This is a genomic window from Nocardia sp. NPDC050718 (assembly GCF_040654235.1).
Taxonomy (GTDB): Bacteria; Actinomycetota; Actinomycetes; order Mycobacteriales; family Mycobacteriaceae; genus Nocardia.
In genome coordinates this window covers 389,578-447,248 of the sequence record NZ_JBFAHQ010000001.1, presented here as the reverse complement: position 1 = coordinate 447,248, position 57,671 = coordinate 389,578, and the positions used below count along the sequence as shown (strand labels likewise).

At 70.2% G+C, this 57,671-nt stretch carries 45 protein-coding genes (1 of these 45 running past the window's edge); 18 read left to right on the top strand and 27 right to left on the bottom strand.

From position 1 onward, the window contains the following. The first annotated feature begins 64 nt into the window (after positions 1–64). The 3 genes from AB0H54_RS02045 (at position 65) to AB0H54_RS02035 (ending at position 2,584) form a co-directional block, all read left to right on the top strand. Positions 65–397, top strand: coding sequence for a Rid family hydrolase (locus AB0H54_RS02045; protein ID WP_357342152.1), 333 nt, complete (start codon positions 65–67; stop codon positions 395–397). Continuing rightward, a complete protein-coding gene (locus AB0H54_RS02040; RefSeq protein ID WP_357342150.1) occupies positions 394–1,737 on the top strand; it encodes an FAD-binding oxidoreductase in 1,344 nt (447 codons plus the stop codon). Before AB0H54_RS02045 ends, AB0H54_RS02040 begins: the two co-directional genes overlap by 4 nt. 133 nt (positions 1,738–1,870) lie before the next feature. Then, positions 1,871–2,584, top strand: coding sequence for a helix-turn-helix domain-containing protein (locus AB0H54_RS02035; protein ID WP_355274908.1), 714 nt, complete (start codon positions 1,871–1,873; stop codon positions 2,582–2,584). 242 nt (positions 2,585–2,826) lie between these two features. Here the strand turns inward: AB0H54_RS02035 and AB0H54_RS02030 are convergent, their stop codons facing one another. Then, positions 2,827–3,807, bottom strand: coding sequence for a DJ-1/PfpI family protein (locus tag AB0H54_RS02030; RefSeq protein ID WP_357342149.1), 981 nt, complete (start codon positions 3,805–3,807; stop codon positions 2,827–2,829). Between the two features lie 97 nt (positions 3,808–3,904). Between AB0H54_RS02030 and AB0H54_RS02025 the strand changes: the two genes are divergently transcribed. Further along, positions 3,905–4,483: a cysteine hydrolase family protein gene (locus AB0H54_RS02025; protein ID WP_357342147.1), complete on the top strand. Its 579-nt coding sequence runs from the start codon at positions 3,905–3,907 to the stop codon at positions 4,481–4,483. A 54-nt stretch (positions 4,484–4,537) separates the two neighbouring features. On the opposite strand, the gene AB0H54_RS02020 is transcribed toward AB0H54_RS02025, so the two are convergent. From AB0H54_RS02020 to AB0H54_RS01995, 6 genes are all read right to left on the bottom strand, one after another. Continuing rightward, a complete protein-coding gene (locus tag AB0H54_RS02020; RefSeq protein WP_357342146.1) occupies positions 4,538–5,839 on the bottom strand; it encodes an acyltransferase in 1,302 nt (433 codons plus the stop codon). 43 nt (positions 5,840–5,882) lie between these two features. Further along, positions 5,883–7,430, bottom strand: a complete 1,548-nt coding sequence (locus AB0H54_RS02015; protein ID WP_357342144.1) for a hypothetical protein — start codon at positions 7,428–7,430, stop codon at positions 5,883–5,885. A 181-nt stretch (positions 7,431–7,611) separates the two neighbouring features. After that, a complete protein-coding gene (locus tag AB0H54_RS02010; protein ID WP_357342142.1) occupies positions 7,612–8,058 on the bottom strand; it encodes a hypothetical protein in 447 nt (148 codons plus the stop codon). A 593-nt stretch (positions 8,059–8,651) separates the two neighbouring features. Further along, positions 8,652–9,140 (bottom strand): hypothetical protein, encoded by a 489-nt coding sequence (locus tag AB0H54_RS02005; protein WP_355275416.1) that lies wholly within the window; start codon positions 9,138–9,140, stop codon positions 8,652–8,654. A 493-nt stretch (positions 9,141–9,633) separates the two neighbouring features. Further along, positions 9,634–10,503: a MaoC/PaaZ C-terminal domain-containing protein gene (locus AB0H54_RS02000; protein WP_357342141.1), complete on the bottom strand. Its 870-nt coding sequence runs from the start codon at positions 10,501–10,503 to the stop codon at positions 9,634–9,636. After that, positions 10,503–11,858: a 3-oxoacyl-ACP reductase gene (locus AB0H54_RS01995; RefSeq protein ID WP_357342140.1), complete on the bottom strand. Its 1,356-nt coding sequence runs from the start codon at positions 11,856–11,858 to the stop codon at positions 10,503–10,505. The genes AB0H54_RS02000 and AB0H54_RS01995 overlap by 1 nt, the downstream gene beginning before the upstream one ends. Positions 11,859–12,029: 171 nt before the next feature. On the opposite strand from AB0H54_RS01995, the gene AB0H54_RS01990 reads away from it, so the two are divergent. Continuing rightward, positions 12,030–13,352 carry an acetyl-CoA C-acetyltransferase gene (locus AB0H54_RS01990; protein WP_355274928.1) on the top strand — a complete coding sequence of 441 codons (1,323 nt, stop codon included), beginning with the start codon at positions 12,030–12,032 and terminating at the stop codon, positions 13,350–13,352. A gap of 62 nt (positions 13,353–13,414) precedes the next feature. Here the strand turns inward: AB0H54_RS01990 and AB0H54_RS01985 are convergent, their stop codons facing one another. From AB0H54_RS01985 to gnd, 6 genes are all read right to left on the bottom strand, one after another. After that, positions 13,415–14,611 carry a HipA domain-containing protein gene (locus AB0H54_RS01985; protein ID WP_357342139.1) on the bottom strand — a complete coding sequence of 399 codons (1,197 nt, stop codon included), beginning with the start codon at positions 14,609–14,611 and terminating at the stop codon, positions 13,415–13,417. Beyond that, positions 14,608–14,808 (bottom strand): helix-turn-helix domain-containing protein, encoded by a 201-nt coding sequence (locus AB0H54_RS01980; protein WP_357342138.1) that lies wholly within the window; start codon positions 14,806–14,808, stop codon positions 14,608–14,610. Before AB0H54_RS01980 ends, AB0H54_RS01985 begins: the two co-directional genes overlap by 4 nt. 300 nt (positions 14,809–15,108) lie before the next feature. Further along, positions 15,109–15,336, bottom strand: coding sequence for a hypothetical protein (locus AB0H54_RS01975; protein WP_355274930.1), 228 nt, complete (start codon positions 15,334–15,336; stop codon positions 15,109–15,111). A 112-nt stretch (positions 15,337–15,448) separates the two neighbouring features. Continuing rightward, positions 15,449–16,405, bottom strand: coding sequence for an alpha/beta hydrolase family protein (locus AB0H54_RS01970; protein WP_357344162.1), 957 nt, complete (start codon positions 16,403–16,405; stop codon positions 15,449–15,451). 128 nt (positions 16,406–16,533) lie between these two features. After that, on the bottom strand, positions 16,534–17,235 hold the full coding sequence (locus AB0H54_RS01965) for a hypothetical protein (protein ID WP_357342136.1): 702 nt from the start codon (positions 17,233–17,235) through the stop codon (positions 16,534–16,536). A gap of 280 nt (positions 17,236–17,515) precedes the next feature. Continuing rightward, entirely contained in the window at positions 17,516–18,547 is a 1,032-nt protein-coding gene (gnd, locus tag AB0H54_RS01960; protein ID WP_355274933.1) for a phosphogluconate dehydrogenase (NAD(+)-dependent, decarboxylating), read from the bottom strand. Positions 18,548–18,884: 337 nt separating this feature from the next. Here gnd and AB0H54_RS01955 point away from each other — a divergent pair, with 337 nt between their 5' ends. After that, a complete protein-coding gene (locus AB0H54_RS01955) occupies positions 18,885–20,753 on the top strand; it encodes a VanW family protein (RefSeq protein WP_357342134.1) in 1,869 nt (622 codons plus the stop codon). A gap of 7 nt (positions 20,754–20,760) precedes the next feature. Here the strand turns inward: AB0H54_RS01955 and AB0H54_RS01950 are convergent, their stop codons facing one another. The 3 genes from AB0H54_RS01950 to AB0H54_RS01940 form a co-directional block, all read right to left on the bottom strand. After that, a complete protein-coding gene (locus AB0H54_RS01950) occupies positions 20,761–22,062 on the bottom strand; it encodes a DUF5685 family protein (RefSeq protein ID WP_357342132.1) in 1,302 nt (433 codons plus the stop codon). A 130-nt stretch (positions 22,063–22,192) separates the two neighbouring features. Further along, the gene (locus AB0H54_RS01945; RefSeq protein WP_357342130.1) at positions 22,193–22,792 is read right to left on the bottom strand and encodes a TetR/AcrR family transcriptional regulator; all 600 of its coding nucleotides are present in this window, start codon (positions 22,790–22,792) and stop codon (positions 22,193–22,195) included. 85 nt (positions 22,793–22,877) lie between these two features. Further along, the gene (locus AB0H54_RS01940) at positions 22,878–24,056 is read right to left on the bottom strand and encodes a glycoside hydrolase family 3 N-terminal domain-containing protein (protein ID WP_355274938.1); all 1,179 of its coding nucleotides are present in this window, start codon (positions 24,054–24,056) and stop codon (positions 22,878–22,880) included. A gap of 113 nt (positions 24,057–24,169) precedes the next feature. Here AB0H54_RS01940 and AB0H54_RS01935 point away from each other — a divergent pair, with 113 nt between their 5' ends. The 4 genes from AB0H54_RS01935 to AB0H54_RS01920 all read left to right on the top strand — a co-directional run bounded on the left by AB0H54_RS01935 (position 24,170) and on the right by AB0H54_RS01920 (position 30,279). Beyond that, positions 24,170–24,637, top strand: coding sequence for a universal stress protein (locus AB0H54_RS01935; RefSeq protein ID WP_355274941.1), 468 nt, complete (start codon positions 24,170–24,172; stop codon positions 24,635–24,637). A gap of 57 nt (positions 24,638–24,694) precedes the next feature. Further along, positions 24,695–25,810 (top strand): isochorismate synthase, encoded by a 1,116-nt coding sequence (locus AB0H54_RS01930; protein WP_357342128.1) that lies wholly within the window; start codon positions 24,695–24,697, stop codon positions 25,808–25,810. Between the two features lie 67 nt (positions 25,811–25,877). Beyond that, complete coding sequence (locus AB0H54_RS01925; RefSeq protein WP_181698846.1) at positions 25,878–26,048, top strand: DUF2613 domain-containing protein; 171 nt, start codon at positions 25,878–25,880, stop codon at positions 26,046–26,048. Positions 26,049–26,100: 52 nt separating this feature from the next. Beyond that, positions 26,101–30,279, top strand: coding sequence for an alpha-(1->3)-arabinofuranosyltransferase (locus AB0H54_RS01920; RefSeq protein WP_357344160.1), 4,179 nt, complete (start codon positions 26,101–26,103; stop codon positions 30,277–30,279). Here AB0H54_RS01920 and AB0H54_RS01915 read toward each other — a convergent pair. Continuing rightward, positions 30,276–31,460, bottom strand: a complete 1,185-nt coding sequence (locus AB0H54_RS01915) for an acyltransferase (RefSeq protein WP_357342127.1) — start codon at positions 31,458–31,460, stop codon at positions 30,276–30,278. The genes AB0H54_RS01920 and AB0H54_RS01915 overlap by 4 nt on opposite strands. A 145-nt stretch (positions 31,461–31,605) precedes the next feature. Here AB0H54_RS01915 and AB0H54_RS01910 point away from each other — a divergent pair, with 145 nt between their 5' ends. Next, entirely contained in the window at positions 31,606–32,799 is a 1,194-nt protein-coding gene (locus tag AB0H54_RS01910; protein ID WP_357342126.1) for a DUF3068 domain-containing protein, read from the top strand. A 211-nt stretch (positions 32,800–33,010) separates the two neighbouring features. On the opposite strand, the gene AB0H54_RS01905 is transcribed toward AB0H54_RS01910, so the two are convergent. Beyond that, complete coding sequence (locus tag AB0H54_RS01905) at positions 33,011–34,474, bottom strand: polysaccharide biosynthesis protein (RefSeq protein ID WP_357342124.1); 1,464 nt, start codon at positions 34,472–34,474, stop codon at positions 33,011–33,013. A 189-nt stretch (positions 34,475–34,663) separates the two neighbouring features. Between AB0H54_RS01905 and AB0H54_RS01900 the strand changes: the two genes are divergently transcribed. Then, complete coding sequence (locus AB0H54_RS01900) at positions 34,664–37,177, top strand: hypothetical protein (protein WP_357342123.1); 2,514 nt, start codon at positions 34,664–34,666, stop codon at positions 37,175–37,177. Here the strand turns inward: AB0H54_RS01900 and AB0H54_RS01895 are convergent. Continuing rightward, positions 37,143–38,312, bottom strand: a complete 1,170-nt coding sequence (locus tag AB0H54_RS01895; protein WP_357342122.1) for a glycosyltransferase family 4 protein — start codon at positions 38,310–38,312, stop codon at positions 37,143–37,145. The genes AB0H54_RS01900 and AB0H54_RS01895 overlap by 35 nt on opposite strands. 155 nt (positions 38,313–38,467) lie before the next feature. Here AB0H54_RS01895 and AB0H54_RS01890 point away from each other — a divergent pair, with 155 nt between their 5' ends. Then, positions 38,468–39,340 (top strand): class I SAM-dependent methyltransferase, encoded by an 873-nt coding sequence (locus AB0H54_RS01890; RefSeq protein WP_355274961.1) that lies wholly within the window; start codon positions 38,468–38,470, stop codon positions 39,338–39,340. On the opposite strand, the gene AB0H54_RS01885 is transcribed toward AB0H54_RS01890, so the two are convergent. After that, positions 39,268–39,564 (bottom strand): hypothetical protein, encoded by a 297-nt coding sequence (locus tag AB0H54_RS01885; protein WP_355274964.1) that lies wholly within the window; start codon positions 39,562–39,564, stop codon positions 39,268–39,270. The two genes, AB0H54_RS01890 and AB0H54_RS01885, sit on opposite strands and share 73 nt — an antisense overlap. 211 nt (positions 39,565–39,775) lie before the next feature. Here AB0H54_RS01885 and AB0H54_RS01880 point away from each other — a divergent pair, with 211 nt between their 5' ends. Further along, positions 39,776–41,224, top strand: a complete 1,449-nt coding sequence (locus AB0H54_RS01880) for an aldehyde dehydrogenase (RefSeq protein ID WP_355274967.1) — start codon at positions 39,776–39,778, stop codon at positions 41,222–41,224. A 4-nt stretch (positions 41,225–41,228) separates the two neighbouring features. Here the strand turns inward: AB0H54_RS01880 and AB0H54_RS01875 are convergent, their stop codons facing one another. Both AB0H54_RS01875 and AB0H54_RS01870 read right to left on the bottom strand, forming a co-directional pair. Beyond that, positions 41,229–41,408 (bottom strand): hypothetical protein, encoded by a 180-nt coding sequence (locus AB0H54_RS01875; protein WP_355274970.1) that lies wholly within the window; start codon positions 41,406–41,408, stop codon positions 41,229–41,231. A gap of 291 nt (positions 41,409–41,699) precedes the next feature. Further along, positions 41,700–42,650 carry a helix-turn-helix domain-containing protein gene (locus tag AB0H54_RS01870; RefSeq protein WP_357342121.1) on the bottom strand — a complete coding sequence of 317 codons (951 nt, stop codon included), beginning with the start codon at positions 42,648–42,650 and terminating at the stop codon, positions 41,700–41,702. Positions 42,651–42,764: 114 nt separating this feature from the next. Here AB0H54_RS01870 and AB0H54_RS01865 point away from each other — a divergent pair, with 114 nt between their 5' ends. Then, the gene (locus AB0H54_RS01865) at positions 42,765–43,520 is read left to right on the top strand and encodes a phosphohydrolase (RefSeq protein ID WP_357342120.1); all 756 of its coding nucleotides are present in this window, start codon (positions 42,765–42,767) and stop codon (positions 43,518–43,520) included. A gap of 54 nt (positions 43,521–43,574) precedes the next feature. Here the strand turns inward: AB0H54_RS01865 and AB0H54_RS01860 are convergent, their stop codons facing one another. The 3 genes from AB0H54_RS01860 to AB0H54_RS01850 form a co-directional block, all read right to left on the bottom strand. Further along, positions 43,575–45,407 (bottom strand): phosphoenolpyruvate carboxykinase (GTP), encoded by a 1,833-nt coding sequence (locus AB0H54_RS01860; RefSeq protein WP_357342119.1) that lies wholly within the window; start codon positions 45,405–45,407, stop codon positions 43,575–43,577. Positions 45,408–45,659: 252 nt separating this feature from the next. Beyond that, on the bottom strand, positions 45,660–47,132 hold the full coding sequence (locus AB0H54_RS01855; RefSeq protein ID WP_357342118.1) for a hypothetical protein: 1,473 nt from the start codon (positions 47,130–47,132) through the stop codon (positions 45,660–45,662). After that, complete coding sequence (locus tag AB0H54_RS01850) at positions 47,119–48,228, bottom strand: hypothetical protein (protein ID WP_357342117.1); 1,110 nt, start codon at positions 48,226–48,228, stop codon at positions 47,119–47,121. Before AB0H54_RS01850 ends, AB0H54_RS01855 begins: the two co-directional genes overlap by 14 nt. 167 nt (positions 48,229–48,395) lie before the next feature. Between AB0H54_RS01850 and trmB the strand changes: the two genes are divergently transcribed. Genes trmB through AB0H54_RS01835 form a run of 3 tightly spaced genes read left to right on the top strand, consistent with a single transcriptional unit; the run spans position 48,396 to position 54,253 of the window. Beyond that, positions 48,396–49,229, top strand: coding sequence for a tRNA (guanosine(46)-N7)-methyltransferase TrmB (gene trmB / locus AB0H54_RS01845; protein ID WP_355274985.1), 834 nt, complete (start codon positions 48,396–48,398; stop codon positions 49,227–49,229). Further along, on the top strand, positions 49,226–49,948 hold the full coding sequence (locus tag AB0H54_RS01840) for an NYN domain-containing protein (RefSeq protein WP_355274987.1): 723 nt from the start codon (positions 49,226–49,228) through the stop codon (positions 49,946–49,948). Before trmB ends, AB0H54_RS01840 begins: the two co-directional genes overlap by 4 nt. Continuing rightward, positions 49,949–54,253 (top strand): MMPL family transporter, encoded by a 4,305-nt coding sequence (locus tag AB0H54_RS01835; RefSeq protein WP_357342116.1) that lies wholly within the window; start codon positions 49,949–49,951, stop codon positions 54,251–54,253. Positions 54,254–54,505: 252 nt separating this feature from the next. On the opposite strand, the gene AB0H54_RS01830 is transcribed toward AB0H54_RS01835, so the two are convergent. Both AB0H54_RS01830 and AB0H54_RS01825 read right to left on the bottom strand, forming a co-directional pair. Further along, positions 54,506–56,092: a DUF2339 domain-containing protein gene (locus AB0H54_RS01830; RefSeq protein ID WP_357344158.1), complete on the bottom strand. Its 1,587-nt coding sequence runs from the start codon at positions 56,090–56,092 to the stop codon at positions 54,506–54,508. Between the two features lie 1,270 nt (positions 56,093–57,362). Beyond that, positions 57,363–57,671, bottom strand: partial view of a DUF1707 domain-containing protein gene (locus AB0H54_RS01825; protein ID WP_357342114.1) — the 3' portion only. It continues 357 nt past the right edge of the window; only the last 309 of its 666 coding nucleotides appear in the window; its start codon lies beyond the right edge, outside the window; the stop codon is at positions 57,363–57,365.

Sequence of the window (57,671 nt, the reverse complement as noted above, 5' to 3'; positions counted from 1 at the left end):
GATATCCGCTTCCCCACCCGGCTGGGATGGCCCCGACCAGGGCGAACGCGCGAATCTGGAGCACGTGACCATCACCATCGAGACGAACTCGGTCGACGAGTCGGGCCGCCTCGTGCACGCCGAGGACGCCGCCGCACAGCTGTGCCTGGCGTTCGAGCGGCTCGAGGCGGCGCTGGCCGCGCACGGGCTCGGTGCGTCATCGATCGTGCGTCTGCGGGTCAGCGCCCGCGCTCCCGCCTACGCCGCCGATCTCGCCGACCTCGTCGTGGAATGGCTCGACGGCATCCCGGTGCCCGTCGACCTCGTCGATGTCGCGCACCTCGCGCTACCCGGCACGCTCGTCGAGCTCAGCGCGCTCGTGATCCCCACTCCCTCCGATCCGAAGGACCGACCATGAACCCGACCACGACCGCCCTGCGCGATCTCGCGCTCCTGCCCGGCGACCCCGGCTACGACGCGGCCTGCACGCCGTGGAACCTCGCCGTCCGGCAGCGCCCCGCCGCCGTCGCGGTGCCGCGCACGGTCGACGAGGTCGTCGACATCGTCCGGGCAGCCACCGCGCTCGGTCTGCGGATCGCGCCGCAGAGCACCGGGCACGGCGCCGCCGCCCTCGCCGATCTCCAGGACGTGCTGCTGCTCAGGCTGCACGCGCTGACCGGCGTCACCGTCGATCCGGTCGCCCGTCGCGCGCGTGTCATCGGCGGCACGCTCTGGCGCGATGTGCTCGCGGCGACGGCACCGCACGGACTCACCGCCCTGCACGGCAGCGCCGGTGATGTCGCGGTGGCCGGGTACCTGCTCGGCGGTGGCCTGTCGTTCTACGGCCGCGAACACGGTCTGGCCGGCTCGGCTGTGCGCGCGATCGAGATCGTCACCGCCGACGGATCGCTGGTGCGAGCGACCGCCGAGGAGCATCCCGACCTGTTCTGGGCCGTGCGCGGTGGCGGCGGCGGTTTCGGCGTCGTAGTGGCGATCGAACTCGAGCTGCTCCCGCTCGCCGACGTCTTCGCGGGCATGCTGCTGTGGGATATCGAACGCGCGCCCGAGGTGCTGTCCGCGTGGCGGGACTGGACCGCCGCGGTCCCCGAATCGGTCACCACCTCGGTGCGGCTCATGCGGTTTCCCCCGCTGCCCGAGCTGCCGCCGTTCCTGTCCGGACGTGCCCTGGTGGTGATCGACGGCGCCGTGCTCGAAGCCGACGACCGCGCCGCCGAACTGCTCGCCCCGCTGCGCGCGCTGGCCCCCGAACTCGACACCTTCGCCCGCATCCCGGCCGCCGCCCTGCTCGACGTGCACATGGACCCGCCCGGCCCGACCCCCGCGGTCAGCGACCACGCGCTGCTCACCCACCTCCCGCGGGCAGCTGTCGAGGCCCTGCTCACGGTGGCGGGCCCCGGCGTCCAGACCCCGCTGATGTTCGCCGAACTCCGTCACCTCGGCGGCGCGCTCGCCCGTCCCCAGGACGCCGCGCTGACCCACCTGGCCGGCGCGTACGCCCTGTTCGCGGTGTCGCCCGCGCCGACCCCGGAACTCGCCGCGCTCGGCGAGACCGTCACCACCGGTGTCGTCGCGGCGCTGCGGCCCTGGGCGGCACCGACGTCGTTCCTGAACTTCGCCGACCGCCCGATCGACCCGGCCACCGCCTTCGGCACCACCGAATGGCAACGGCTCCAGCACATCCGCGACACCTACGATCCGGCCCGGGTCTGGGTCGCCGCGCACGCCGCCGCCGCGTAGCCGAGCTCACGACGGTGCCGCGCGGACGAGGGGTTCGCGCGGCATCACTCGTGACCTGTTTTCCTGATCTCTCCCTCCGAACCCGGCGTACCCTGGGAATTGCCGTCGGTCGGGGTGAGGCTCGGGGGTCGTGATGGGTGAAAGTACCGCGCTCAGTGTGTATTTGCGGGAACGCCGGATGGCGGCGGGCCTCGCGCGAACCGAGCTGGCCGCGCGGGCGCAGATGGCGCCGCTGCTGATCAGCCAGATCGAGTCGGGCGCGCTGGTCCCGAATTCCCCTATGCTCCAGCGCCTTTTCGATTCCCTCGATGTTCCGCTGTGGTATCGCAAGCACATCCTCGTGCTCGGCCTGCCCGCCCTGGATTCCGGCACCCCACCCGCCGCGCCGACGGCGGAGGACCTGACGGACCTGGCCAGCCTCACGCATCCGGCGTGCTTCCAGCGCTTCCCCACCATGGACGTGCTCGCCGCGAACGCCGAATACCAGCGCCTGTTCCCCGGGCTCGGCGCCGGGGTGAACGCGCTCGAATGGATGTTCCTCGACCCGACGGCCAAGAAGGTGTTCATCGATTGGACCACCGAGGCGCAACTGCTGGTGCACGCGTTCCGCATGCTCGCCCCGCTGGCGCCGACCCAGCGGGTCACCGCGATCACCGAATCCTGCGGTCAGTCCCCCGACTGGGACCCGATCTGGACCAGCGACGTCCGCCCCCAGGACATCGCCCGCCGTCACCTGCGCATCCGGGAACGCAGCACCGGCATCGAGCGCCGCCTGCTGCTGCGGATCTACGACCCGGCCTTCCCGTCCCGCCCGTGGTGGCTCTACCGCCTGATCCCCGCCAGGTAGATCACGGAAAACGGCGCCCGTCGCATCCGACGGGCGCCGTGAAATCCCAGGTAGCTCAGGCTGCCGAACCGCTGGCGAACGCGAGCAGGATGGGCAGGATCTGGACCAGGCTGTCGAACATTTCTTCTCCTTCTAGACGAATACTGAGTTCCTATCACGGCAGAATTACGCGAAACATAATTCAAATGAACGTGAGGAGAACTCGTCGTCACAGGGCGAGTGGTCGCGCTGTGCGATAGCTGTCAGCCGAGGCGGAACCGGTTCCGGTACTCGGTCGGGGTCGTGTCCAGGCGGCGCCGGAATGCTCGGGTCAGGGTGTCGACGGTATTGAAACCGCAGGTGGTGGCGACTCGCGCGAGGGTGTCATCGGTCGTCTCCAGCCGGTGCCGCGCCACCTCCACCCGCGCCGATTCGAGATAAGCGGCGGGCGTCATGCCGAGTTCGGTGCGGAAGATCCGGGTGAGCTGACGCTCGCTCACGTGCGCCTGTTCCGCCAGATCGGTGACGGTGAGCTGGGTGCCGATATGGCCGGAGATGTAGTGCCGGAGATCGTCGATGCGGCGCGTGGTCGACACCGGTTCCAGCGACACACTGAATTGGCTCTGCCCACTCGGCCTTTTCAGATACATCACCAATTGCCGCGCCACCCGCAACGCCAGCTCGTCGCCGAAATCGTCGGCCACCAGCGCCAGCGTCAGATCGAGGCAGGCGGTGAGTCCCGCTCCGGTCCAGATGTTCTCGTCGCGGATGTAGATCGGATCGGCGTCCACCTCGATCGCGGGATGCTCGGCCGCGAGTTGCTGCGCGGTCGACCAGTGGGTGGTCGCGCGCCTGCCGTCGAGCAGCCCGGCGGCCGCGAGAATATGCGCGCCGACACACACCGAGGCGACCCGCCGCGCATCCTTCGCCAGCACCGTCACCGCGTCGACGACCCCGGGATCCACCAGAGCCCGCACCCGGCGGCTGCTGTCGGTCTCCACCGCGCCCGGCACGACCACCGTGTCGATGCGCCGCGCCGCGACCTCGGCGAAGGTCACGTCGGGCAGCACCCGCACCCCCGCCGACGTGGTCACCGGCGCCAACGTCTCGGCGGCCAGCACCACCTGATACCCGGTCGGCTCGTCCATCTCCCGCTGCAACAGCGAGAACACCTCCGGCGGACCGGTGACATCGAGCAGGTCGACGCGATCGAACAGCACGATCACCACGAGCCGATCAGCCACCCCACACCTCCATGTCCGAATCTGCAGGTTACATGACATTGCCGACATTCCCGCCGCTCCCTAGCGTGGAACGCATCCCCGATAGAAAGGCTTTCCGATGGCTTCGACCACCCTCCGCCAGCTCAACGGTTTCGACGAGACCCCGGCCACCCTGGCCGACTCCACCCTGATCCTGGTCGACTACCAGAACACCTACACCCAGGGCGTCATGGAGCTGGCCGAGTGGAAGCCCGCCCTCGACGCCGCCGCCGAATTGCTCACCAGGGCACGCGAATCCGGCGCGACGGTCATCCACGTCATCAACGACGGCGGCGCGGGCACCCCGTACGACATCACCGCCGAGATCGGCCGCATCCACGACGCGGTCGCCCCGACCGAAGACGAGCAGGTTGTCGTCAAGACCGTCCCCAACGCCTTCGTCGGCACCGACCTGGGCGACCTCGTCGACGCGGCGGGCCACGACACCGTCGTCATCGCCGGCTTCATGACCCACATGTGCGTCACCTTCACCACCGAAGGCGCCTTCCTCCGCGGCAACAAGCCCACCGTCGTCGCCGACGCCTGCGCCACCCGCCCCCTCGCCGACGTCACCGCCAGCCAGCTCCACGACAGCGCCCTCGCCACCCTCGCCGACCTCTACGCCGTGGTGGTGCCGACCGGCGCCGCGCTGCGCTGACCAGCCCTGGACAAACGACTCCCGCACGGACCGCGGCGGGAGTCGTTCGCCGGTTCAGGCGACCGGCGCCGGGGTCGGCCGGGTTCGCGCGTCCATCCTGGCCATCACCCGATGACCGAGACGCAGGAAGGGTTGCTCGATCTTGTTGTAGGTCAACGTGGCGAGGCCGATCGCGACGACCATCCACGTGCTCCAGGTGAGCCAGGCCGCATTGCCGGCGAAGATCGACTCCGGCCACTTGGGCACGACGTTGTTCACCAGTCCGTGCACCAGATACAGCGAGAAACTGATCCGTCCGAGGAACAGCAGCGGCCGGGGGAAGGAATACCGGCGCAGCAGCAGCATCACCGCGAACAGCAGATAGGCGGCCACGATTGTGAACGCCGGACCTACCAACCCGCCCCATTCCGCGGCACCGGCGGAATCCGAGACGGTCTGCTGAACGAATCGCGGAGCGAGCAACAGACCCGCGGCGATCCCGAACACTCCCCAGCCGACCCAGGCGGAGATCTCGCCGGCTGTCATCCGATAGAGCACTGTGCCGACGAACATCGTCGCGAAGATCGCCGCGGAATACCCGGACGCCCCAGGCTGATTGAGCACCAGCGGGACAGCGAGCACCGCGATCGACACCGCCACGCCCGCCGAATTGCCCCGAGCGGCCGCCCGGTACCCGAAGAAGACCGCGACAACCACCGTCACCGCCGCGACCATCAGCCGAGTGGCGAGGTTCGCCTCGGGCCCGCCGACCAACGCGGTCGGCAGGAACAGCGCCGCCAGGGGAATCGCACCGATCGCCAGGCAGGCCACCGGCACCGATCGCCGGTTGAGCCCGCCGAGGAACAGCAGCGACACGAACGCGTAGAAGGCCAGCTCGTACGAGAGCGTCCACGCGACGATGAGAATCTCCGAATAGTGCCCGGCGAGAAACAAATGCGCCATCGTGGCATTCGTCGCGAGATTCCACACCGGGTCGACCATGAAGCCCGGCGGCCCGCCGTACATACCCACGTAGTGCAGCACCACCGCCGCGATCAGGAACACCCAGAACAGCGGGAACAGCCGGAAGAACCGACCCACCCAGAACGCCCCGAGCGACCTTCCCCGCTCCAGCGACGCCGGAATGATGTAGCCGCTGACGAGGAAGAAAGCGAAGACACCGAACACGCCGAAATTGAAGTACTGGCCGATGATCCGACCGTACGACGACCACAGCGGATCCGTGAAATGCTCGATCACCACCGCCAGCGCCGCGATCCCGCGCAGCGCGTCCAGAAACTCGAACCGACCACCACGGGTACGTCCTCGCTGTTCGACCGTATCGGCCGAATCAGCGTCCCCCTCTACAGATTTCATAACTCCCCACCACTGGACAATCGAATCGGATCACACACCGACGTCACCCCACCGCGATCACCCAGATCTGCTGACTACCGACGGCCTGGCCGATCTCGCCGACGAGCAGCCCGGTGGGCGCGTCGACATTCTTTCTCGTCACCACGACACGAGCACCCGTCGCCAATTCATCGGGAGTACAGACGAACGCGGCGGTGACCAACAGCTCCATCATCGGGGCATCGTCGGCGCAGACCCGCACGCCCTCGCGAGCCCCGGCCAAGACGAGCGGAACGACCTCGGCCCACGCTTCATGCGGTCGCCGCTCCAGAACGATCGGCCGACCACCGGCGGCCGCCGCCATCGCATCCAGAGCGGCCGGAATGCCGATCATTTCGTGTCGCCGATTCGCCAGCGAGTTCGTCAGCCCACTCACCACGAGCCCGACGACGAGCAAGCCGGCGACGGCGTATTTCAGCCACCCGATCCGCTGGGTGAGGCCGATCAGGGCGAGCATGATCATGAACAGCGGGATCGCGTAGGAGAAGTACCCGATGTACGCCTCCTCGATCTGGTCGATGCCGATCATCGCGTAGACCGTCATCAGCGCCGCGGCAGCCGCGCAGAATGCCACACCACTCGCCAGGAACTTCTCGCCGCGCGCCAGCCGCGCGACGAGCGCGAACAGCACGACGAAGACGATCAGGCCGACGATGCGGTTCGGCCCCCAGAATTGCACGGTGTAGGCCAACGCCGTCCATGGCAGATGGATCCCGTGCCCACCCCCGTACCCGACGTACTTCGGGAATTCCCCGGGGAAATTCACGATCGTATTGAGCAGGATCGGCGCCGCGAATACCGCCGCGACCCCACCGAACCGCCACCAATCCCGGTCGGCGACCGCCAGTTTCCCGCGCCACGCGAGGTACAGCGGCACCCCACCGAGCAATGGCACGAAGAACAGGAACTCCGCGTGCCCGTGGATCAGCAAGCCGCCCGCGAGCGCGACGATCCACAGGTGTTCGGTCCGCCGGGCCACCACCGAGGACACGGCCACCAGAAACACCAGGAACGGCGCGAAATACACATAGGGGAACCAGAGACCGCTGAGCAGCTCGCGATACACGGTGAGGAACACCAAGCTCGCCCCACCGAGCCCCGCGACCAGCGTCCACGACGGATACCAGGCGTAGACAATCCACAAAGCCAGCGCTACAAGCGCGGCATTGAGCAGCAGAATGGCGATCGCCTGCCCGTTCCACGGCGACGGCACCCACCGCAGCACATCGTAGAAAAGCCACTCCCCGAATGCCTGCACGTAGATGAACGCGGGCCCGGGATGATGGAATCCGACCCGGGAATAGTTCCCGACCAGCAGCTCGAAATCCTTCGCGGCGAGCACCTGGATCGAGACGGTCGCCGCATCACCCTCCTCGAACACTGCCCGGGTGAACAGGTCCCGGCTGCTCACCAACAGTGCCGTGGCATAGGCGAGCCAGGCGGTGAGGAAAACCCACAGGGAACTGAACCGACCACGCGCGGCGGATAATTCTCCGGTGGTCGAGGAGCGCACCGCGTCCTGTTCCACGGTGAGCGATTGTGGTGCCGACATGGCACTCCCCCCATCGAAACAATCATCCGGCGCACACCGACCGAACACGGGTGCACCCGACCGCACAGTAGGGCCTGTCACCCGTGCGCACAAACGGACCGAAGCAGAGGGTGTACCGCATCGACCGAGCAAGAATCGAAGGCCACGCACCGCCGGTACGTGGCCTTCTTGTCGATGACGACTACGCGCCGGCGCCCGTGCCAGGGTCGGTGCCGCCGCCGGTGCCCGGGTCGGTCGGGTCGGGGGTTTCGGCGGAGCCGGTGGTGAGGGCCTTCAGGATGGCGGCGAGGCTCTCGGCGGAGCCGGTTTCGGGCTCGGCGATCGGGGTCACGCGGGCGGCGGGCGTGGTTTCGGTGCCCGGGTCGGTGGGGTCGGTCGGGTCCGTGGCGCCGGCGGAACCGGTGGTCAGCGCCTCGAGCACGGCGGCGAGGCTTTCGGCGGAACCGGTGCTGGGCTCGTCGGCGGCGGTGGCGATGCCGGTGCCGAACATGGCCATTCCGGCCGCGAGGACGAGACCGAAACCGAGCGTGCGGATCTTCTTCATGAAGTGAAACCCCTTGTGATGAATGGTGATCGTCGACCTCCCTGCCGACTGGAAGTTTCTAACACGTGTGTCAGTCGGCACCACAGCCCCGAGTTTTCGGGACATTCGCCTGTCGGATGCTGAAAGATTGCCAACGCCAGACATTCTGCACAGTGGCACTATGCGATCCCTCAGATCGATTCATCGGCGAGCGATCCACAAAGCCGTGACGATCGGTCCCGGATGTCACGTAAGCACTGATCAATCGATCGAACAGGAGGGCTACTCGCGAGGAAACAACGAGGCGAGGCCATGAAGTCCTGGGCGTACCAGCAGTGAACCTCTACGGGTTCCCCGCTATCACTTGGTTTACACCATGATTGATATCACTGCTCGAACTGGTAACGGTTGGCGATCTCGATACGATTGCGGGCCACCATCATTGGATATCGCGATCGAGCGGGCGATTCCACGCTGGCCGGAAACGCGATGCCACGCCACCTGTTTTCTGCATGATGTCTGCGATGTAGCCAGATTCCATCCAGGGTGATGCTGTGCGAAAACACAGCCGCGCATGCCTCATCCGTCCCCATGTCACAGTGACGAATCAGGGCAGTGGAGCACGAATCCGGCTCTCTACCTGCCGAATACGAATCGGGCGGCCCGGAGAGTTCCGGACCGCCCGATGTCGCCTGCCGCTACGACGGGCAGTTGACCGTGTACTCCCATTGCGTGTCGTCGGGGCCGCTGACCCGGACAGTCACCGTGGTCGCGGTGCCGCCGGGGAGGGACACGACGGCGGAGCCGGTGCCCTGGTTCAGGTTGTCGCCGACGTAACCGGTGTCGAGCACCTGACCACCTTCGTAGAAGACCTGGATCCGGTCGGGGATGTTGAGGGTTTCGTAGGACAGGACGAAGGAGGTCGGGCCCGCCACGCCGAGCTGATGCGTCGTGGTGGTGACGCCCGCGCCGCCGGACTTGGTCGAGCGATTGCAGGGCTGCACGCTTTCCGACGAACCGCCCGAGCTGCCACCGAGGATGCCACTGCCGGTGTCGAGTAGGTCGCCGAGAATGCCACTGCCGGTGTCGATCACACCACTGCCGGTCGAGCCGCTGCCGGTGTCGGCGCCGGCCAGGCCGGGCACCACCATCAGCGACCAGGCCGCCGTCGTCATCGCGATAGCCATCGTCTTCTTCACAACGCTTCCTCCACACCACTTCGAGCCAACGGATCATCAGGTGAAATGCGCTGGGCGGCCGCAGGATCGCCGCCCGATCGGGGAGTCGAACATCCCAGGTTTGCCAGCCCCGCAGACTGGGCACAGCAGTTCTAACACGCGTTTCCGGGCACGGGAACGGACCGGAATCGGGGCAGCGGACTGTTCGGATGCCGGAGGGTAACCGGAATTTCCGGCCCGAAATATTGGCATCACGGCAACACCGGATCGCCCGCCCAGCAGGCGCCAGGCAATTTCTTAGCTCGGAGAAGAAAGCACCGGTCGGTAGACCAAGTGGCTGGGAAAAGCGAAGTGCCGCAACTGATCAGCGAACGCAATTCGCGAAAATGAGTAATCTCACAGCGAATTCACGTAACGGCGGATTCGCGGCCACCGATCGGGCCGCCGAAAACGGAACGGGCCGCACCTCCGGAAAGGGGGTGCGGCCCGTTGGGTACCGGGGTCAGCGCAGGGTTGCGGTGAGGTGGGGGTAGCCCTTCTTGGGGTTCAGCATGGAGAGGTCCCAGCCGGAACCGACCTGCTCGGCGTAGATGTTGACCGAGGCGGGCAGGAAGACCGGCTTGCCGAATTTGACCGTGTAGGTGGTCTTCTCGGGGATGCGGCCCTCGATGGTGCCGAGGATGTTCGCGGCCGACCACATGCCGTGGGCGATGGTCTTCGGGAAGCCCATGGCCTTGGCGCCCAGTCCGGAGACGTGGATCGGGTTGTGGTCGCCCGAGGCGGCGGCGTAGCGGTTGATCATCTTCTGATCGACGCGCTGCACGCGCAGCGGCGGCGGGGGGACCTCGTCGGCGGGCGGCGCCGACTTCGGGCCGCCCGACAGGGAGGTGCGCTGCTGGTGCAGGAAGGTGGTGACCTGCCGCCAGACCAGCTCCCGGCCGACGCGGATCTCGGTGATCGCGTCGACCAGCAGGCCCTTCGGGTGCTCGCGCAGGTTCTCGATGTGCGCCGTGAAATCGAGCGGCTCGGCGACCGAGATCTCCCTGGTGCGCTCGATGACGTTCTCGAAATGCACCGCGCCGACCGCGCTGAACGGGAAGTCCCGCGCGACGACCAACTGCATCGCCAGCGGGAACGCCAGGATGAACGGGTAGGTCAGCGGCAGGGTGTCGCTGAAGCGCAGGCCCGTCGCGTGGCAGTACGCCGCCAGGTGATCCGGGTCGACCTGGAAACCGTCCAGGACGACGCGGCGGTCGGGCAGGGTGGGCTTGCGACCCGACAGCGGGGCGGGCAGCGGGACGGCGCCCAGCGCCGCCTTCGCGTACAGCCCGCCGTTCTTCGGAACCTCGGAGAGGGTGATCGTCTGGGTCATCAGGCGCCGATCAGGCTCTGACCGCAGACGCGAACCACGTTGCCGCTCACCGCGTTCGACGCCGGGCTGGCGAAGAAGGCGATGGTCTCGGCGACGTCGACGGTCTGGCCACCCTGCAGCAGCGAGCTCATCAGGCGACCGGCCTCGCGGGTGCCGACCGGGATGGCGGCGGTCATCGCGGTCTCGATGAAGCCGGGGGCCACCGCGTTGATGGTGATGCCCTTCTCCGCCAGCAGCGGGGCCTCGGCGTCGACCATGCCGATGACGCCCGCCTTGGAGGCGCCGTAGTTGGTCTGGCCGCGGTTGCCCGCGATGCCGGCGATGGAGGACACGTCGATCACGCGGCCGCCCTCCTTGAGCACACCCTTGGCCACCAGGCCGGAGGTGATGCGGTGCGGGGCAGCGAGATTGACGTTGATGACCGAGTTCCAGCGGCCCTCGTCCATGTTGGCGAGCAGCTTGTCGCGGGTGATGCCCGCGTTGTGCACGACGATGTCGATGCCACCGAACCGCTCGGTGGCGAACTCGGCGAGGCGCTCGGCGGCGTCGGGCGCGGTGACGTCCAGGGCCAGGGCGGTGGCGCCGACCTTGTTCGCGGTCTCGGACAGGGCCTCACCGGCGGCGGGGATGTCGGCGACGATGACGGTGGCGCCGTCACGGGCGAAGACCTCGGCGATGGTGGCGCCGATGCCGCGGGCGGCACCGGTCACGACGGCGACCTTGCCCGCCAGCGGCTTGTCCCAGCTGGCCGGGGCCACGGAATCGGCCTTGCCGACCCGGATGACCTGGCCGTCGACGAAGGCCGACTTGCCCGAGAGCAGGAAGCGCAGGGTGGACTCGAGGCCGGTCGCGGCCGCGCCCGCCTCGGGGTGCACGTAGACGAGCTGACCGGTGGCGCCGCGCAGTAGCTCCTTGGCGACCGAGCGGGTGAAGCCCTCGAGCGCGCGCTGGGCGATCTGCTCGTCGACCGAGCCGACGAGTTCCGGGGTGGTGCCGATGACGACGACACGCCCCGAAGGTGCGAGGTTGCGCATCGCGGGCTGGAAGAATTCGAACAGCTGCGAGAGCTTGTCGATGGAGTCGATGCCGGTGGCGTCGAACACCAGGGCGCCGTACTTGGTGCCCGAGTCGAGCGAATCCGCGACGGTGTAGTCCGCGAGCAGCGCGCGGACCGGCTCGGCGAGGCGGCCCTTGCCGCCCAGCAGGACCGGGCCGGGGAGCGCGGGCTCGCCGGCCTTGTAGCGGCGCAGCTCCGCCGGCTGGGGCAGGCCCAGCTTGCTCGCCAGGAACGCGCCGGGGGCGGAGTGGATGAAGGATCCGTAGAGGTTGGGTGCACCCTTGCTCTTGGCTGCCACTGTTCCTACCTTCTCTGTGCTCGACGTGTTGTATGACCGTGCTCGCCCAGTGTCCCCCGTGTGAATCACATTTGCGGGTACGGTGTCGACAACGAACTTACTCCAGAGTAAGTTTAATGTAAACCGATACGCCCGGCGTACCCGGAACCGACGAGACCATGGAGAACTCGAGTGACAAGCAAAGCCCGCTCGGCGAAGACCCCGGCCAAGACCGCGAAGACCCAGCGCCCGGTCGCGATCGTTGGCGGTAACCGAATCCCGTTCGCTCGCTCCGACAAGGCCTACGCGAAGGCCTCCAACCAGGACATGTTCACCGCCACCCTGGACGGACTGGTCAGCCGGTTCGGTCTGCAGGGCGAGCGGCTGGGCATGGTCGTCGGCGGCGCGGTGCTCAAGAAGGTCGGCGAGCACAGCCTGATCCGCGAGAGCGTGCTCGGCTCCAAGCTCTCGCCGTACACCCCGGCCCACGACCTGCAGCTCGCCTGTGGCACCGGCCTGCAGTCGATCGTCACCGTGGGTGACGCGATCGCGCTCGGCCGGATCGAGTCGGGCATCGGCGGCGGCGCCGACACCACCTCCGACGCGCCGATCGGCGTCAGCGAGGACATGCGCGAGTGGATGCTCACCGCCAACCGCGCCAAGACCAACAAGGACCGGGTCAAGCTGGTCGGCCAGCTGCGGCCCTCGATGCTGGGCATCGAGATCCCGCGCAACGCCGAGCCGCGCACCGGGCTGTCGATGGGTGAGCACGCCGCCATCACCGCCAAGGAGTTCGGCATCGCCCGCGAGGCGCAGGACGAGCTGGCCTACCTCTCGCACAAGAACATGGCCGCCGCCTACGACCGTGGCTTCTTCGACGACCTGATCACCCCGTTCCTCGGCCTGACCCGCGACGACAACCTGCGTCCCGGCTCGACCGTGGAGAAGCTGGCCACCCTCAAGCCGGTGTTCGGCACCAAGCTGGGCGACGCCACCATGACCGCGGGCAACTCCACCCCGCTCACCGACGGCGCGTCGGCGGTGCTGCTGTCGAGCGAGGAGTGGGCCGCGCAGCGCAACCTGCCGGTGCTCGCGCACCTGGTGGACTCCGAGGTCGCCTCGGTGGACTACATCCACGGCCCCGACGGCCTGCTGATGGCGCCCACCTACGCGGTGCCGCGCCTGCTGGCCCGCAACGGCCTGACCCTGCAGGACTTCGACTACTACGAGATCCACGAGGCCTTCGCCTCCGTGGTGCTCTCCACGCTGGCCGCGTGGGAGTCCGACGCCTACTGCAAGGAGCGCCTGGGCCTGGACGGCGCGCTCGGCTCGATCGACCGCAGCAAGCTCAACGTCAACGGCTCCTCGCTCGCCGCGGGCCACCCGTTCGCCGCCACCGGCGGCCGCATCGTCGCCTCCACCGCGAAGATGCTGGCGGAGAAGGGCTCCGGCCGCGCGCTGATCTCGATCTGCGCCGCGGGCGGGCAGGGCGTCGTGGCGATCATCGAGCGCTAGTCACGCGCTGAACCACACGGCCGGTTGCCTCCGAAAGTCGGAGCCAACCGGCCGTGTGTCCCTCATCGAGATTCGAACGAATGCTCCAGCTCCGACCGCCGCAGCCGCAGCTCACGCAGGGTCCGATTCCTCGGCGAGCCGGTGAACGGCAGACTTCCGAAATCAATCGCGGCAGCGGCGCGCAACGCGAGTCGCTGTGCCGAAATCGCAGCTTTTCCGGGCAGCCCGGTCTCAGCGGCGAATTCATTCCAGTGCTTCGCTCGTAGGCCCTTGGTCCGACCGGCGATCGGCAGCGCCATCGAATCGTCGCCGTAGATCAGCGTGCAGGGAATGTCGTACATCGGCGCGATGCCCCAGCGGCCCGCGCTGTCTCGCACGACCCCGACGTTCTTTCCGTGCAGGTCGCCATTGCCGGTCAACCATGCGAACAGGAACTGCAAGTAGAGGTTTCGCACCGCAGGCAAGCGCGCATCGACCAGCCCAGCGAGTGCGCCGACCACCTCGACCGCATCGATGTTGTACTTCGCTGACGGCGGCAACCCGAGCACTTGCGTGGCATCCTCGAAGGCGAGACGACGCCACATCGCACCGTCATGGACGCGGTCGAAACGGCGGACGAGCAAGCCCGGGTGTCCGGATTTGTCGTGCACGAGATTCGAGTCGGCGACGGCTAGTTTCAACATCCGGGCGGCTGACAGGTGCGCCGCTTCGTTTTCGATCAGGTTCGGAAAACCAGCCTGCGACAGCTTCAGGATGAATCGGCCGAACCCGGCCGCGATCGGTGTGCTGATCATCGACGCGCTGGCCTTGTTCTGGACACCCGGTATCGCCTGCCGGTCGACATCGTCCACCAGGCTATGGAATTCGAGCTCCTCAGCTGACGCACAATCGACCAATGCGGAGACGTCGACCGGCTCCGAACCGCCTGGAAATACCTGGACGTCGCCGGGCGCGTCGGCACCGACCGCGAGCAACAGACTGAGTTCGTCGTCCGCACTGGTCTTCACCGCACGACGGAGCACTGTCAATCGGTGCCCTTCCGGCAGTAGGCCTGCGAAGAACGGCGGAACAGAACCCGAGCTCCCACTCACTGGCGCAGCGTCGAGCGACAAGGTAGATGCCACCGGGTCACCGACATACTCCGGCAGGTAGCGGAATTCAGTTCCACCACTTGGCATCCTGCTTATCGATGCAGCGAGGTGGCCCGCCTTGTAGACATCCGCACTACTCACTCTCCGCAGCGCTTCGAAGTCAGTCACGGTGCCACCCTCAAGGTCAGTCCCACCGCTGCCGCCACGGCAGCCACGGTCGCGATGCTGGGCGAACCTCGGCCATGCTCGACGTCGCGGACGGTGCGAGTTGACGCGCCTGCCAGCTCGGCCAACTGCTCCTGCGTCAGTCGATGACGGCGCCGCTCGATACGAATCCTTGCGCCGATCTCCTCCAACGCATCCATAGCGACCTCCGATAGGCAGAATTCTGCCGAATTGGCCCGTGCTCTCGGCAGAGTACTCCAACCATCGCCAAATCGGCAATATTCTGCCGATAGACAAATATTGCACGCCATGGCCGATCGACTTGAGACCGAATCGGCAGAATTCTGCCGAAATATGCTTCAGACTTCGGCCGCGCGCTGATCTCGATCTGCGCCGCGGGCGGGCAGGGCGTCGTGGCGATCATCGAGCGGTAGTCACGCGCTGAGACGACGGCGGCGGGTGGTTTCCGGAGATCGGAAACCACCCGCCGTTTCACGTTGTCAGCGGCACATCGGGTTGGGGTGGGGCTGGGTGGAGCCCCAGGGGCCGCAGACGAGGAGCTTGAGGAGGCCGAGGGGGAGGTCGATGGCGGCGGAACCGGTGCCCGCGGAACCGGATTCGGCGATCACCGCCGGGGCGGCGGGGGCCGCGATGGCCGGGGAGGCGCCGGCGGCGATGCCGGCGATGGCTGCGGTGGCGACCAGGATGCGGACCATACGACGTTGCATGACAAGCCTTTCGAGAACAAATGATCTGAGCTAACAACATCATCGTTGGGGTCAATGTGGTTGTTATCCAGAACTTTTCGGGGCTTGACGACGCGATACACGACCGATCGTTCTAGTTGGCGCCGATGGCGTCCGCGATCATCGGCCAGGAGTTGTGCAGATCCTGTTCCCAGTACTTCCAGGTGTGGGTGCCCGCGGCCCGGAACTCGGTCTGGGCGGGGATGTTCAGCTCCTGGAGCCGGGCCGCCAGGCGCTGGGTGCACACGTTGGCCGCGGCCTCGATGGCGCCGCCGAGCAGGATCTGGTCGGTCATGCCGATGACCTTGCCGGGGTTGGCGCCGGCCGGGAGGCTCTCGGCGACACCGGGGAGACCGGTGGCGCTGGAGAGGTAGATGGCCTTGCCGCGCAGGCGTTCCGCGTTCAGGTACGGGTCGTTGGCGCGCCAGGCCGGGTCGTCGGCCTCGCCCCACATATTGGCGGGGTCGGCGCCTGCGCGGGCGAAGACGATGTCGACATAGGCCCGGCCCATCGGGTCCGCGACCGAGGCACAGCCACTGTAGGCGCCGACGGCGCGGTAGCGGTCGGGGGCCGCGATGGCCAGGTTCAGCACCGCGGTGGCCGACATCGACAGTCCGGCGATGGCGTTGACGCCGCTGGCGTGCAGCGTGTCGTCGATGATCGGCGGCAGTTCCTCGGTCAGGAAGGTCTGCCACTTGTTGCGGCCGAGCTTGGGATCGTCGCGCTGCCAGTCGGTGTAGTAGGAGAACTTGCCCGCGGCGGGGGTGATCACGTTGACGTTCTTGTCGGCGAAGAACTGCACGATATCGGTCTGGTTGTACCAGTTCGCCTTGTCCTCACCGCCGCCCGCGCCGTTGAGCAGATACAGCGTCGGCCGCGGGACCGAGGTGTCGGCCGCGGTGATGACCTGTAGCGGGATCACCCGGTCCATCGCCGCCGAGTACACGTGCAGCACCTGCTGCCGCTGCCCGGGCCGCTCGATGTGGTCGAGCCGGGAACCGTCGGCGCCCGCGGTGCCGATCGAGGCGACCGAGAGCAGCACCAGCGCCATGGCCGACACCGCGACCGCGCGGGAACGGGAGAACACGAACATCAATCCTCACTACAGATGGGGGGCCCGAGGACCCAGAGCGCCGGGACGGCAGCGCGAGACCGTCCCGGCGACCAGGTGCTACGCGATCAGCTACCGATCAGATTGCGCAGCACGTCGGAGATGACGTCGCTGAGCGAGCCAGTGGAGCTCAGCTGACCGTCGGAGGAGCCGAGGCCGTTGTCGCCCAGGCTGCCGATCACGGTCTCGCCCGCGTTCGCGCCGCGCGCGGTGAAGCAGGCGGTCAGACCCGGCATCTCGTTGCTGACACCCACGGTGCCCGCGACGCCGACGCCACCGCTGGTGACCTGCTGACCGGCCTTCACGCTGTCCGGCACCGGGTAGGTGATGGTCAGGGTGACCGGGTTGCCGGAGTTGACGAACCAGCCGGTGCTGGTGACCTTCCAGCCACCGGCGTTCGGCTCGGGGGTGACGTCCTCGGTCACCTGGCCGCCGATCGCGTGGTAGGCGGTGATGGTGGTCTTGGTCGGCGCCCCGAAGCCGACCGGCGGGAAGTCGGTGATGGTGTTGACGTAGGGATTGCCGATCCCCGTGGTGCCGACGACCACCTTGTAGGTCACCGAGGTGCCGACACCGATCTGCTCGGCGCTGGCCGTCTTGTCGTAGACGTGCGTGATGCCGACGGTGCTGGCATCGCGCTTCTCGGCGTGGCTGGTGACCGAGCAGGAGCCAGCCGCGACGGCGGTGCCGGAACCGAGAGCGACACCGACACCGGCGACGACCAGAGCGGTGGTGGCGACGCCCGCGGTGATACGCGAAGTCCGGATCATGATTTTCCTCCAAGCCCCGGCGAAGTCGGCCGGGACGAATTCCTCATCGAGTGGTCTATCCCCCTCTGACCAGAAGGTATCCGCTGGACTGGACGGTTGTCCTGGAAAATAAGAACGTGTTCTCATCTTTGTGGAAGATTATCGTTTCACTCTCGAGGAGGGGTCGCCGGGGGTAGCATCCGAGATTTTTCGGCATCGGCGAATCCGCCCGAAAAGCGCACACCGACCCTCCGCCGGGGCAGCGAAGGGCTGGCAAACGTCGTCAATACCCCTGGACGGACTACTTCCCCGGGAGCTCGTTGTGGCCGCCGAACGCCTTGCGCATCGCCGAGAGCATCTTGTCGGCATAGAGGGCCTCACCCCGCGAGGAGAAGCGCTGGAACAGGGCCGCCGACAGCACCGGGACCGGCACCGCGGTGTCGATGGCGGCGTCGATCGTCCAGCGGCCCTCGCCGGAGTCCGAGACGCGACCGCTGTACCCGTCCAGGTTCGGGTCGGCGTACAGGGCGCTGGCGGTGAGGTCGAGCAGCCAGGACGCGACGACCGAGCCCCGGCGCCACACCTCGGTGATGTCCGGGATGTCCAGGTCGTACCGGTAGTACTCGGGGTGCTCCAGCGGGGTCTCCTCCGCCGAGTGCTCGCCGTCGCCCTGCGTGGCGCCCACGTTGGCGTGCTGGAGGATGTTCAGGCCCTCGGCGTAGGCGGCCATCGCGCCGTACTCGATGCCGTTGTGGACCATCTTCACGAAGTGGCCCGCCCCGGCCGGGCCGCAGTGCAGCCAGCCCTGTTCGGCCGGGGTCGGCGCGCCGGTACGTCCGGGCGTGCGCGGCGCGGCCTCGACGCCGGGCGCGATGGACTCGAACAGCGGCTGGAGGTAGCTCACCTGCTCGGCCTCGCCACCGATCATCAGGCAGAAGCCGCGCTCCAGGCCGAACACACCACCCGAGGTGCCGACGTCGAGGTAGTGGATGCCCTTGGGCGCCAACGCCTTCGCGCGCGCGATGTCCTCGTGGTAGCGGCTGTTACCACCGTCGATGATGATGTCGCCCGGTTCGAGCAGCTCGGCCAGATTGTCGATCGCGGCACCGGTCGCGCCCGCGGGGATCATCACCCAGACGACGCGCGGGGCGTCGAGCATGGCGACGAATTCCTTCAGGTCGGTGCTGCCGTCGAAGCTGTCGCCGAGCTCGGCCTTCAGCTCGTCGATGTGACCCTGATGGCGTTCGTGACCGACGGCGGTGTTCCCGTCGCGCACGATGCGACGCACGATATTGGCACCCATCCGGCCGAGGCCGATCATTCCCAGCTGCATCAGTTCTCCCTCGTTGCGCGCTACCTGGTGTCGAGTCTCACGTGCGATTGTCCCGCGCGAGGGCCCGGATCGGCGTGGTGGCGCCGCCGGAGGCCGCCGAAACTGCCCGGAAAAACGGCTGTAACGCCCCGGAACGGGCCGCGATAAACAGATCGGCTCCGTGTAGTTGCCAGACCCCCGACCCGGCAACTACGCGGAGCCTTCCTGCTGTCCATCCACTGTTGCCAGGGTGCCGAGGACGACGAACACCGTTACCCTTGGCCGAGGCCCCGCAAACATCTGGGGCCGGGCGCACCTGATCCAGGACGACGCCATAACACCCAACGGAAGGACCTCCGTGCCCAGCGAGTCGAATGTCGGCGGACCGGCCGACCGACCAAGGGGCGAGGTCGGACTACGCAAGCTGCTCGAAGCAAATCGCACTTTCGATGCCGACGTCACCGCCGCCCTGCCCACCCAGCCCCTCGCCACCGTGACCCGTGACCGCTGGTCGCCTGCGCCCGCCCCGGCGGCCCCGCAGCCGCCGACCGGCTCCGGCACCCCACAACTGGCCAAGCGGATCGGTATCGCCGTCGGCGCCGTGTTCGCCGTCGGCGCCGCCGCCTACCTGGCCGACCTGGCCCTGAGCAACGGCGAGGTGCCGCGCGGCACCGTCGTCGCCGGGGTCGACATCGGCGGCATGGACGAGTCCGAGGCGAACGCGCTCCTGCACGCCGAGCTCGGCCCCAAGGCCGAGCGACCGCTGCCGGTCCGGATCGGCGACGTGCAGGCCAGCATGGTGCCCGCCACGGCCGGCCTGCAGGTGGACTGGGACGGCACCTGGGACGCCGTCGGCGACCAGCCACTCAACCCGGTGAGCAGACTGATCTCCCTGTTCGGCACCCGGGACGTCGCGGTGGTCAGCACCGTCGACGCGGCGGCGCTGGATCAGCAGGTGGCCGGTTTCCAGGCCCACGACAACCCGACCGTCGAGGGCACGGTGCGGTTCGTCAACGGCAAGCCGGTCGCGATCGCGCCGGTGCCCGGCCGGGTGCTCGACACCGCGGCCGCGCGCACCACGATCACCGAGCGCTGGGCGTCGAGCAGCGAACTGGACCTGCCCGTGGTGGCCGCGCCCGTCGCGGTGCGCACCGAGGCCGTGCAGGCCGCCCTGCGCGATATCGCCACGCCGGCGATCTCCGCGCCGATCACGGTGAGCAGCAAGGACATTCGCGCCACGCTCACGCCGGAGCAGATCGCCGGGGTGCTCGGCTTCGTGCCCGACGGGAACGGTGGCCTGGCGCCGAAGATCGATAACGACGCCGCGATCGCCCTGCTCGCACCGCAATTGGCGGCCTCCGAGGTGGAGCCCAAGGACGCCACCTTCACCGTCGGCGCGGGCAAGCCGACCGTGGTGCCCGCCGTGGTGGGCAACAAGGTCGACTGGCCCAAGACGCTGGAGAAGCTGCCCGCCCTGCTCACCGCCACCGGTAACCGCACCACCGAGGCGGTGTACCAGCGGATCGAGCCCAAGCTCACCACCGACGCCGCCAACGCGCTCGGCATCACCGAGATGGTCGGCCAGTTCACCACCGGCGGCTTCAGCGGCCCGTCCGGCGTGAACATCCGCACCGTCGCCGCCAAGGTCGACGGCGCGGTGGTGAAGCCGGGAGATACCTTCTCGCTCAACGAGTTCACCGGTCCGCGCACCGCCGCGGAGGGCTACGTCGAGTCCGGCATCATCGACAAGGGCAGGCCGAGCACGGCGGTCGGCGGCGGCATCAGCCAGTTCGCCACCACGCTGTACAACGCGGCCTACTTCGCCGGCATGGAGGACGCGGGCCACACCGAGCACAGCTACTACATCTCGCGGTACCCGGCGGCGCGCGAAGCCACCGTGTTCGACGGCGCCATCGACCTGGCGTTCCGCAACACCACCGCGACCGGCGTCTACATCCAGGCGATCGCGACGGGCTCGGACATCACCGTGCGCCTGTGGGGCACCAAGACCGTCGACGTGGAGTCGATCACCGGCGAGAAGTCGAAGCCGACCGAGCCGCAGGAGATCACCCTGCCCAAGGGCAAGGACTGCATCGCCTCCGAGGGCGCGCCCGGGTTCACCATCTCCGACACCAGGGTGATCACCGATCGCAAGACCGGCGCCCAGGTCTCCCGGCACACCCGGACCGTGAAGTACGACCCGATCCCGATCGTGAAGTGCGAGTGAGGGTTTCCTAGCAGTTGCAGTCGCAGCTGCAGCAGTCGCCGCACCCGCAGTCCTCACCGCAGCAGTTGCCGCAGCAGTCACCGCAATCGCAGCATTCGCCGCAGTCGCAGCGCTTGGCCCAGGCGTCCTTCTGCTCGCCGGTGCACGGACTGGTGTGGTCGACGCAGCACGCGACGCCCGTGCAGTAGACGCCCAGGATCAGCCCGCCCGCCTTGAGCGGGCCGGGCCTCCTGGTCGGCCTGCGCCCGGGCGGGGACGGGAACTGGTACGGCGAATGCTGTTGCGCGACCGGCGCGGTGCGGCAGACATGGCCGACGGCGAGACCGAGGCCCTGCCCCATTCTGCGCAGCAGCGCGGACAGCGGGTCGAGCAGCGCCCAGCGGACGGTGGGCAGCTGGTCGAGCTTCGCTTCGGCGGCGGCCGCGCGGATACGAGATTCGCTCTCGCGCAACAGATCATAGGCGCGCGGCATCTCGGTGCCGGTGGCTTCGAGTGGGTTGAAGCGGCCGCGCAGACGGTCGCGTTCGAGGTCTTCGATGGCATCGGCGAGGTGCGCGATCCGGCCGACATGGCGGCCGATCTCCTGCAGGGCCGCAACGTTTTCCGGGCGGCCCGCCAGGGTGGCGGTGTGGCCGAACAGGGTGGCCGCGCAGAGCTGGGTCGGACCGGTCAGCTCGTCGAGGGTGATCGGCGTGGTACTCGAGTCGTCGGTGCGAGCCATGGTCGGCCCATGCGGCTTCGCGGGCGACGACGCGGCGCCGACCCACCCCGCCGCCTGCCGAACGGCGACCGCCGCTTCGGTGACGCGGCCGGGGCCGTTCGCCGCGGCGAGCGCCTCCAGCGCAGGCTGACTGTCGATAGCCGTGAACAACGGGCCGACATCGAGGCCGATCCGGTCGGCCTGCGCCTGGGCGGCCGCCGACCAGATCCCGGCGACCCGCCCCATCGGACGGCGAGCGAGCCGACCAGCGTCGCCGTCGTCGACGTGGTCGCGAATCTTGGCCGCGCCCAACAGCAGTGAGGCCATGGCGGCCAGCTGTACACCCGGCGCGTCGGCCGCGACCACCGAGGCCCGGCGCATCCCACGCAGCGGGCACGGCCCGGCGGTGGTGCGGGCGTCGGCGTCACCGGACTGAGCCTCGGTGAGCACGCTGAGCACGATGGCGTCGGTATTGGTCGCCGCGCGCGCCAACTGTCCGTGCCCGTCGCGCAGGCCGAGACACAGCCCGCACATGTGCGCCTGCCACTGCCCCGGATCGATGCCGTATTTCGCCGCGCCGTGCGCACACGGCTTCAACACACCGAACACTGCCACCCCGTCTGTCGTGGAACTCCCGGGCGCCCGCGCCGCGGCCCCGCCCGGTCCGACGATGGCCGCGCCTCAGCGCCCGCTGTCGAGCACGATGGCAGGTCGGACGAGCGCGAGCAACCGGTGGCGGCTATTCCGGCTTCTTGCGACCGGCCAGGCCGCGCCAGGCCAGATCGTCGAGCAGGTCGACGGCCTCGGCCACCTCGATCCGGCCACTGGCGACCCGGTCGGCGATCGCCTCGCCCGCCCCGATCACCGCGGCCGCGACGACCTCGAAATTGGTGCCGGGATCGGCGTTCTTGGCACTGGACTCGAGCAGTTTCGCGGTGAGCTCGATGACCCGCTCGCGCGCGTTGTCGATCTCGGACGCGAAAGCTTGCTGACCGATTGCCTGCCGATAGAGCACCTGCCAGGACTGCCGGTTGCGGTCGACGAAGTCGAGGAAGCCCTCCAGCGCCGTGCGCACCTGCTCGTGCGGGGTGAGTTGCGGGTTGCCCGCGGGCGCCACGGCCTCGATGAAGCGCAGGCCCTCGCGCTGGATGCAGGCCCGGAACAACTCGTCCTTGGAGCCGTAATACAGGTAGAGCATGGGCTTGGAGATTTTCGCCTCGGCGGCGATGGCGTCCATCGAGGTGTCGTGGAAGCCCTTGCGTGCGAACACCTCGACGGCGGCGTCGAGCATCTGTTGCTCACGAACCGCCCGGGGAAGTCGCTTCGTTCCGCCCGCCATCCACTCTCCTACCGCAGGGTGAACCCCTATATTACTCCAAGGTAAGTTCGCCCGTGCCCATTTGCCGCACAGTCGCCGGACCGCCTCAGCAGCCCAGCTGTACGCCCTTGTAGCGCGCCATCCGCAACACGGAGGCGTCGACCCGGTCGGCGGGCAGTTTGCCACTCGCCACCGACTGTTCCAAACGGTCGAGCACCTGAGGCACCGCGTCGGTACTGATCCACAGGGCATTGTCGGCGCCGGCGACCAGCGCCGCCTCCACCGCGTCGGAGATCGACATGCGGGCGGTGATGGCCGCCATGCCGCCGAGGTCGTCGGTGAAGATCGGGCCGTTGTACGGCGGCGCGCCGTAGCCGGTGCCCTCGCGCAGCAGCGACATCACGGCCGGGCTGATGCTGGCCGGGACGTCGGGCTCGGTCAGGCCGGGCACGTCGAGGTGGCCGACCATCACGGCCGCGCCGGAGTTCACCAGATTGCGGAACGGGACCAGGTCCTTGTTCTGCAGCTCCGACAGCGGCGGCGTCCGGACCGCGCCGGTGTGCGAGTCGCCCGAGCCGGAGCCGTGGCCGGGGAAGTGCTTCATGACGGCGCCGAGGCCGACCTCGTTGGAGGCGCGGATGTAGGCCCCCGCGTACTCGGTGACGACCTGCGGGTCGTCGCTGTAGGAGCGGTCGCCGATGACGCTGTCGGCGGGCTGGCTGCTCACGTCGACATCGGGGGCGAAGTCGACGGTGACGCCGAGGTCCTTGAGCGCCTTCGACCTGGTCAGCGTGTTCTGGTAGTGCTGCTCCGGCGTCTGGGTCTGCGCGATCTCCCTGGCCGACGGCGCGACGCCGATGAGGTTCTTGGCGCGCGAGACCCGCCCGCCCTCCTCGTCGATGGTGACCATCAGCGGCGCCTTGGCCAGCGCCTTCACCGCGTCCAGCTGGGTGTTGTTCAGCAGGCCGGGATCGGTCCAGCTGCCGATGAAGATGCCGCCGACCTGCTCGGTGCTCACCACGTTCGTGGCGTCGGCCGAGCCGGTGATGCCGACGGTCAGCAGCTGCGCGAGTTTCTCGCGCTGGGTGAGTTTCGCGAGATAGTCGGCGCCGCAGGCGGATTGCGCCGGCGTGCCGGTCACCGGCGAGGTCGGGTCACCCCCTTGCGCGGCGGAGGGGACGCCGGTGCCGCTCGCCGTCGGTGTCGTCTCGGTCGACGATCCTCCCGAACAGGCGGTGGCGACGGCGGCTAGGACTGCGAACACGACCACAGGCGATTTCCGCATGCGGTCCACGGTAGTCCCGGCCGGGCCCGACCCGCGGCACCGGATCCGATTGGACCCGGTCGGGCGGGGGTAATCTGACTGCACGAGACGCTGTACCAGCGCAGGAGGTCGTCATGGCTTGCGATCGGATGCTCATCGCCTACGACGGTTCCGAACACGCCAAGCGGGCCATCGAGTACGCGGGCCGCTTCCTCACCGCCGAGCGCGCCATCCTGCTCACCGCATGGGAGCCGATGGTGCGCCAGGCCGCCCGCATCTCCGGGCTGGCCGGGGTGATGCAACCGGACTGGGTGCCCGACGAGGAGATCGAGGACATCGCCTACACCGATGCCCGCAAGATCAACGCCGAGGGCGTGCACCTGGCCGAACTGGCGGGCATCCACGCCGAACCGCGCACCGCCGAGTGCACCACGACCATCTGGAACGCGATCGTGGACTGCGCCGACGAGCTCGACGTCGACATCATCGTCGCGGGCACCCGCGGCGCCACCGGACTGCGCGCGCTGTTGCACAGCAGCGTGGCCGAGGCGGTGCTCAAGCACGGCCACCGACCCGTCCTGCTGGTGCCGCCGGAGCACTGAGAGTTCGATCGCTCCCCCGTTCCCGGCCACGGTCGGCGCGGCTATGGTCGAACCACCATGAACCGATTCCTGCTGGCCCGCCCCGACGGGGTGCTGCGCGCGGCGGGGGTGCGCGCCGGCTACCCCGATCCGCGGCAGGCGGTCGACACGCTGCGCCGGTGGACGGCGCCCGGCAGCGGGACCGGTCCGCGGCTGATCGTCGGCGCGCTGCCGTTCGACCCGGAGGAGCCCGCGGCGCTGTGGCAGCCGGAGACCACGCTGCACACGGCCGGACCGTGGCGGCCCGCCGCACTGCCCGCGCTGCCCGCGGTCCGGGTCGTCGCCGAGCTGCCCACCGCCGCCGAGCACGTGGCACGGGTGACGAAGCTGGTCGAACAGCTCGGTGATCCCGGCAGCGAGCTGCGCAAGGTGGTCGCCGCGCGGACCCTGCTGATCGAGGCCGACGCGCCGCTGGAACCGGAGGTCCTCGCCGGTCAGCTGCTGACCCGCCATCCCAACGCCAATGTGTACGCGGTGGACCTGACAGCGGCCGGGCGACCGGGCGAGACGCTGCTGGGCGCGACGCCGGAGGTGCTCGTCGCGCGGCACGGCACCCGCGTCAGCCTGCATCCGCTGGCGGGCACGCTGCCCCGGCTCGCCGATCCGGACGCCGACGCTGCGCAGGCCCGGGAACTGCTGTCCAGCGCCAAGAACCACGACGAGCACGGGTACGTGATCGAGTGGATCCGGCAGCAGCTGACCCCGGTCTGCCGGGAGCTGCACATCCCCGACGCGCCCGAACTGCTGAGCACCGAACAGGTCTGGCATCTGGCCACCCCGATCCACGGCGTGCTGCGCGACCCGTCGACCACCGCGCTCGACCTGGCGCTGCTGCTGCATCCGACACCCGCCGTCAACGGGACGCCGTTCGCCGCCGCGCTGGCCGCGATCACCGCCGACGAACCGCGCCGCGGCTTCTACGGCGGCGCGGTCGGCTGGTGCGCCGACGACGGCGACGGCGAATGGGTCGTCGCGATCCGCGGCGCCGAGCTCGCGGCCGACGGGCGCACGCTGCGCGCGAACGCGGGCGGCGGGATCGTGGCGGCGTCGGATCCGGCGGCCGAGCTCGCCGAGACCACCGCCAAATTCCGGACACTGCTCGGCGCGCTGCATTGCGACGTGCCCGATCACTGACCAAGCGGCCGACACCTGCTAGGTTGGCCGAGGTACCACCCCGACGTCGAGCGTATTGGAGTGCGCGATGAAGTTTGCTGTTCCGGCTGTTGCCAGCGCGGTCGGCGGCGCCCTGCTGAGCGCAATCGCCGTCTTCGCGATCACGGCCGCGGTGCAGCAGAACTCGGCGCCCTCGATCGACCGCAGCGGTGACAAGGATTCCTCGCTGCTCAACGCTCCTGAATACGGCAGCCGCTGAGTCCGACGCCCGCGCGTCACGCCCCCCAGCGGGGCACCCGGACACGGCTCCACTGGGTTGGCGCTGGTTCGTCGGCACGGTCGTAGCCGCCTTCGTCCTGACGTTCGCGCAGGCGCCAGGGCTCACCGTCGCGGACACCAAGTACGACCTCGCTCAGAACCCGCTCGGATTCCTCGCACGGGCATCGCACCTGTGGAGCAGTCAGGCTCCGATGGGCCAGGTGCAGAACCAGGCCTACGGCTACTTCTTCCCGCACGGCACCTTCTTCTCCGCCGGTCATCTGCTGCACCTGCCCGCGTGGGTGACCCAGCGCGTCTGGTGGGCGCTGCTGCTGCTCGCCGGGTTCTGGGGCATCGTCAAGCTGTGCGAGGTGCTGGGGATCGGCGCGCGCGGGTCGCGGGTGATCGCCGGTATCGCGTTCGCGTTGTCGCCGCGGGTGCTCACCACGCTCGGCTCGATCTCCTCCGAGACGCTGCCGATGATGCTGGCGCCGTGGGTCCTGCTGGCACCGGCCGCCCTCGGCGTCGCGGTACGGAACCGGCGGGATGCGGGCGGGCCCGGTGCGGCAGCGACCAAGGGGAACAGGCGTGGCGGTGTGCTCTCACCCGCCGGTAGCGCGCTCGCACTGGCTCTGATGGGCTCGGTGAACGCCGTCGCGACCGTGGCCGCGTTCCTGCCCGCCGCGCTCTGGTGGGCCTCCTACCGGCCGAATCGGCGCTGGTGGCGGTTCACGGCCGCGTGGATTCCGCTGCTGGTGCTGGCGACCTTCTGGTGGGTGGTGCCGCTGCTGCTGCTCGGCAAGGTGAGCCCGCCGTTCCTCGACTACATCGAGTCCTCGGGAGTGACGACGCAGTGGGCCTCGCTGGCCGAGGTGCTGCGCGGCACCGACAGCTGGACCCCGTTCGTCTCGCCGGAGCGGATCGCGGGCGCGGTGCTGGTCACCCAGCCCGCCGCGGTGCTCGCGACCGGGCTGCTGGCGGCGGCGGGCATGGCCGGGCTGGCGCGGTCGTCCATGCCGTACCGGGGGCGGTTCACGCTGATCCTGCTGGTCGGACTGGCCGGTATCTGCGCGGGCTACGTCGGTGCGCTCGGCGGTCCGTTCTCCGAATCGGTGCGGGTGTTCCTCGACTCCGGCGGCGCGCCGCTGCGCAATGTGCACAAGCTGGAACCGCTGATCCGGCTGCCGCTGGTGGTCGGCCTCGCCCACCTGCTCGGCCGGGTGCCGCTGCCCGCCTCGGTGCCGCTGCGCGAGTGGCGCAACACCTTCGCCCATCCGGAGCGGGACCGGATCGTCGCCGTCGCCGCGCTGATCCTGGCCGCGCTCACGCTGGCCACCTCGCTGGCCTGGACCGGCAAGCTGGCGCCGCGCGGCGCCTACGACCGGGTGCCCGCGTACTGGACCGACACCGCCGAGTGGCTGGCCGACAACGCCGCCGACACCCGCGCGCTGGTCGTGCCCGGCGCGCCGTTCGGCAGCCAGATCTGGGGCCTGACCCGCGACGAACCGCTGCAAGCCCTGGCCGAGACGCCTTGGGCCGTGCGCGATTCGGTGCCGCTGAATCCGCCGGGCACCATCCGCGCGATGGACTCCGTGCAGCGGCTCATCGCCGACGGCAGGCCGTCGACCGGGTTGGCCGCCACCCTCGCCGATCAGGGCATCGGCGTCCTGGTGTTGCGCAACGACCTCGACCCCGAGACCTCCCGCTCGACCCGGCCGATGCTGGCGCACCGGGCGATCGAGGGCTCGCCGGCGCTGACGAAGGTGGCCGAATTCGGCGACCTGATCGGGCCGCGCGCGGCGGACGCGGGCCTGGTCGTCGACAACGACCTCCAGCCCGCCTACCCGGCGATCGAGATCTATCGGGTCGACGTGCCCTCGCCGGGCACCCCGGTGACGGTGCGCGGCGGGACCGGCGCGCCGCCGGGATTCCCGGGCGCGTACACCGTGCCGCTGGACGCCGTGCCCGTCGTCCAGGGTGGTCCCGAGGTGCTCGAGCGCATTCGCCGCGACACCGGAAACCCCACGGCCCCGGTGCTGCTCACCGCCGACGCCGCGCGCGCCGGGCTGCCGCCGAAGCCGGTCCTGCTGACCGACACCCCGATGGATCGCGAGTCCGATTTCGGCCGGGTCGACAACCACAACTCCGCCGTCCGCGCCGCCGACGACGCCCGCCGCACGCACAACCTGGTGCCCGACTACCCGGTCGAGGGCACCCCGCTCGTCCGGGGCGAATGGTCCGGCGCGAAGGTGACCGCGTCCAGTTCCGCCGCCGACGCCACCCAGATCGGCGGCGCCGCGCCCGGCAGCTCGACCGCCGCCGCCGTCGACGGCGATGCGAGCACCGCCTGGATCAGCAACGGCGCCGAACCCGCGCTCGGCCAGTGGCTCCGGCTCGACCTGGACAAGCCGATCACCGTCGGCTCGCTGCGGTTCACCACCACCGCCGCCGCGCTCGGCGACCCGGTGAAGTGGGTGGAGGTCCGTACCTCCCGCGGCACGGTGTCGGCGCGGATCACCGAACCCGGTGCGCCGGCGACGGTTCCGCTGCCCGCGGGCGAGACGGACTGGGTGATGATCACCGCCGCGCGGACCGAAACCGGCACCAGCGGTGGCCAGTTCGGGATCAGCGAACTCACCCTCGACGACTACAGCGTGCGCGACGCCCCCGTGCGGGTCGACATCCGGCACCGGGTCGTACTGCCCGACGTCGCGCCGGGCACCACCGTCACCGGCTGGGACCTCGGCCAGGAATTCCCCGGCCGCAGTGCCTGTTTCGACGGCCCCGACCGGGTGCATTGCAGCAAGGGACTCGGCCTGCCCGCCGAGGAGCCGGGTGTCTTCGGGCGCACGCTCGCCGTGCCCGAACCGCTCACCGCCAGCACCGACCTGACCGTGCGCACCCGGCCCGGCCCGGCGCTCGAGGCCCTGCTCACCGACCACACCCGGCCGGTGGCGCGCGGCAAGGCCGACGTCGGTGACCTGCGCGGCGCGGCCTTCGCCGCCACCGACGGCGATCCGAGGACCACCTGGACCGCGCCCGAGGCCACGGTCCGCGGGCTCGCCGGGGCCAAACCCACCCTGGTGCTGGAACTTCCGGAGCCCGCCGAGGTCACCGGACTGGACATCACCACCGCGCTCGGCGGGCTGCCCGCGACCGCCACCGCCGTCATGGTCAATCTCGGCAACGGTCCGCAGGTGCGCGAACTGCCCGAGCGCGAACACGGCGAACCCGCGCGGATCTCGCTGTACCCCACCGTCACCGATCGCGTCGAGATCAGCATCCAGAGCTGGAACGAGGTGCTCGACCGCACCGCGCTCGGCTTCGTGCTCACCCAGCCGACCGGCCTCGCCGAGGTGGAGGTGCTCGGCCCCGAGTATCCGGCGCACGCGGCGGGCGACCGGTTGGTCACCATCGGCTGCGAAGACGGTCCGGTGATCGCGATCGGCGGTCGCACCGTGCACACGACGATCACCGCCACCGCCGACGAACTCCGTTCCGGCGCACCGGTGTCCGCGCGGGCGTGCGCGGAGGACGCGGCCGATCTCGAACTGCTCCCCGGCCATCCCGATCTCACCGTCGCGCCGACCGAGCTGTTCACCGTCGACCGGTTGCGGCTCGTGCGCACCGATCCGATCGCGCCCGCGCCCGCCGATCCGGGCACCCAGCTGCTCGTGCTGCCGCTGAGCACCAATGTGGGCTGGCAGGCGCACACCGCCGACGGGCGCGCGCTGGCACCGGTGGTCGTCGACGGGTGGCAGCAGGCGTGGCTCGTCCCGGCGGGCACGACCGGGGAGATCACCGTGTCGTTCCCGGCCGACCGCTGGTACCGGCTCGCCATCTTCGGTGGGCTGCTGCTGCTGATTCCGCTGGTCCTGCTGGCGATTCCGCGGCGGCGCGAGGTGCCCGACGCCGGGCAGGCGCCGGTGACCTGGGGTGTGCGCTGGGCCGCCGCGCTCGGGCTGACCGGTGTCGTGACCGTGGTGTCGGGGCCGGTGGGCGCGGTGCTCACGCTGCTCGCGCTGGCCGGTAGCCGGTTCCGCCCCGCGCTCACCGCGCGGACGCTGCCGTGGGTGGCCGGGCTCGGGACGCTGATCTCGGCGGCCGCGCTGTCCACCGGAACGTGGCGTTCGGGCAGCCCCTACATGGGCGGGTCGCTGTGGGCGCAGGCGCCCGCGGTCATCGCCGTGATCGCGGTCGGTGTCGCGGCGCTGCCACGTCGTCGGCGCTAGCGCGACGCGGCGACCGCCTCGGCCCGCGCGGCGCGGCGGGCGGCCGCGGCCTTGTCCCAGCGCCGGGCCAGCCGCCGCGCCGGGTCCTCGATCAGCGCGAAGCTGGCGGCGGCCAGCGGCAGGGTCAGCGCGGTGGTGAGCACGAGGACGTAGCCGAAGTTGCCGTTGAACGGGAGCAGGCCGAACACCGGGAACACCATGGTGAGCACCACCAGGTGCCACAGGAAGATGCCGTAGGACCAGCGGCCCAGCGTGGCGGCGGTCGGCGATTCCAGCCAGCGGTGCGGCGCGGCGTCACCGGGGCGCAGCACCAGCGGGGCGAGCAGGCCGAACCCGATGATCGTGCCGAGCAGCATCTTCATCGCGTACTGCCACGGCTCCGCCCGCTCCAGGCCGGCCGGGCCGCCGAACTCGGTGGCCGAGAGCAGGAAGGCGGCCAGCGCGATCGCCCACATCAGCGGTTGACTGGCGAACGGCGCGCGCCACCAGGCCTCGGGCCGCAGCTGGTAGATCAGCTCGGCGAGCAGCATGCCCGCCGCGAACCACGGCAGATAGCCGGGCAGCCAGTTGTCGGCGTGGATGGCGTCCGGGGTCGGGACGGGCCACAGATTCCAGGTCAGCGTGACCGCCATCAGCGCGCAGATCACCGGGACGCGCCAGCGCGCGGCGGCGCCGCGCAGCCGCACGATCGCGAAGGCCAGCAGCGGCAGCACCAGGTAGAACGCCACCTCCACCGACAGGCTCCACATCTGGGTGAGCCCCTCGGTCAGGGTGAGCGGCACGAACACCTGCAGCAGGAACAGGTTCGACACCCACACCCGCAGATTCGCCGACTGCGCCGCGCCGGGCAGCAGCACCAGCACGAACACCACCACCGCCCAGTACGCGGGGACGATGCGCATGAGGCGATGCAGCAGGTAGCGGATCGTGCCGGGGGCGGTGCCGAGCCCGCGCGCTGCGGCCGCGTGCGGGCGCCACAGCAGATAGCCCGACAGCGCGAAGAACACCGCGACCGCCATGTCGAAGCGCTCCAGGATCGGGCCGATGACCGCGATCCCGCTCGCTCCGGTCTGGAACGCGACGTGGGTCAACAGCACACCGAGGGCCGCCATTCCGCGCATCCCCTCGAGAGCGGGATTGAAGGCGCGGGGCGGTGAAACGGGGGCGGTAGCGGTCGTCATCACGCTCCAGTCTGCCGTGTCGGCGATTTACCGGGCGCAGCACGGCACACTGCGCGGTCGGGCTGTTAGTGTCGGGGCTCACGAGGGCTAGGTGCAATACCAGACCACCGGAGGATCCGGTGTTCGAACGACGAGGAGAGTTTGCATGGCACTGAGTGCCGGTACCAGAAGGACGGTCGCCTGCGTGCTCGTGGGTCTGGGCGCGGCATTACTCGTCGCCGCGCTGATGATCCCCACCTACACCGTGAGCAAGGTGGCCAAGACTCCGCTCGACCTCGAGATCACCACGATCGCCGAGAACCAGAAGGGCGAGGACAGTCTCGTCCTCGACTCCAAGTCGCTGACCACCGGCGACGGACCCGCCGTCGTGAACAAGGACGTGCCGCTGGTCTCGCAGCGCTTCGTCACCGTCGAGGAGCCCTCCGACGCCGACGAGATGACGCTGCAGGCAGGCCAGACGCTGCGCCGCACCGACGTGCAGGGCGACACCGGTCTGCTCACCGCGACCATCGACCGGGTCACCATCGACCGCGTGACCGGCATGCCGGTCGACACCGAGCCCAACGGCTCGATCGCGGTCACCGTCAACAAGGACGGCAGCGTCATGGAGCCGGTGCAGCACACCGGCCTCGGCTACCGCTTCCCGATCGGCACCGAGAAGAAGACGTACCCGTACTTCGACATCAACGTGCGCAAGTCCTTCGACGCGAACTTCATCGAAGAGACCGAGATCAACAGCACGAAGGTCTACCACTTCCAGATGACCGCGCCGGTCACCAGCACCTGGGACGTCGTGCAGTCGCCGACCAACCGGCTGACCCTGCCCGCGTCGAAGTGGGGCGTCACCGACGTGCCCGCCGATCAGCCGGTCACCATGACCCGGTACTACACCAACGTGCGTGACCTGTGGGTCGAGCCGCAGACCGGCACCGTCATCAAGGGCGGCGAGTCGATCCACCTGTTCTACGCCCGCTCGGCCGACAAGCCCGAGGTGACCGCGCTCAAGTCGCACATCGTGTTCGACGAGAACACCATCGAGTCGCAGATCGCGATCGCCAAGGAGAACACCGACAAGCTGTCGCTGTTCGGCCGCGTCGTGCCGATCGTGTTCGGCATCCTCGGCGTGATCGCCCTGCTCGCCGGCCTGTTCCTCGGCCTGCGCGGCGGCGGCAGCACCCCACAGCACGCCAGCCCCCGCGGCGCCCGCCCGACCCCGGCCCCCACCGCCGCCCCGGACGACACCGCGAGCTGGGACGCCGACGACGCGCCGACCACCCAGTTCAACCGGGGTGACTACGACGCGCCGACCGAGCAGATCGATATCAACAAGCGTCCCTGAGGGATGTAGTTCCCGCGCACGGCCCCGGTCATCACGACCGGGGCCGTTGTCGTTTCCGGGCCTCGCCGGACAGTGCTGACGTCGTTGCCCGCAGATGATGTGGATGCCTGTGGAACCACGCGACTTTCGTTCCCGAGCTACTGGAGCCCGCACCGGTGTGCCGCGATCGGGAGCGATGCGGGTGGAGGCGGGGGGCTGCCGCGATGCCGGACTACGAGACGCTGCCTGTCGAGACGGTGGGGGCGGGGTTGTGGGTGGTCGCGCGGGCGGCGGTGCGCAGGACGACGACCGCGACGATCAGGGTGGTGACGGCGGCGACCGAGACGGCGGTGGTGATCAGCGCGCCGATGGTGCGGGCGAAGGTGAGCATGAGGGTCACCTCGAGGACCAGGCCGATCCAGGTGACCGCGGCCAGGGCGGTGCGTTCGACGGCGATCGCGGACAGCAGGGCGCCCTGGAGGACGGCCAGGATCGCGCCGTGCAGCGCGAACAGCCACAGCATGCCCTGGATCGGCGCGTAGTCCTGCCCGGCGAACAGCGGGGCGAGCGGGGCGGCCAGCGCGGCACCGAGCACCGCCACCACGCCGATGATCGACAGCACCGACAGCGCGTCGCGGATCGCGCGGGCCGAGTGCGTTGGCTGTGCCATGCGCGGATACAGCACGACGCCGACAGCCTGGGGCAGCCAGAAAGCGATCTTCGTCGCGATGGTGCCCAGAGAGTAGCGGCTCGCGTCGACATCGTCGAGCACGATCCGCACGACGATCAGGTCCGCCGAGGACAGAGCCATCAGCGCCGCCTGCACCTGCACGGCCCGCAGCACCGGCAGCACACCGATCGTCCGGTTCTTCGCCCCGGCGGACTGCGGACCGCCCCCGGCGGACTCACGGTCGTCTGTCGCGCTGCGCCGCGATCCGCCTGCGCCGACGTGCGGCGACGCCGAGGCAGGGATCGATGAACCCTCGCGCACCCCGGCCTGCTGCGGGTGCGCGGCCGCCCCGGCGTCCAGCTCGCGCCCGGCCTGCCCCGGACGCGCGGCAGCCCTGGCATCCGGCTCGCGCCCGGCCTGCCCCGGACGCGCGGCTGCTCCGGCGTCCAGCTCGCGCCCGAGCTGCCCCGGATGCGCGGCCGTCCTGACGTCCGGCTCGAGCTCGCGCGCGGTCGAGCGGGCGATGCGGCCCGCGATGATCGCCGCGCAGACGATGCCCGCCGCGCCCGCCCACAGCGCGCCCGCCGCACCGCCGCCGAGCGCGAGGGCGACCAGCGCGGGCGCGACGCGTGCCGTTCCGGCCATCGCGAGCACGGCGGCCAAGGCACGGAAGTGGTTGCCGCCTTGCAGAATTCCCTGTTCGCCGGAGAGTACGACCAGGGCGGGCGCCGCACCGAGCGCGGCGGCGGCCGCCCACACCCCGACGTGCAGCAGCCCGGCGACCACCGGGACCAGCACCACCGCGACCGCGGCGACCAGCGCGGCGCACCGCCACTGCATCGCCCGCACCGCGCCCAGATCCGCCCCGCGGACCACCTCGCGCGCCACCACGTTCTGCATGGCCAGCGCGGGCACAGCGCACAGCAGCTGCACGGCGAGCAGGCTCGCGAACTCGCTGTACCCGGCGACGCCGAGCCAGCGGCCTGCGAGCAGTTGCAGCAGGTACCCGGCGACGTTGGCGGTCATCGCGCCTGCCGTCACCCAGGTCAGGTCAGCAACGACAGGGGGGCGACGGACCGAGGACACGCCTCATCGTCGCACCTCCGCGCCCTTCGTATCACCAGTACCCCGAAAATGTGAGTCCAACCGGACTCACCTTGGTGCCGCCAGCCCGCCGGGCCCGCGACCGATCGACGGGACGTAAGGTGCACTGGCGTGACGGGAGACAGGCGCGCGAGGGCCGCGGTGGCCGGATATTGCGCGCTGCTCGCGCTGATCATCGTCGGACCGCTGGCCGGTTCGGGGTACCTGCTGCTCCGCGACGCCGTCAGCACGCCCCGCTCCTACCTCACCGATTCCGCCCTCGGCCTCGGTGCCGCCGCCCCGCGAGCCGTCCCGCAGGACGCACTGCTCGCCGTATTGTCGCCGGTGGTCGACGGCGGCCTGCTGGTCAAGGCGATCCTGATCGTCGCCCTGTGGGCCGCCGGCTACGGCGCCGCCGCCCTCACCCGCGAATTCCTCACCGCATCCACCCCCGCCCAACTGGTCGCCGCCACCATCGCCCTCTGGAACCCCTACGTCGCCGAACGCCTCCTCCAGGGCCACTGGAGCCTCCTCACCGGCTACGCCGCCCTCCCCTGGATCGCCCTGGCCGCCGCCCGCGTGAGACAAGCGACGCAGCCCCGCAGCCAGGTGTTCTCGGGCACGAGTGCGACAAACGGCATCCAGGCCGACGGCGCAACATCCTCCAACAGGAGTGCGACACGCCGCACCACGGCCGACGGCACCACGGCCGACGGCGCAGCACCCTCTGACAGGAGGAGGACGTCACACGGCACCACGGCCGACGGCGCAGCGCCCTCCGGCAGCAGCGCGGCACACGGCACCACGGCCGACCGCGCAGCGCCCTCCGGCAGCAGCGCGGCACACGGCACCACGGCCGACCGCACAGCGCCCTCCGACAGCAGCGCGACACACCGCACCACGGCTGACCGCACAACGTCCCCCGACAGGAACGCGGCACACCGCACCACGGCCGACGGCAACACGTCCTCCACGAGGAGCGCGGTGATCGGTGCCTGGGCGGCGCTGACGGCGGGTTTCGCGGCGGCCGGGCTGACGCCGACCGGTTCACTGCTGGCCGCGATCATCGGGCTCGCGCTGGTCGGGCGGCGGGCTTTCCTGCCCGCCACGGTTCTGTGGATCCTCACGTGCGCGCCCTGGCTGACCGCGACGGCGCTCGGCTCCGGCGCCGAACCGTCGGATCCGGCGGGCGTGTCGGCGTTCGCGGCCAGGGCCGAGCCATGGCTCGGCACGCTGGGAAGTCTGGCCGGGCTCGGCGGGATCTGGAACAGCGAGGCGGTGCCCGTCACCCGGACGACGCCATTGGCGCTGGTCGGGACCGTGCTGTTGCTCGGCATCGTCGCGCTCGGCGTGCGCACGGTGTGGGCGCTGGGCCGCGACGGCCGGGCACTGCTGGTCATTGCGGCAGTGGCGATCGTGCTGCCCGCGCTCGGTGCGACCGGCCCCGGTCTCGCGGTCGGCGAGTGGCTGGTGGTGCACGTCCCCGGCGCGGGCCTGTTGCGAGACACGCAGAAATACGTCGCGCTGGCGATGCCCGCCTACGCGCTGTGCGCGGCAGCCGCGTGCGGAACCGCCCTCCGCTGGGCCCGCCGGACAGCATCGGCACAACCGGGTCCAACGACAAGCCAGGACTTCCAGCACGCCGGTCCGGCCGACTCGTCCCTCGCCGGACCGACGAACTCCGTCGAAGCCGATCCGACGGAGTCGACCCACGCCGAGCCCACCGGCTCCATCGACGCCGGTCCGGCGGATGCCAGCAGACCTGCACCGTCACACTCCATCGACGCCGACCCAGCGGACGCCAGCGCAGCTGCACCGACACATTCCATCGACGCCGACCCGGCGGACGCCAGCCGGGCTGCACTGACACACTCCATCCACGCCGACCCAGCGGACGCCAGCCGGGCTGCACCGACAGGCCCGGTCAATGCTGCATCGGCGGCCTCGGACAACGCCGATCCTTGGAACACGGACAACGCCGCTCCCACAGCGGCCACCGCACGAACCGAACGCGGAACCTCCACGGTGGCCGCCCTTTTCATCGCCCTGCTGATCCTCCCGCTGGCCGATCTGGCCTGGGGTGTCGGTGGCGAGATGCGGCCGGCGCACTACCCGGCGGGGTGGGCGCAGGTTGTCGAGCGCATGGACGCGCCCGGCGATGTGGCTGTTCTCCCGACCGGCATGTTCCGCCGATTCCCCTACAGCGGAACAGCTCCCGTGCTCGATCCGGCGCCACGCATCCTGCCGAACGACGTGCTGCAAACCGGTGAGCTGCGGGTTCGCGGCTATGCCGTCAACGGTGAGGGGAACCGGGCCCGCCGGGTCGAGGACGCGCTGCTCAGGGGCGCGGCACCGGCTGAGATCGCCGCGCTCGGCGTCGGCTGGATCGTCGTGGAACGCACGACGCCGGGCCCGCTCGGCGACTCCGGGAAGACCCTCGCCGCGGCGGAACTGGCCTATCAGGACGCGGATCTGGCCCTGTACCGGCTGGCGGACCACGCCCCCACCGACATCGCCACGCCGGCGCAACGGTGGATTTCCGCGGCGGCGCACCTGCTGTGGGCGACGCTGCTGATCGGCGGACTGCTCACCGCCGCACTGCTTTCGCGCCTCAGTCCCGCGCGGGCGGGGCGACCAAACCGGTGACGAACGCGCCGCGGGCGGCGGCGGACAGCACCTCGTAGACGCCGGAACCGGTCTGCTCCCAGGAGAATTCCCGTGCGCGGGCCCGCGCCTTCTCGCCCATCATGAGCCGGGTCTCCGGATCGGCCAGCAGGTCGGCGGCCGCCTCGGCCAATGCGGGGGCGTCGTCGACGAGCAGTCCGGTGACGCCGTCGACGATGGAGTCGGTGAGGCCGCGCGAGCTGCGGTAGCCGATGGTCGGCACGCCGTGCTGGGCCGCCTCGATGACGGCCAGGCCCCAGCCTTCCTTGCGCGACGGCATCACATGCACCCACGCGGTCGACAGGATCTCGTGCTTGCGCTGTTCGTCGACGTGGCCGTGGAAGGTGACGGCGTCGGCGATGCCGAGCTCGTCGGCGCAGGCGCGCAGGTTCGGCGCCCACCAGCCGTCGCCGATCACGTCGAGGTGCACGTCGGGGAAGCGCCCGCGCAGGGCGGCGACGGCGGTCAGCGCGTCTTCGATCTGCTTGTGCGGAACCAGGCGCGACAGCACGGCGATGCGCGGATGCGTGGCGCGGGTGCCGTCGGCGCCGGGGACGACCTCGGCGGGCACCGGCTCGGCCCCGTTGCGCACGACGGCGATGCGCTCGCGGTCGACGCCGAGCACCGCCAGCTCCTCGGCCGAGGGCAGCGAGACGGTCAGGTACTGGTTGTCGCGGTGCACGCGCGGCGAGAGCCGCGACTCGATCCACCAGCCGATCCGCCCGACCAGCTTGCCCGCGACCGGCCACTGCTCCCGGTGGCCGTGGTGCACGAGCACCACCGAGGGCACGCCGGTGGCGGCGGCGAAGAAGGGGATGCCGTTCTGGGTGTCGATCACGACGTCGGGACGCACTCCGCGCAGCGGGCCGATCCCCAGCCGACCTGCGACGATGGCGGCCAGTGCCCGGGGATAGACGGTGAAGCGACCGCCAGCGCGGCTGATGTCGATGCCGTCGATCCGCTCGCGGCGCGCCGCGCCCGGGTAACCGGCCGTGCGCAGGGTGACCTTGATCCCGCGGGCGGCCAGCTGGGCGCCGACCTGCTCCAGGTACCGCTCGCTGCCGCCGCCCTGCGGGTGCCCCGTGTCACGCCAGCACAGCAGGAGGACTTCACGCACGGTCGGGGCTCGCAATCGGTTCGGTCGAGGACAAAGGTCGGCACCCACCCTAGCGGGTGTGGTCTGCGCGACACATCTGTATCGGCACGTCCGTCCCGCTGTGTTCCGTCGGACCACGCGATCGGCCCCGGTGACGCTGCCCATAAACTCTGGCCGTGCCGACCGCATCCCTGCCGAGAACCGAGCAGCCCGTCCAGCGCCGCGACCAGTCCAGGTTCGCGCGCCGCGCGACGCTGCGCCGCTCCCTGCGGCTGCTCACCAGCTTCCGGTTCGAGCAGTCCGACCCGGCCAGGTTCTACGGCGGCATCGCCACCGACAGCGCCGACCTGATCGGCGACTTCTACGCCGACATCACCGGCCGCGACCTCACCGGCACCGTCGTCCTCGACGTGGGTGGCGGCCCCGGGTACTTCGCCGACGAGTTCACCGCGGCGGGGGCACGCTACGTGTCGGTCGAGCCCGATCCGTCCGAGATGCACGCCGCGGGCCTGCGGGTCTCCGGGTCGGTCCGCGGATCGGGCATGGCACTGCCGTTCCGTGACGACGCCTTCGACGTCTGCTTCTCCTCGAACGTGGCCGAGCACGTGCCGCACCCGTGGGTGATGGCGGAGGAGATGGTGCGCGTGACCAAGCCCGGCGGCCTCATCGTGTACTCCTACACGGTGTGGCACGGGCCGTTCGGTGGTCACGAGACCGGCCTCTGGCACTACCTCGGTGGCGAGTACGCGGCCCGCCGGTACCGCCGTAAGCACGGCAGGGAACCGAAGAACAGGTTCGGCAGGTCACTGTTCGCGGTGACCGCCGCCGACGGTTTGCGCTGGGCGGCAACGACTTCAGCCGACGTCCGGACGGTCTTCCCCCGGTACCACCCGCGCTGGGCGTGGTGGCTGGTTCGAGTTCCGGTGATCCGCGAGCTACTGGTGAGCAACCTGGTGGTCGTGGCCACCAAGGGCGATCAGGCCAGCCAGCTCAATCGACGCGACCGGCGAACCGGCTCGGGTAGCGCGGCCACCCACGGCGACTCCTGAATCGCCAGGCCCACCGTCTCCAGCGTGGTCAGGCCGACCTGATCAGCCAGCGCCCCGACCATCGCGACCGCCTCAGCGGCCTGAATGGCGGCAGTTGCCTGCTCGATCGTGAGTGTCCGGCCGGGCAGGAATGACACAACCCATCCCCCGCTGCCTACACTCTTCGCTTGATGGTCGGTCTGGTCGCTGGTCATCAACGATCGGCCGATCACTTGCACAGCCATGAGTCGGTCTCCCCAATTCGCTGTAAAGGTCTGATGAATCGAGCGAGCTGATCAGTAGCTAAAGCATCCCCTTTTCAACAACAGAACGCAATAGTGCGTTTACCCGAAAAGCGAACCGACAGGTTGGAATTCGCCCTGTTCACAGTCGTTGCGGCACAGCGAATTAGAACGTGTTGCAGACAACCCAGCCACAAAACTGTAACGTGTTCTTATGCACTACGACAGTCTGTTCATCGGCGGGAAGTGGACCACCCCTGCCGGTAGTGACCGCATTTCCGTGGTCTCACCCGCAACGGAGGAGACCGTCGGCAGCGTGCCCGCGGTGACGAAGGCCGATGTGGACGCCGCGGTCGCCGCGGCCCGCGACGCCTTCGACAGCGGACCGTGGCCATCCACACCGCCACTGGAACGAGCAGAGGTGCTCACCAAGGCGGCCCGACTGATCGAGCAGCGTTCGCCCGAGTTGCTCGCCGCGCTCACCGCGGAGATGGGCGCGCCTTCGTTAGCCGCCTTGACGCTCAACCAGCTTCCGGCCGTCGCCGCGCTGGACGCGTGGGCGGCGCTGGCGAAGACCTTCCAGTGGAACGACACTCGCACCGGCCTGTTCGGAACCTCGCGCGTCTCACGGGAACCCCGCGGCGTCGTCGCGGCGATCACCGCCTGGAACGTCCCGCTGTTCCTGGCCGCCAACAAGCTCGGCCCCGCCCTGCTGGCCGGCTGCACCGTGGTGCTCAAGCCCTCGCCGCTGACCCCGCTGACGGCCAACATCCTCGCCGACATCTTCACCGAGGCCGGTCTGCCGGACGGCGTGCTCTCCGTCCTGCCCGCCGACGCCGCGGAGAGCGAGTACCTGGCGAGCCACCCCGGCGTCGACAAGGTGACCTTCACCGGCAGCACCGCGGTCGGCCGCAAGCTGGCCGCGATCGCGGGCGAGCAGCTCAAGACGGTCTCGCTGGAGCTCGGCGGCAAGTCGGCCGCCATCGTGCTCGAGGACGTCGACCTCGCCGCCAGCATCCCCGTGCTCGCGTTCTCCGGGTTGATGAACAGCGGACAGGGCTGCGTCGCCCAGACCCGCATCCTCGCCCCGCGCAGCCGCTACGACGAGATCGTCGACGCGCTGGTCGCGCACGTCAAGACCATGCAGGCGGGCGACCCGACCGACCCGGCCACCCAGCTCGGCCCGCTGATCAGCGAGAAGCAGCGCGAGCGGGTGGAAGGCTACATCGCCAAGGGCAAGGAAGAGGGCGCGCGCCTGGTCCTCGGCGGCGGCAGGCCTGCCGGCGTCGAGCGCGGCTGGTTCGTCGAGCCGACGATCTTCGCCGACGTCGACAACGCGAGCACCATCGCCCAGGAGGAGATCTTCGGCCCGGTGCTCTCGGTGATCCCGTACGAGACCGAGGAGGAGGCGATCGCCATCGCGAACGACTCCGACTACGGCCTCGCCGGTTCGGTGTGGACCACCGACATCGACCACGGCCTCGAGGTCGCGGCGAAGGTGCGCACCGGCACCTACGCCATCAACTGGTACGCCTTCGACCCCACCGCGCCCTTCGGTGGGTACAAGAACTCGGGCATCGGCCGCGAGAACGGCCCGGAGGGCCTGGACGCGTTCTGCGAGCAGAAGTCCGTGCTGATGCCGATGGGCTGGACGGCGGAGTAGTCGTTCAGTTCTCCGGCATCTGCACCCGCAGTACCGGCTGTCCGGCCACTTGACCGCGGGGTGGCAGGTCGACCACGTCGACCCGCCACCCCGGCGGCAGTGCGCTCTGCAAACGTCCCGCCACGCGTTGCAGCGGGGTACTCGAGTAGGTGTCGGACCCGTATCCGGTCACCACATCGGTCATGCGTCAACCACCTCTCAGCGTCGATCTCATCGGGACCGCATCGGCGGTGCTGGAGTCTCGAAAGGGAGTTAGCTCGGATGGTGCGACGTGCGGAGGAGCCTGACCAGGAATATAAGTCACGACTCCCGCCCAACGGCAGCGACCCTCTGACATCGACAGATGTACCCAGAATCGAGTCGGGGAAATCGTCCACGCCGGAATCTGTCCGGAAACTCATAGTTCGCTTGTCCAGTTCATCACCGCCCGCCGCCCCGAAAACCGCGGCGAAATCGGGATTCTGACGGAACCGTGTCAGTGCCGCAGCGAGCGCCGATAGGCCGAGGGCGTGAGCCCGGTGGCGACGCGCAGATGATCACGCAACGCCGTCACACTGCCGAACCCGGCGCGCTGCGCGACCGCCTCCACCGGAAGGTCGGTGCGCTCGAGTAGTTCCCGCGCGCGGCCGAGCCGTTGCGCGTCGAGCCAGGCGCCCGGGGTGGCACCGACCTCCGCCTTGAAGCGGCGGATGAACGTGCGCTCACTCATCAGCGCGTGCGCGGCCATGGCCGAGACATCGCGGGCGGCTTCGGGATTCGCGGCCGCCCAGGTCAGCGTGGCGGCCAGGCCGCCGTGCGGATCGGGGCCGCCCATCGGCCGCGGGATGTACTGCGCCTGGCCGCCCTCGCGATGCGGCGGCACCACATTCCAGCGGGCGAGGTCGGCGGCCGCGGCCGCGCCGAGTTCCCGGCGCACCAGGTGCAGGCACAGATCCAGGCCGGCCGACAGGCCCGCCGAGGTGAGGATGTCGCCGTCGTCGATGTAGAGGGCCGTCGGGTCGAGTTTCACCGCCGGATAGAGCTCGGCGAACTGATCGCAGTAGCCCCAGTGGGTGGTGGCCGGGCGGTCGTCGAGCAGCCCGGCCTGGGCGAGCACGAAGGCGCCGATGCAGATGCTGGCGATCGTCGCGCCGCGATCGGCCGCCGCGCGCAGGGCGTCGAGCACGGGTTCCGGCGTCGGCAGCGTCGGCAGGCCGATGCCGGGGACGACGATCAGATCGGCCTCGGCCAGGAGCTCGAGGCCGTGTTCCACCCGCAGGTCGAAGCCGTTCGGCGTCCACACCGGACCGGGCCTGACCCCGCAGGTGCGCATCGCGAAGCCCACCGGTTCGCCGGTGACGCCGGGCCCGTGCCGGAACGTCTGCACCGCGCAGGCCAGGTCGAACGTCATCACCCCGTCCAGTGCCAGCGCGGCCACCTCGATCATGACTCCAGTTTGGCACGTATCCACGCATTGCTGGCATTTCCGCCACTTCACCGGCCGGATCCACTCCGCGACACTCGACGGACATCGCGAAACACGCGTCGGAGGAGACCGATCATGCTCACCGTGACACCCGCCCTCGACTGGGAGTGGGCCACCAGCACCGGCGGGAATCTGACCGCCGCCCAGCGCCGGGCCCTGACCGTGCGCCTGCTCCGCACCGTGCCCGCGATGGTGCCGGGCCGCGTGCGGCAGGCACTCGGCAGGCGCGGCTCGGGGCGGCTGGCACTGGCCGAACTGCGGCTACCGGACACCGCGCTCGCTCGTGCCGCCGAAGCGGAAGCGCGCGAACGGCTTTCGGACACGATGCTGGCGCACTCGTACCGCACCTACTTCTTCGCCCGCGCCCTCGCCGAGCTCGACGGCGTCGACCACGACGACGAGATCGGCTACGTGGCCAGCCTGCTGCACGACCTGGAACTCGAACAGCCCACGCCGGGCCGGTGTTTCGCCGTGGTCGGCGGCGAGACGGCGAACGCGTTCGCGGTCCGGCACGGCGCGCCCGCCGAGCGCGCGGCGGCGATCGGCGCCGCGATCGCCGCCCACCTCAACCCGGACGCGGCCGAGAACCTGGCCGATCCCGGCGGTTTCGTCTCCGCCGGGGCCTCGGTCGACGTCCTGGGCCGACGGCTGGCCGATCTCGACGCGGGCTTCGTCGACGACCTGCTCGTCCGGCACCCGCGCCAGGACTTCAAGCGACACCTCGTCGCCTGCTTCACCGCCGAGGCCGCCGCCGTCCCCGACGGCCGCATCCACTGGCTCACCGGCGCGGGCTTCCTGCCGATGATCAAGCTGGCACCCTTCGCCGAATAGACGAAACCGCCCGTACCGCAGTGCGGTACGGGCGGTTCGCTGTCGCGGGGCGGATCAGCCCAGGCGCTCCTTGAGGGCCTCGAACTCGTCACGCACGCCCGAGGGCAGCTTGTCGCCGACGAACTGGAACCACTCCTCGATCGACGGGATCTCGTTGCGCCACTCGTCAACGTTCACCGCGAGGGCCTCGTCGACGTCGGCGACGACCACGTCGAGGCCTTCCAGGTCGAGGTCGGAGGCCGACGGGACGTTGCCGACCGCGGTCGCCTCGGCGCCCGAACGGCCCTCGATGCGGCCGACGATCCACTCCAGCACGCGGGAGTTCTCACCGAATCCGGGCCACAGGAAGCGGCCGTCGCCACCACGGCGGAACCAGTTGACGTAGAAGATCTTCGGCAGCTTGTTCGCGTCGGCGTTCTTGCCGAGGTTGATCCAGTGGTTGAGGTAGTCGCCCACGTGGTAGCCGAGGAACGGCAGCATCGCCATCGGGTCGCGGCGGACGGTGCCGACCTTGCCCTCGGCGGCGGCGGTCTGCTCCGAGCCCATGGTGGCGCCCATGAACACGCCGTGCTCCCAGCCGAACGACTCGGTCACCAGCGGGACGGTGGTCTTGCGGCGACCGCCGAACAGGATCGCCGAGATCGGCACACCCTGCGGGTCGTCCCACTCGGGGGCCAGGATCGGGCACTGCGACATCGGGGTGCAGTAGCGCGAGTTCGGGTGCGCGGCCAGGGTCTCCGACTCGCGGAGGTTCCAGTCGTTGCCCTTCCAGTCGATCAGGTGATCGGGCTCGCCCTCGAGGCCCTCCCACCACACATCGTTGTCGTCGGTCAGGGCGACGTTGGTGTAGACGGTGTTGCCCGCCTCGATGGTGGCCATCGCGTTGGGGTTGGAGCTGCGGTTGGTGCCCGGCGCGACGCCGAAGAAACCGAACTCCGGGTTCACGGCGTAGAGCCGGCCGTCCTCGCCGAAGCGCATCCAGGCGATGTCGTCGCCCAGGGTCTCCGCGCGCCAGCCCGGGATGGTCGGCTGGATCATCGCGAGGTTGGTCTTGCCACAGGCGCTCGGGAACGCGGCGGCGACGTAGTAGTTCTTGTTCTCCGGCGAGATCAGCTTGAGGATCAGCATGTGCTCGGCCAGCCAGCCCTCGTCGTGGGCCATCGCCGAGGCGATGCGCAGCGAGTAGCACTTCTTGCCGAGCAGGGCGTTGCCGCCGTAGCCGGAACCGAAGGACCAGATCTCACGGTCCTCGGGGAAGTGGGTGATGTACTTGGTGTCGCTGCACGGCCACGGCACGTCGGCCTCGCCCTCGGCGAGCGGGGCGCCCACCGAGTGCAGCGCCTTCACGAACGGCTTGTCGGCGCCGAGCTTGTCCAGCGCGGCCTGGCCCATGCGGGTCATCACGCGCATCGAAACGACGACGTACTCCGAGTCGGTGATCTCCACGCCCAGCTTGGGGTCCTCGGCACCGAGCGGGCCCATGCAGAACGGCACCACGTACATGGTGCGGCCCTTCATCGAGCCGCGGTACAGCTCGGTCATGGTGGCGCGCATCTCGGCGGGGTCGACCCAGTTGTTGGTCGGACCGGCGTCGGCCTCGGTCTTGGAGCAGATGTAGGTGCGCGACTCGACGCGGGCGACGTCGGACGGGTCCGACAGCGCCAGGAACGAGTTCGGCTTCTTCTTCTCGTCGAGCTTCTTGAAGGTGCCCGCCTCGACCAGCTGGGTGGTCAGGCGATCCCATTCCGCGTCGGAGCCGTCGGCCCAGACCACGCGATCCGGCTGAGTGAGCTCTGCGACTTCCTGTACCCAGGCGAGCAGTTCACTGTGCTCGGTCGGCGCCGTGCCGTCGGATCCACGAAGACCAGGAATGGTCGCTGAGGTCATGAAAACTCTCCTGAGATGGGCGGTTCTTCGATGCGAAGTCCATCGATCGCCACCGGGCGGGAAGGCGTCCGCAGCGAACCAACCACCGCACAACCCCAAATGGACGGCGTACAGCGACGTCCATGGACGGAGGCCGCGCATCGACTGGCACGGAGCGGACGCCCAGGTTCCTGGTTAAAGGTTAACGCGATATGACGATCGATATTGAATCGGGTTGGGAATCCGGTTCACTGTTAACTACCCACAGGTCGATCACCCAATCACGGCCTCGGCGCGATCCAGCGCGGCGAGGTCTCGCTCGCACGCCGCCAGCTGCGCCGGGCGCTCGGCGACGAGGCGTCGCGCGAGGGTGTCCAGCTCGCCGACCCGGCGGTCGACCGCGACCGCGCGCGCCGTCGATTCCCGGATGACGTGCTCGGCCAATTCTGCCTCGACATCCACCAGAACCGCGGCGACACGCTGCTCGAGCTGGGCTTTCACATTCACCAGCGCCTCGGCCACCCACTGCGAGAGGTGATTGCGCTCGGCCAGCTGACCCCGCGCGCGCACCACCCAGTAGGCCGCGCCCGCGCCGAGCAGCAGCGTCACCGGGACGCTCGCGGCGTCCAGCGCGGGCACCAGCGACAGCGGCGCGACGACCAGCCGACCGAGGCCGACGCCAGCCGACGCGCCGAGCGCGATCATGAGGTGATCTTCGACACCACGGTGTCTCGGCTCGGGATCGGGGCCGACCTGCGGGGCCGGATCGTGCCTGCGCGCCGCGGGCGGGGCGGTGCCGACGCGGCGGGCGGTCTCGATCACCCTGGCGTCGATCGCGGTGTCGACCGCCACCGACAGCTCGGCCACGGCCTGCCGCAACCGCTGCGGGTAGGCGCGCAGCTCGGCGCGGTCGCAGCGGTCGAGCTCGGTGCGCGAGCGGGTGTGCAGGGCGCGTACCAGCGCGCCGACCTCGGTGGTCAGGTCGACGCGGGCCAGCTGGACCTGGCTGCGCACCGCGGACAGCCCGGTCTGGCGGCCGCCGTCCCGCTCGGCCAGCAGCGCCACCCGTTCCTCGCGCAGCCGGGTCGACTCGGCGCCCGCCCGCAGCGCGGTGACCTGCTCGGTGATCCTGGCCCTGGTGTCGGCGAACACCCTGGTCAGCACGACCGAGCGGCGCACAGTGCCGTCGGTGGGCCGGTGCGCGGTCGCCGCGGCCAGCGCGGCGTGCAGCGCGGCCAGGCCGGAGCGGTCGAGCAGGGCGGAGTCGTCGGCGGCGCGGGCCGCGGCGGACAGCCGGGCCGAGACCGGCAGCACGGGCAGGTCGGTGATGCCGCGGGCCGCCAGCAGGGCGAGGCTGCGTTCGCGGGTCGCCTGCCAGTCCTGATAGGCGTGGAAGCCGTTCATGGCGAGCACGATCCGCTCGCCCGCGGCGCGCAGGCGGTCGATCACGGCGAGCATGTCGGCGCCGAGCACGCTGCCCGCGTCGAAGACGATCAGGGCGGCGACGGGATCGGCCGACGCGGTGACGGCGGCCGGGTCGGTCAGGTCGACGCGCGGTTCGAAGCGGGCCAGTTCGGTCCGCAGCAGGGTGGTGTTGGCGTCGTCGACCGCATAGAAGGCGACGGTCGATCCGGCGCCCGCCTGCTCCATCGCCCGCAGCAGGGCGGCGCCCTGCGGATTCCAGCGCTCGACGACAGCCGCGAGCTCGTCGGACAGCGGCTCGTCCGGTTGCTCAGAGCCCGGCACTCGTCATCCGTTCCCAGGCGCGCACATAGCCGTTGTGTACGCGCAGGGCGGCACGGCGGGCGGCGGGCGGCATGTCGCTGGAGACCACGGCCCGCCAGCGGGTGGCGCGGGCCAGCGCCTCGTCGGCGTCGGCGGGGGCGGGCGAGGGGTAGCCGGCGGCCAGGTGGGCGACCTGCGGGCAGGCCAGTCCCGCGCACAGTCCGGCCCACAGCGCGTCGTCGCCGACGAGGTACTGCTCGATCAGCTCGCGGGCACGGCCGCCGTCGGCGGGCACGGCGCGCGCGGCGAGCCGGACCAGTTCGTCGAGCAGTTCGCCGCCGCGCACCGCCTCCACCTGCTCGTAGCGGCGGTGCACGAGCCGGTGCAGCGGGTCGACGCCACCGGCCGAGTGCAGGATCTGGATCAGCGCGGCCGAGGTCAGGTCGGGGTCGGCGCGCAGCGCGGTGAGCGCGCAGTCGACGCCGTAGAGGTCCCAGTTGGCGATCAGACGCCTGCGCGCGTCCTGGTCGGAGCCGGTGCCGATGAACAGGTCGGCCGACAGCACCGACGGCACATCGGGGCCGACCGCGAGCCTGCGCAGGTCGGACAGGTCGGCGGCGTCCACCGCGCCCGCCCTGGTCCGCGCGGCCAGCGAGGCGACGACGGGCACGATCGGCAGACCAAGCTCGCGGGCCGACCGCTCGGCGGCCGCCACCGCGTCACCCCAGCGCGCCCCCACCGCGTCGGCCTTGTTCAGCACCACGACCCCGCGACCAGGCGGCACCGTGGCGAGGACGCGGTGATCGGCGGCCTGCGGCGCACCGGCGAGGACATAGATAACGAGGTCGCCGTCGAGCACCGGGTCCGGCTGATCGGGCTGATCGACCGGCGCGGTCTCCTCCGCCGACAGCAGCGCCAGCGCCCGCAGCACGGTGGTCCGCCCGCTCAGCGCCCGCCCCGCGACCTGGATGTGCAGCGGCCGGCGGCGCCGGGCGACCGCCGCGGCCAGCCGCTCGGCGATCGCCGGGTCGGTCCCCCGCCCGGCACCGATGGCCCCGATCAGCTGGTCGAGCTGGTCGGATGCCCGTGACTGTGCGGATTCGGTGGCTGTCGACATTCTGCACACCCCCTTTTCGGAGGGCATTCTGTCAGATCCGGGTGCCGGTGGCCGTCGCGAACCATCTCCCCGACCTGGGGCAACACCGCCGCTACACCGTGCGGATCGTCGGTGCGCGGTCCGGACCAGCGCACGCGCCTGCGACGTAGCTCGGCGCATGCTGGACAATGGACGGCGTGAACGACGCCGCCAACCACCCTGTCGAGTCGGCGCCGGGGCAGCCGTCCACCGGCTCGACCCATCCCAAGCTGTCCGAGATACCGCACGAGGCGGGCCGCCGCTCGACCACGGGCTCCCGGCTCTACCCCCGCGTCACGAGCTTCCGCTCGCGGCGCGGCGCGCTGACGCCGAATCAGCAGGTCTCCTGGGAGCGCACCTGGCCGGTGATCGGCCGCGACGTCGCCAACGAGCCGCTCGACGCCGACACCTGGTTCGGCCGCAGCGCGCCGCTGGTCATCGAGATCGGCTGTGGCACCGGCACCGCGACGGCCGCGATGGCCCAGGCCGAGCCGCACCTGAACCTGATCGGCATCGAGGTGTACCAGCCGGGTCTGGCCCAGCTGGTCTGCCAGATCGAGCGCGAGGAGATCGGTAACATCCGGCTGCTGCGCGGCGACGCCGTCGATGTGCTGGAGAACATGGTTGCCCCGGAGTCGCTGACCGGCGTCCGGGTGTTCTTCCCCGACCCGTGGCCCAAGGCGCGCCACCACAAGCGCAGGCTGCTGCAGGCGCCGACCTTCGCGCTGATCGCCAGCAGGCTGAAGCCGGGCGGCGTGCTGCACGTCGCCACCGACCATGCCGATTACGCCGAGCACATCCTGGAAGTAGGCTCGGCGGAACCGCTGCTCACCGGCCTGAACGACACCACCGGCGGCGACAGCGCCGCCAACCGCGTCACCGCGCCGATCGGTTTCGAACGGCCCGTCACCAAGTTCGAGGGCAAAGGCCTGCGTGCCGGTAGCGCCATCAACGAGTTCATATGGGGGAAGATCGACAGATGAGCGTGAGTGAGATCGCCACCGAGATGCCGGAAATCGCCCAGGGAGCAGCCGGCAGCGAGGCGTTGAGCAGTTCCGGCTCCGATGTCCGACGCGTCCTGCTCGTCTGGGACGCGCCGAACCTCGACATGGGACTCGGCGCCATCCTCGGTGGTCGTCCCACCGCCGCCTATCGCCCCCGTTTCGACGCGCTCGGCCGCTGGCTGCTCGCGCGCACGGCCGAACTGTCGGTCGGCGCGAAGGGCCGCGTCGAACCCGAGGCGACCGTCTTCACCAATATCGCCCCCGGCACCGCCGATGTGGTCCGGCCGTGGGTCGAGGCCTTACGCAACGTCGGTTTCGCGGTCTTCGCCAAGCCGAAGATCGACGAGGACTCCGACGTCGACGCCGACATGCTGGCGCATATCGCGATGCGCGAGCGCGACGGCGGTCTGGCGGGCATCATGGTGGCCTCGGCCGACGGTCAGGCCTTCCGCGAACCACTGGAAGCCATCGCCGCCAAGGGAATCCCCGCTCAGGTTCTCGGTTTCCGTGAGCACGCGAGTTGGGCGGTGACTTCCGATACTCTCGAGTTCGTCGACCTCGAGGACATCCCGGGAGTATTCCGGGAGCCGCTACCGCGGGTGAGCCTCGATTCGCTGCCCGACGAGGGTGCCTGGCTGCAGCCGTTCCGGCCGCTGTCGGCACTACTCACGTCTCGCCCTGGTCAAGGAGTCGCTTAAGTGTTCACCCGCTGGGGCGATCTGGTCTATCGGTTCCGCTTCGCCGTCATCGTGGTCGTCGGTGGGGCGATGTTGGCGCTGGGTGCCTACGGCATGGGCCTCGGCCCTCGCCTGTCGCAGAGCGGCTGGTTCGATCCGGGCTCGGAGTCGGTGCAGGGCGCGCAGATCGCCGACGGCTCGTTCGGGCGCGACCACAACGCCGACGTGATCGTCATGTACAACGCCCCAGAGGGCAAAACGATCGATGACCCCGAGTTCGCGCAGAAGGTCGTCGGCAGTCTGACCACGATCCTCGCCGAACATCCGGATCAGATCAGCAAGATCAACGGCACCTACTGGAAGGTGGGCGACGCGCCCGCCGTGCCGTCGGCATTCGGGTCCAAGGACAAAAAGCACGGCTTCGCCGCCATCGCCCTCGTCGGCGACAACGACACGGTCATCATGGCCAATTACCGTGCCGTGCAAGATGTCTTCGCCATTCCCGGCGTCGATGTCGAGGTCTCGGGCCTGCAGCCCATCGCGGTCACCCTGACCGACACCATGGATCACGACGTCAAGCGGATGGAAGTGCTGGCCCTCCCCGCGGTGGCGATCCTGCTGTTCTTCATCTTCGGCGGCATCGTCGCTGCCGCGTTGCCGCTGATCATCGGTGGTTTGACGGTTCTCGGCGCCACCGGCGTCGTCATGGCGTTGACCAACTTCGTCGAAGTCAACTTCTTCGTCACCGCTGTCGTCTCGATGATCGGTCTCGGCCTCGCGATCGACTACGGCCTGTTCATCGTCAGCCGCTTCCGCGAAGAACTGGCAGAGGGCTACACCACGCCTGCCGCCGTCCGGCGATCGGTGATGACCGCTGGACGAACAGTGGTGTTCTCCGCGACGATGATCGTCGCCAGCGTCGGCGGCATCCTGATCTTCCCGCAGGGATTCCTGCGCTCGGTCGCCTACGGCACCATCGCCGCCGTCTCGCTGGCGGCGCTGACCGCGGTCACGATCCTGCCCGCGATGCTGGGCATTCTCGGCCCGCGCGTCGACATGCTCGGTCTCAAGTGGTTCCGCAAGACCAGGACCGCCGAGGAAGTCGAGAACGGTTTCTGGGGCAACCTCACCCGCTGGGTGATGCGGCACCCGCTCAAGATCGCGATCCCCGTGACGGTCGGCCTGTTGTTGCTGATCATCCCGGTCAAGAATCTGGCATTCGGCGGGATCAATGAGAAGTACCTGCCGCCGGACAATGAGACCAGGGCCGCGCTCGAGCACTTCTACGAAGTCTTCCCGCAGAAGAAGACCGACCCGATCCAGCTGGTCTTCGTCTCCGACAACACGGTGGCGATCGGCAAGGTCTGGAAGGAGGCCAACCAGGCTCCCGGGCTGGTCGGCCCGTTCGAAGTACCGACCAAGTCGCCGACCAATCCCGAGGTGTTCCGCACCTCGGCGACCCTGGTCGATCCCACCGGCGGTGCCGAACCGACCATCGACTACCTGCGCTCGATCGAGGTTCCCGACGGCGTCACCATGTACGTCACCGGTCAGCCCACGCTCATGGCCGACAGTATCGACACGCTGCTCGAACTGATGCCGTGGATGATCCTGATCGTCCTGTTCACCACCTTCGTGCTGATGTTCCTGACGTTCGGTTCGCTGGTGCTGCCGATCAAGGCCGCGCTGATGAGCGCGCTCGGACTCGGCTCGACCCTGGGCATCCTCACCTGGATCTTCGTCGACGGCAACGGTTCCGGCATCCTCAACTTCACGCCGCAGCCGATCAGCGCCCCGGTGCTGATGCTGATCATCGCGATCATCTACGGCCTGTCGACCGACTACGAGGTCTTCCTGCTCTCCCGCATGGTGGAGGCACGCGCGCAAGGCGCGTCGACCACCGAGGCCGTGCGGATCGGCACCGCCCAGACCGGCCGCATCATCACCGCCGCCGCGCTGATCCTGCTCGTGGTGACCGGCGCGTTCGCGTTCTCCGACATGGTGATGATGCAGTACATCGCCTACGGCATGATCGCGGCGCTGTTCATCGACGCGACCGTGCTGCGCATGCTGCTGGTGCCCGCGATCATGAAACTGCTCGGCGACGACTGCTGGTGGGCGCCGAAGTGGATGAAGCGGATCCAGGAGAAGATCGGGCTCGGCGAGCCCATTCTCGACGACGAGCGGCCGCAGAAGGGCGCCGTGGTCGACCTGGTGAAGACCACGCCGATCACCGATCCGCCGACCATGCAGATGACGGTGGTCCCCGACAGCAAGCTGGCCAAGACCCCGCGCCGCCCGCGCACGGTCGCCGAGATCGAGGCCGAGGCGCCGACCGCGCACCTGGACAAGATCACCGAGCACACCGACCCCGCCGAGCCGGCGCGGCCGCGGCCGCCGATGTCGCCCGATCCGACGCGTCCGCGCGCGCCGATGCTGTCGGGCGAGCCGACCCGGGTGCTCCCCGTGGTCAAGCCGGGCGCCGAACCGCCGAAGCCCGAACCGGATTCGGCCCCGAAGGCGCCGGAGGCCACGCCGCCGTCGATGTTCACCACCGGTGAGCCGACGCAGATCCTGCCGGTCGTCAAGCCCGGTGCCGAACCGCCGAAGTCCGAACCTGGCCCCGATCGTCCGGGCCGGGACGCGCCGCGCGGCGAGGTGGGTTTCCGTGCGCCGGAGGCGAACTCCGCCGCGCCCGCGACGCCCGGCGATTCCGGGGTGATCGGTGGCGACAGCACCGGACCCGCGATCGACGGCGTCATCGGCGGACGCGACCTGTCTGCCTTCGCTCCCGCCCCGGCACCCGATCGTGGTCCGGGTGCCTTCCCTGGTCGGGCTCCCGCTTCCGGCCCGACTCCGGCCCATGGCTCGGGTCCGGCCGCTGGCTCGACTCCGGCCCCCGGCTCGGCTCCGGCTCCTGGCTCGGCTCCGGCCCATGGCTCGGCTCCGGCCCATGGCTCGGGTCCTGCCGCTGGCTCGGGTCCTGCCGCTGGCTCGACTACGGCCCATGGCTCGGGTCCGGCCGCTGGCTCGGGTCCGGCTCCCGGCTCGGGTCCGGCTCCCGGCTCGGGTCCGGCTCCCGGCTCGGCGCCCGCTCCCGGCTCGGTGCCTGCTCGTGGTCAGGGTGGCGCTCCCGGTCCGGCCGCCGCCCGTGGTCAGGGTGCCGTTCCCGGCCCGGTTCCCGCTTCCGGCTCGACTCCGGCCCACGGCTCGACTCCTGGCCCGGCCGCTGGCTCGACTTCCACCACCCCGGGCGCGGCGCCGAGCCGCGATACCCCGCCGCCGCGCGGATCGGCGCGGGTGCAGCCGCCGAGCGGCTACAGCCCGTCCGCACCCCGGGTGTCGACCCCGGGTGAGGCACCCGGATTCGGCGCGCCCGCAGAGGATTCCGACGCGCGGCCGAGCATCGTGCCGCCCGCCCGGCCGAGCATCGTCAACCCGCAGCCGCGTGGTGTGGTGCCGCCGCCGGCGCCGAGCATCGTGAACACGCCGCCGCCCGGTGTCGTGCCGCCGCCGGCGCCGAGCATCGTCACCCCGCCGCCGAGCATCGTGTCGCCGACGCCGCGACCGGTCGAACCGCCCGCGGGCGGGACGTTCAGCGGATTCACCCCGCTGACCGGCTTCGAGCCGACGCCTCGCGAGGAGGCGCCGGAACCGGAGCCGCGCAGCACGGCGTCGGCGAGCGACGATCTGTCGGTGACGCCGGGCGCGCATCGCGCCGAGTCGCCCGCGAACGACGGCGCGCGGCCCGAGCAGGACGACGAGCCGCGGGGTGTCTTCGGCACCTCGGTCCCCGTCGAACCGCAGCAGCCGACCTCGCCGTGGAACGGCAGCCCGGCCGCGCCGAGCGGATTCACCGCCCCCGACTCGGACAGCGGACCCCGGTTCGCCCCGGTCACGCCGTCGCCGGAGCAGGACTCGGCGCGACCGGAGGTGCGCCCGCAGGTGGCCCCGCCCGGTTTCACCGCCGTCCCGTCCGGCGAGGTGACCCCGGCGACCGAGCCGATGCCGCAGGCCGAAACCGCCGAACCGGCGTCGAACCCGAGCCGGTGGCAGGCCCCGGACGGCTTCACCGCCGTGCCCGCGCCGACGGCCGCCGCGCCCGAGGCGCCTGCCACGCCGGAGCCCGCCGCGGACGACAGTGCCACCAGCGCACCGGATCTCGACGAGCCGGATAGCCGCAACGAGATCGAGAACTGGATGGCCCAGCTGCGTTCCTCCCGGCGCGGCACCGCCGCCGCCGAGGAGGGTCGGCACAGCGGCAACGAAGGACGCACGGTCAGCGTGAACGAGCTACTGCGCCGTCGCGAGGACGACTCGAACTGAGCCGAGCCGAGCTCGAACGCAAGGAAACCCACGGCGACCTTTCGCCGTGGGTTTCCTCGTTCAGCGCTCAGCCGAGCGGTAGAACCTGCCGCCGGGGAACGTCTCGATCAGCCGGTGCCTGCGGACCATGGCGACGGCGGCGTGTCTCGCTCGGATCGGCTGATTCCCTTCCGATTTCGCTTCATCCGACGACCACCGGGCCGGTCCGATGAGGGACGCGCTCACAACGGCACCGCCCTCGGCGGGGGCTCGCTAGCTGTTCGGGCGGGTGGGCGCCGCGTCGGCGAAGGCACGCGCGTAGCGAGTTCCGGTGAGCAGCAGGAGCATTCCGACCACCAGGAAGGCGGCCACGCGGACCAGGCCGGACAGTGTCGACAGGTCGAACAGGAACAGCTTGGCCAGTGCGGCGGCGGCGACCAGCAGGCCCGAGACCAGGCAGACCTTGGCGACGGCGGGCGAGCGGGACAGTCGGCGCAGGCCGTAGAACAGCGCGGCCGTGGCCGCGGCCATCCACACGATGGTGGCGATGCTGTGGCCGAGGATGAAACCGTCCGAACCGCCGAAGGATACGCCCAGCGAGACCGACGCGACCAGCACGTAGTAGAGCCCGGCGACACTCACCGCGATCCACACCCCGGTGACGAGCGCCTGCTCACCCCAGCCCCGCACCCGGGGCACCGTCCACGCCACCATGGCCGCGACGCCGAGCCCGAGGACAGCGGCGCCGGCGGTCGCGAGGTCGAGGCGCTGGTCGGAGAGGCGGTGCAGCGCCAGGGTTTCCGGCGTCGCCATCGCCAGCAGCACCAGTCCACCGAGTGCGGCGAAGGCGATGCCGAGGCCGGCGCTCACCCGCGTCCGGCTCGTCGCCGCGACCGCGAGGAAGGCCAGGGCCACCGTCGCGAACGCGATCGGCAGCAGCCGCGGCTCACCGCCCGTCCCGGTGACGCAGGTCAGCAGCAGGGCGACGGCGCCGGTGAGCGCGGCGACCAGCGCGGTGTGCCGGGGAATCCCGAGACGCTCGGCGAGCCCGGCGACCAGCGTCGTCGCCGCCAGGCCGAGCAGGATCGCGGCCTGCGCGCCGGCGATCGCCGTGGTCACCGGGCGGTCGAACAGCAGCGCGGCGGCGAAGACGGGCAGCGCGGTGAGCGCGATCGTGACGCTCGCGGTGATGTCGCCGGAGCGGCGCCGGACCACCAGCAGCGCGCCGATCAGCCCCACCACCGCGCCGGCGACGGCCGCTGCCAGCAGCCCGCCGCGCTCCTCGACGACCTCGTCACCGGCGATGGCCGCCGACAGCCCGCTCAGCGCGATCATGCTCAGCGCGGCCAGCACCACCGGCAGGGTCCGCGCCACGTGCAGCACCGGCCACTCCCGGCGCATCTGCACCGGCACCCCCGCCGCCTGCAACACCACCAGGAACCCCAGCAGCAGGAGCTCGGTCGTCAACACGGGCGACAGCACCGCCGCGCCGAGCACCACCCCCACCGCCAGCGGTTGCGACTGCCACCGCATCGCGATCCCGACCCCCGCCGACGCGACCCCCAACGCCACCGCGAGCCCGATCCCCGGCGCCACCCAGTGGTAGTACCCGGTCACCGCGACCACATCCAGGTAGGCACCGGCAATACCGGTGGCCACCAACGCGATTCCGCCGACCCGCCCACCGGGCCGCCCGAACACCCGCCACCCGGCCGCGACCAGCCCGACCGAAAGCGCTCCCCCCGCAACAACTCTCGCCACCGGCCCGAAGAACCCGGCCTGCGCCGCCAACACCAGCAACATCAACACACCGATGAGCGTCACCCCGACACCCGCGACCGCCAGCGCCCGCGAAATCACCCCTTCCCGCTGCCACCACGGCGTCCGCGGCTCCCGCACCACCGGCGCCGCCCATGCCCCACCGGGCCGCCCCGCCCCATACCCCGACGCCCGGTTCCACCCACCGTACGACGGCGGAACATGCTGCGCCCCAGCCATTTGCCGCACCTGCCCATACCCCGGCGCCCACGGCGAATGCCCCACCCCAGCACCACCGGGCACCCCACCGACGAACTGCCCGCCCGGGCCGAACCCACCCACCAGCGGCTGCCCACCAACCGCCACACCCCCGACCACGTCGCTACCACCGACCGGCACACCACCAGCCGCCTGGCCACCAACCGGCACAGCGCCAGGCACCTGACCACCACCAACCGACGCCATGCCGGGCACCTGGCCACCACCGACCGACGTACCACGAGCCACCTGCTCACCACCGACAGGCACACCCCCGACCACGTCGCCACCACCGACCGACACACCACCAGCCACCTGACCGCCACCAACCGGCGCAGCGCCAGGCACCTGGCCACCACCGACCGGTGCAATGCCGGGGATCTGTCCACCGGCGACAGGCACTCCGCCCGGAACCGGAATACCCCCGCTCGCTGCGATATTCGACGCCGCAGCGCCGGGAACTCCGGGATTCGCCCCCGGCCCGACAATTCCGGCGGGTGCACCGGTCGACGCGGCCGCAGGGGAAGCCCCCGGAACCGATCCAGCTCCAGCGCCTGTGGGAGCGCCCCACGGCGGAACCGCCGCCGGTGCATCGCGAACCGCGCTGTCAGCGACCACGCGCCCGTCCGCCCCCGCGCCAACCGCCCTTCCTGGCGGATCGCCCGGTATCGCCACATCTCCGGCGACGCCTTCGCCCGAGTCGGACGCACCGGTGAGCGAGGTGGTGATGCCGGTAGCAGCCGGAGCCCCGGATGCCGCATCGAGCATCGGCCCAGCCGGGACCGGATCGGGCGAAGTCGCATGCGGAGTCACTGCCGCGCCCGGATCGGGCGACGCCGGAGTCGGCGCGGGTGCCGCCACGAACCCGGCGTACACCGAGGTCCCCCGACCCGGCGCGGCCGCACCCGCGATCTCCCCCTGCAACTGTGCGCGCAGCACCTCCAGGTCACCGCCGAGCTGCCCCATCCGGGCACCCAGCGTGGTGAACTCGCCCGAGAGGCGGGCGACGAGCGCGGGATCGATCGAAGTACTCATGTCCTCATCGTCGGCGCGCTGGCCGCGCGGGACATGAGTAGAAACCCCTGCCGAGGTACCAGTTCCTACCCGAAAACGGTCAGGAGCCGAGGAAACGCCGCCACTGGACCATGAGCGGGTACTTCGCGGTGACCGAGCCGAAGCGGACGCGGCCGTGCACGACCAGGTGCAGCGGGCCGATCGGTGGGCCGGTACGGACCTTGTTGGTGACGCCGGAGCCGATGAGTTCCAGGCCGTTGAGGTCGACGGTGGCGGCCGCGGGGACCAGCAGGGTGAGCCCGCTGAGGTAGTCGTCGACCTTGATCTCGACGATCTGGGTCTGCATGACCGCCTCGGTGAAGTCCAGGGTGACGCCCGAGAGCAGGTTGTTCAGGTGCAGGACCGGCGG

Coding starts and splice junctions, on each gene's coding strand:
- AB0H54_RS02040 (WP_357342150.1), top strand. CDS start 394: ATGAACCCGACCACGACCGCCCTGCGCGATCTCGCGCTCCTGCCCGGC.
- AB0H54_RS02035 (WP_355274908.1), top strand. CDS start 1,871: ATGGGTGAAAGTACCGCGCTCAGTGTGTATTTGCGGGAACGCCGGATG.
- AB0H54_RS02025 (WP_357342147.1), top strand. CDS start 3,905: ATGGCTTCGACCACCCTCCGCCAGCTCAACGGTTTCGACGAGACCCCG.
- AB0H54_RS02020 (WP_357342146.1), bottom strand. CDS start 5,839: ATGAAATCTGTAGAGGGGGACGCTGATTCGGCCGATACGGTCGAACAG.
- AB0H54_RS02015 (WP_357342144.1), bottom strand. CDS start 7,430: ATGTCGGCACCACAATCGCTCACCGTGGAACAGGACGCGGTGCGCTCC.
- AB0H54_RS02005 (WP_355275416.1), bottom strand. CDS start 9,140: ATGGCTATCGCGATGACGACGGCGGCCTGGTCGCTGATGGTGGTGCCC.
- AB0H54_RS02000 (WP_357342141.1), bottom strand. CDS start 10,503: ATGACCCAGACGATCACCCTCTCCGAGGTTCCGAAGAACGGCGGGCTG.
- AB0H54_RS01980 (WP_357342138.1), bottom strand. CDS start 14,808: ATGGATGCGTTGGAGGAGATCGGCGCAAGGATTCGTATCGAGCGGCGC.
- AB0H54_RS01975 (WP_355274930.1), bottom strand. CDS start 15,336: ATGCAACGTCGTATGGTCCGCATCCTGGTCGCCACCGCAGCCATCGCC.
- AB0H54_RS01970 (WP_357344162.1), bottom strand. CDS start 16,405: ATGGCGCTGGTGCTGCTCTCGGTCGCCTCGATCGGCACCGCGGGCGCC.
- AB0H54_RS01965 (WP_357342136.1), bottom strand. CDS start 17,235: ATGATCCGGACTTCGCGTATCACCGCGGGCGTCGCCACCACCGCTCTG.
- gnd (WP_355274933.1), bottom strand. CDS start 18,547: ATGCAGCTGGGAATGATCGGCCTCGGCCGGATGGGTGCCAATATCGTG.
- AB0H54_RS01945 (WP_357342130.1), bottom strand. CDS start 22,792: ATGGCGGGCGGAACGAAGCGACTTCCCCGGGCGGTTCGTGAGCAACAG.
- AB0H54_RS01940 (WP_355274938.1), bottom strand. CDS start 24,056: ATGCGGAAATCGCCTGTGGTCGTGTTCGCAGTCCTAGCCGCCGTCGCC.
- AB0H54_RS01935 (WP_355274941.1), top strand. CDS start 24,170: ATGGCTTGCGATCGGATGCTCATCGCCTACGACGGTTCCGAACACGCC.
- AB0H54_RS01930 (WP_357342128.1), top strand. CDS start 24,695: ATGAACCGATTCCTGCTGGCCCGCCCCGACGGGGTGCTGCGCGCGGCG.
- AB0H54_RS01925 (WP_181698846.1), top strand. CDS start 25,878: ATGAAGTTTGCTGTTCCGGCTGTTGCCAGCGCGGTCGGCGGCGCCCTG.
- AB0H54_RS01915 (WP_357342127.1), bottom strand. CDS start 31,460: ATGACGACCGCTACCGCCCCCGTTTCACCGCCCCGCGCCTTCAATCCC.
- AB0H54_RS01910 (WP_357342126.1), top strand. CDS start 31,606: ATGGCACTGAGTGCCGGTACCAGAAGGACGGTCGCCTGCGTGCTCGTG.
- AB0H54_RS01905 (WP_357342124.1), bottom strand. CDS start 34,474: ATGACCGCCAACGTCGCCGGGTACCTGCTGCAACTGCTCGCAGGCCGC.
- AB0H54_RS01885 (WP_355274964.1), bottom strand. CDS start 39,564: ATGGCTGTGCAAGTGATCGGCCGATCGTTGATGACCAGCGACCAGACC.
- AB0H54_RS01880 (WP_355274967.1), top strand. CDS start 39,776: ATGCACTACGACAGTCTGTTCATCGGCGGGAAGTGGACCACCCCTGCC.
- AB0H54_RS01875 (WP_355274970.1), bottom strand. CDS start 41,408: ATGACCGATGTGGTGACCGGATACGGGTCCGACACCTACTCGAGTACC.
- AB0H54_RS01870 (WP_357342121.1), bottom strand. CDS start 42,650: ATGATCGAGGTGGCCGCGCTGGCACTGGACGGGGTGATGACGTTCGAC.
- AB0H54_RS01865 (WP_357342120.1), top strand. CDS start 42,765: ATGCTCACCGTGACACCCGCCCTCGACTGGGAGTGGGCCACCAGCACC.
- AB0H54_RS01860 (WP_357342119.1), bottom strand. CDS start 45,407: ATGACCTCAGCGACCATTCCTGGTCTTCGTGGATCCGACGGCACGGCG.
- AB0H54_RS01850 (WP_357342117.1), bottom strand. CDS start 48,228: ATGTCGACAGCCACCGAATCCGCACAGTCACGGGCATCCGACCAGCTC.
- trmB (WP_355274985.1), top strand. CDS start 48,396: ATGGACGGCGTGAACGACGCCGCCAACCACCCTGTCGAGTCGGCGCCG.
- AB0H54_RS01840 (WP_355274987.1), top strand. CDS start 49,226: ATGAGCGTGAGTGAGATCGCCACCGAGATGCCGGAAATCGCCCAGGGA.